General features: G+C 58.6%; 58 protein-coding genes (2 of these 58 only partly in view). 33 read left to right on the top strand and 25 right to left on the bottom strand.

Features of this window, described 5'->3' with window-relative positions; translation table 11 throughout:
- Both ACR0LY_RS17005 and dapD read left to right on the top strand, forming a co-directional pair.
- A protein-coding gene (locus tag ACR0LY_RS17005) for a threonine/serine dehydratase (protein ID WP_170351105.1) crosses the window boundary here: on the top strand, positions 1–704 show its 3' portion. 214 nt of this gene lie to the left of the window's left edge; only the last 704 of its 918 coding nucleotides appear in the window; its start codon lies beyond the left edge, outside the window; it ends in the stop codon at positions 702–704.
- A 108-nt stretch (positions 705–812) separates the two neighbouring features.
- Complete coding sequence (dapD, locus tag ACR0LY_RS17000) at positions 813–1,640, top strand: 2,3,4,5-tetrahydropyridine-2,6-dicarboxylate N-succinyltransferase (protein WP_170351104.1); 828 nt, start codon at positions 813–815, stop codon at positions 1,638–1,640.
- 132 nt (positions 1,641–1,772) lie between these two features.
- Here the strand turns inward: dapD and ACR0LY_RS16995 are convergent, their stop codons facing one another.
- Entirely contained in the window at positions 1,773–2,366 is a 594-nt protein-coding gene (locus tag ACR0LY_RS16995; RefSeq protein ID WP_480567280.1) for a hypothetical protein, read from the bottom strand.
- A 351-nt stretch (positions 2,367–2,717) separates the two neighbouring features.
- On the opposite strand from ACR0LY_RS16995, the gene ACR0LY_RS16990 reads away from it, so the two are divergent.
- Entirely contained in the window at positions 2,718–3,062 is a 345-nt protein-coding gene (locus ACR0LY_RS16990; RefSeq protein WP_170351102.1) for a hypothetical protein, read from the top strand.
- Here ACR0LY_RS16990 and ACR0LY_RS16985 read toward each other — a convergent pair.
- On the bottom strand, positions 3,059–4,117 hold the full coding sequence (locus tag ACR0LY_RS16985) for a transporter substrate-binding domain-containing protein (protein ID WP_170351101.1): 1,059 nt from the start codon (positions 4,115–4,117) through the stop codon (positions 3,059–3,061). The two genes, ACR0LY_RS16990 and ACR0LY_RS16985, sit on opposite strands and share 4 nt — an antisense overlap.
- A gap of 209 nt (positions 4,118–4,326) precedes the next feature.
- Here ACR0LY_RS16985 and dapE point away from each other — a divergent pair, with 209 nt between their 5' ends.
- From dapE to rnr, 3 genes are read left to right on the top strand one after another with little or no spacing between them, the layout of a single operon-like run.
- Entirely contained in the window at positions 4,327–5,466 is a 1,140-nt protein-coding gene (gene dapE / locus ACR0LY_RS16980) for a succinyl-diaminopimelate desuccinylase (protein ID WP_170351100.1), read from the top strand.
- Between the two features lie 3 nt (positions 5,467–5,469).
- Positions 5,470–6,045, top strand: a complete 576-nt coding sequence (locus tag ACR0LY_RS16975; protein WP_170351099.1) for a TIGR04282 family arsenosugar biosynthesis glycosyltransferase — start codon at positions 5,470–5,472, stop codon at positions 6,043–6,045.
- 47 nt (positions 6,046–6,092) lie between these two features.
- Positions 6,093–8,351, top strand: a complete 2,259-nt coding sequence (rnr, locus tag ACR0LY_RS16970) for a ribonuclease R (protein ID WP_170351098.1) — start codon at positions 6,093–6,095, stop codon at positions 8,349–8,351.
- Here rnr and ACR0LY_RS16965 read toward each other — a convergent pair.
- Positions 8,342–8,728, bottom strand: coding sequence for a DUF1801 domain-containing protein (locus ACR0LY_RS16965; RefSeq protein WP_170351097.1), 387 nt, complete (start codon positions 8,726–8,728; stop codon positions 8,342–8,344). The genes rnr and ACR0LY_RS16965 overlap by 10 nt on opposite strands.
- Before the next feature lie 111 nt (positions 8,729–8,839).
- Between ACR0LY_RS16965 and ACR0LY_RS16960 the strand changes: the two genes are divergently transcribed.
- Positions 8,840–10,138, top strand: coding sequence for a lytic murein transglycosylase (locus ACR0LY_RS16960; protein ID WP_170351096.1), 1,299 nt, complete (start codon positions 8,840–8,842; stop codon positions 10,136–10,138).
- A 576-nt stretch (positions 10,139–10,714) separates the two neighbouring features.
- Entirely contained in the window at positions 10,715–10,978 is a 264-nt protein-coding gene (locus ACR0LY_RS16955; RefSeq protein ID WP_170351095.1) for a hypothetical protein, read from the top strand.
- A gap of 109 nt (positions 10,979–11,087) precedes the next feature.
- Here ACR0LY_RS16955 and ACR0LY_RS16950 read toward each other — a convergent pair whose 3' ends face one another.
- Positions 11,088–12,485 (bottom strand): aspartate aminotransferase family protein, encoded by a 1,398-nt coding sequence (locus ACR0LY_RS16950; RefSeq protein WP_170351094.1) that lies wholly within the window; start codon positions 12,483–12,485, stop codon positions 11,088–11,090.
- Between the two features lie 75 nt (positions 12,486–12,560).
- Complete coding sequence (locus tag ACR0LY_RS16945; RefSeq protein WP_170351093.1) at positions 12,561–13,244, bottom strand: GntR family transcriptional regulator; 684 nt, start codon at positions 13,242–13,244, stop codon at positions 12,561–12,563.
- A gap of 140 nt (positions 13,245–13,384) precedes the next feature.
- Here ACR0LY_RS16945 and ACR0LY_RS16940 point away from each other — a divergent pair, with 140 nt between their 5' ends.
- From ACR0LY_RS16940 to ACR0LY_RS16920, 5 genes are all read left to right on the top strand, one after another.
- Entirely contained in the window at positions 13,385–14,470 is a 1,086-nt protein-coding gene (locus ACR0LY_RS16940; RefSeq protein ID WP_170351092.1) for a polyamine ABC transporter substrate-binding protein, read from the top strand.
- A gap of 68 nt (positions 14,471–14,538) precedes the next feature.
- The gene (locus ACR0LY_RS16935; protein ID WP_170351091.1) at positions 14,539–15,666 is read left to right on the top strand and encodes an ABC transporter ATP-binding protein; all 1,128 of its coding nucleotides are present in this window, start codon (positions 14,539–14,541) and stop codon (positions 15,664–15,666) included.
- Entirely contained in the window at positions 15,666–16,556 is an 891-nt protein-coding gene (locus tag ACR0LY_RS16930; RefSeq protein ID WP_170351090.1) for an ABC transporter permease subunit, read from the top strand. The genes ACR0LY_RS16935 and ACR0LY_RS16930 overlap by 1 nt, the downstream gene beginning before the upstream one ends.
- Positions 16,553–17,371: an ABC transporter permease gene (locus tag ACR0LY_RS16925; protein ID WP_170351089.1), complete on the top strand. Its 819-nt coding sequence runs from the start codon at positions 16,553–16,555 to the stop codon at positions 17,369–17,371. The genes ACR0LY_RS16930 and ACR0LY_RS16925 overlap by 4 nt, the downstream gene beginning before the upstream one ends.
- Positions 17,368–18,669, top strand: a complete 1,302-nt coding sequence (locus ACR0LY_RS16920; RefSeq protein WP_170351088.1) for an NAD(P)/FAD-dependent oxidoreductase — start codon at positions 17,368–17,370, stop codon at positions 18,667–18,669. Before ACR0LY_RS16925 ends, ACR0LY_RS16920 begins: the two co-directional genes overlap by 4 nt.
- On the opposite strand, the gene ACR0LY_RS16915 is transcribed toward ACR0LY_RS16920, so the two are convergent.
- The 3 genes from ACR0LY_RS16915 to ACR0LY_RS16905 form a co-directional block, all read right to left on the bottom strand.
- Positions 18,664–19,506 (bottom strand): phosphotransferase family protein, encoded by an 843-nt coding sequence (locus tag ACR0LY_RS16915; RefSeq protein ID WP_254440253.1) that lies wholly within the window; start codon positions 19,504–19,506, stop codon positions 18,664–18,666. The two genes, ACR0LY_RS16920 and ACR0LY_RS16915, sit on opposite strands and share 6 nt — an antisense overlap.
- An 84-nt stretch (positions 19,507–19,590) precedes the next feature.
- Positions 19,591–20,256, bottom strand: coding sequence for a flagellar hook capping FlgD N-terminal domain-containing protein (locus ACR0LY_RS16910; protein WP_170351087.1), 666 nt, complete (start codon positions 20,254–20,256; stop codon positions 19,591–19,593).
- Positions 20,257–20,258: 2 nt separating this feature from the next.
- Positions 20,259–21,488: a flagellar hook-length control protein FliK gene (locus ACR0LY_RS16905; protein WP_480567272.1), complete on the bottom strand. Its 1,230-nt coding sequence runs from the start codon at positions 21,486–21,488 to the stop codon at positions 20,259–20,261.
- A gap of 111 nt (positions 21,489–21,599) precedes the next feature.
- Between ACR0LY_RS16905 and ACR0LY_RS16900 the strand changes: the two genes are divergently transcribed.
- From ACR0LY_RS16900 to ACR0LY_RS16875, 6 genes are all read left to right on the top strand, one after another.
- Positions 21,600–21,881 (top strand): rod-binding protein, encoded by a 282-nt coding sequence (locus tag ACR0LY_RS16900; RefSeq protein ID WP_170351085.1) that lies wholly within the window; start codon positions 21,600–21,602, stop codon positions 21,879–21,881.
- Positions 21,865–22,224: a flagellar export chaperone FlgN gene (locus tag ACR0LY_RS16895; RefSeq protein ID WP_170351084.1), complete on the top strand. Its 360-nt coding sequence runs from the start codon at positions 21,865–21,867 to the stop codon at positions 22,222–22,224. Before ACR0LY_RS16900 ends, ACR0LY_RS16895 begins: the two co-directional genes overlap by 17 nt.
- A gap of 209 nt (positions 22,225–22,433) precedes the next feature.
- Positions 22,434–23,681 (top strand): flagellin, encoded by a 1,248-nt coding sequence (locus ACR0LY_RS16890; RefSeq protein WP_170351083.1) that lies wholly within the window; start codon positions 22,434–22,436, stop codon positions 23,679–23,681.
- 77 nt (positions 23,682–23,758) lie between these two features.
- Positions 23,759–24,133 carry a flagellar biosynthesis regulator FlaF gene (gene flaF, locus ACR0LY_RS16885; RefSeq protein WP_170351082.1) on the top strand — a complete coding sequence of 125 codons (375 nt, stop codon included), beginning with the start codon at positions 23,759–23,761 and terminating at the stop codon, positions 24,131–24,133.
- On the top strand, positions 24,133–24,534 hold the full coding sequence (gene flbT, locus ACR0LY_RS16880) for a flagellar biosynthesis repressor FlbT (RefSeq protein WP_170351081.1): 402 nt from the start codon (positions 24,133–24,135) through the stop codon (positions 24,532–24,534). The genes flaF and flbT overlap by 1 nt, the downstream gene beginning before the upstream one ends.
- Positions 24,531–25,322, top strand: a complete 792-nt coding sequence (locus tag ACR0LY_RS16875; protein WP_170351080.1) for a DUF1217 domain-containing protein — start codon at positions 24,531–24,533, stop codon at positions 25,320–25,322. Before flbT ends, ACR0LY_RS16875 begins: the two co-directional genes overlap by 4 nt.
- 32 nt (positions 25,323–25,354) lie before the next feature.
- Here ACR0LY_RS16875 and ACR0LY_RS16870 read toward each other — a convergent pair whose 3' ends face one another.
- The 3 genes from ACR0LY_RS16870 to ACR0LY_RS16860 all read right to left on the bottom strand — a co-directional run bounded on the left by ACR0LY_RS16870 (position 25,355) and on the right by ACR0LY_RS16860 (position 27,993).
- The gene (locus ACR0LY_RS16870; RefSeq protein ID WP_170351138.1) at positions 25,355–26,926 is read right to left on the bottom strand and encodes a DUF427 domain-containing protein; all 1,572 of its coding nucleotides are present in this window, start codon (positions 26,924–26,926) and stop codon (positions 25,355–25,357) included.
- Positions 26,927–27,032: 106 nt separating this feature from the next.
- Positions 27,033–27,734, bottom strand: a complete 702-nt coding sequence (locus ACR0LY_RS16865) for a winged helix-turn-helix domain-containing protein (protein WP_170351079.1) — start codon at positions 27,732–27,734, stop codon at positions 27,033–27,035.
- Complete coding sequence (locus ACR0LY_RS16860) at positions 27,706–27,993, bottom strand: hypothetical protein (protein ID WP_170351078.1); 288 nt, start codon at positions 27,991–27,993, stop codon at positions 27,706–27,708. The genes ACR0LY_RS16865 and ACR0LY_RS16860 overlap by 29 nt, the downstream gene beginning before the upstream one ends.
- Before the next feature lie 176 nt (positions 27,994–28,169).
- Between ACR0LY_RS16860 and ACR0LY_RS16855 the strand changes: the two genes are divergently transcribed.
- The 4 genes from ACR0LY_RS16855 (at position 28,170) to ACR0LY_RS16840 (ending at position 32,127) form a co-directional block, all read left to right on the top strand.
- On the top strand, positions 28,170–28,658 hold the full coding sequence (locus ACR0LY_RS16855; protein ID WP_170351077.1) for a hypothetical protein: 489 nt from the start codon (positions 28,170–28,172) through the stop codon (positions 28,656–28,658).
- A gap of 110 nt (positions 28,659–28,768) precedes the next feature.
- Positions 28,769–29,386 (top strand): ribonuclease HII, encoded by a 618-nt coding sequence (locus tag ACR0LY_RS16850; RefSeq protein ID WP_170351076.1) that lies wholly within the window; start codon positions 28,769–28,771, stop codon positions 29,384–29,386.
- A gap of 108 nt (positions 29,387–29,494) precedes the next feature.
- Positions 29,495–30,595 (top strand): site-specific DNA-methyltransferase, encoded by a 1,101-nt coding sequence (locus ACR0LY_RS16845; RefSeq protein WP_170351075.1) that lies wholly within the window; start codon positions 29,495–29,497, stop codon positions 30,593–30,595.
- A gap of 143 nt (positions 30,596–30,738) precedes the next feature.
- The gene (locus ACR0LY_RS16840; protein WP_170351074.1) at positions 30,739–32,127 is read left to right on the top strand and encodes an adenylate/guanylate cyclase domain-containing protein; all 1,389 of its coding nucleotides are present in this window, start codon (positions 30,739–30,741) and stop codon (positions 32,125–32,127) included.
- A 78-nt stretch (positions 32,128–32,205) separates the two neighbouring features.
- On the opposite strand, the gene ACR0LY_RS16835 is transcribed toward ACR0LY_RS16840, so the two are convergent.
- Both ACR0LY_RS16835 and mutY read right to left on the bottom strand, forming a co-directional pair.
- Positions 32,206–33,342 (bottom strand): alkane 1-monooxygenase, encoded by a 1,137-nt coding sequence (locus tag ACR0LY_RS16835; protein ID WP_170351073.1) that lies wholly within the window; start codon positions 33,340–33,342, stop codon positions 32,206–32,208.
- Positions 33,343–33,401: 59 nt separating this feature from the next.
- Positions 33,402–34,457 (bottom strand): A/G-specific adenine glycosylase, encoded by a 1,056-nt coding sequence (gene mutY, locus ACR0LY_RS16830; protein ID WP_170351072.1) that lies wholly within the window; start codon positions 34,455–34,457, stop codon positions 33,402–33,404.
- An 81-nt stretch (positions 34,458–34,538) separates the two neighbouring features.
- On the opposite strand from mutY, the gene ACR0LY_RS16825 reads away from it, so the two are divergent.
- Positions 34,539–35,045 carry a DUF721 domain-containing protein gene (locus ACR0LY_RS16825; protein ID WP_170351071.1) on the top strand — a complete coding sequence of 169 codons (507 nt, stop codon included), beginning with the start codon at positions 34,539–34,541 and terminating at the stop codon, positions 35,043–35,045.
- A gap of 14 nt (positions 35,046–35,059) precedes the next feature.
- Positions 35,060–35,716, top strand: a complete 657-nt coding sequence (locus ACR0LY_RS16820; protein ID WP_170351070.1) for a DsbA family protein — start codon at positions 35,060–35,062, stop codon at positions 35,714–35,716.
- Positions 35,717–35,755: 39 nt separating this feature from the next.
- Here ACR0LY_RS16820 and lpxK read toward each other — a convergent pair whose 3' ends face one another.
- The 4 genes from lpxK to ACR0LY_RS16800 are packed head-to-tail and all read right to left on the bottom strand — an operon-like array spanning position 35,756 to position 40,107.
- Entirely contained in the window at positions 35,756–36,754 is a 999-nt protein-coding gene (lpxK, locus tag ACR0LY_RS16815) for a tetraacyldisaccharide 4'-kinase (protein WP_170351069.1), read from the bottom strand.
- Positions 36,754–37,977, bottom strand: a complete 1,224-nt coding sequence (locus ACR0LY_RS16810) for a 3-deoxy-D-manno-octulosonic acid transferase (protein WP_170351068.1) — start codon at positions 37,975–37,977, stop codon at positions 36,754–36,756. The genes lpxK and ACR0LY_RS16810 overlap by 1 nt, the downstream gene beginning before the upstream one ends.
- Positions 37,974–38,774 carry an inositol monophosphatase family protein gene (locus tag ACR0LY_RS16805; protein ID WP_170351067.1) on the bottom strand — a complete coding sequence of 267 codons (801 nt, stop codon included), beginning with the start codon at positions 38,772–38,774 and terminating at the stop codon, positions 37,974–37,976. The genes ACR0LY_RS16810 and ACR0LY_RS16805 overlap by 4 nt, the downstream gene beginning before the upstream one ends.
- A complete protein-coding gene (locus ACR0LY_RS16800) occupies positions 38,761–40,107 on the bottom strand; it encodes a TldD/PmbA family protein (RefSeq protein WP_170351066.1) in 1,347 nt (448 codons plus the stop codon). Before ACR0LY_RS16800 ends, ACR0LY_RS16805 begins: the two co-directional genes overlap by 14 nt.
- A gap of 239 nt (positions 40,108–40,346) precedes the next feature.
- Between ACR0LY_RS16800 and ACR0LY_RS16795 the strand changes: the two genes are divergently transcribed.
- A complete protein-coding gene (locus ACR0LY_RS16795; protein WP_170351065.1) occupies positions 40,347–41,273 on the top strand; it encodes a hypothetical protein in 927 nt (308 codons plus the stop codon).
- 49 nt (positions 41,274–41,322) lie between these two features.
- Here the strand turns inward: ACR0LY_RS16795 and ACR0LY_RS16790 are convergent, their stop codons facing one another.
- Positions 41,323–42,846 carry a DUF2125 domain-containing protein gene (locus ACR0LY_RS16790; protein WP_170351064.1) on the bottom strand — a complete coding sequence of 508 codons (1,524 nt, stop codon included), beginning with the start codon at positions 42,844–42,846 and terminating at the stop codon, positions 41,323–41,325.
- Between the two features lie 139 nt (positions 42,847–42,985).
- Between ACR0LY_RS16790 and ACR0LY_RS16785 the strand changes: the two genes are divergently transcribed.
- From ACR0LY_RS16785 to ACR0LY_RS16775, 3 genes are read left to right on the top strand one after another with little or no spacing between them, the layout of a single operon-like run.
- Positions 42,986–43,729, top strand: a complete 744-nt coding sequence (locus ACR0LY_RS16785; protein ID WP_170351063.1) for an SDR family oxidoreductase — start codon at positions 42,986–42,988, stop codon at positions 43,727–43,729.
- Positions 43,726–44,334 (top strand): enoyl-CoA hydratase/isomerase family protein, encoded by a 609-nt coding sequence (locus ACR0LY_RS16780; RefSeq protein ID WP_170351062.1) that lies wholly within the window; start codon positions 43,726–43,728, stop codon positions 44,332–44,334. The genes ACR0LY_RS16785 and ACR0LY_RS16780 overlap by 4 nt, the downstream gene beginning before the upstream one ends.
- A complete protein-coding gene (locus ACR0LY_RS16775; protein WP_170351061.1) occupies positions 44,331–45,068 on the top strand; it encodes a VOC family protein in 738 nt (245 codons plus the stop codon). Before ACR0LY_RS16780 ends, ACR0LY_RS16775 begins: the two co-directional genes overlap by 4 nt.
- Here the strand turns inward: ACR0LY_RS16775 and ACR0LY_RS16770 are convergent, their stop codons facing one another.
- Positions 45,069–45,365, bottom strand: a complete 297-nt coding sequence (locus tag ACR0LY_RS16770; RefSeq protein ID WP_170351060.1) for an HNH endonuclease — start codon at positions 45,363–45,365, stop codon at positions 45,069–45,071.
- A gap of 48 nt (positions 45,366–45,413) precedes the next feature.
- Between ACR0LY_RS16770 and ACR0LY_RS16765 the strand changes: the two genes are divergently transcribed.
- Positions 45,414–46,595, top strand: a complete 1,182-nt coding sequence (locus tag ACR0LY_RS16765) for a TIGR03862 family flavoprotein (RefSeq protein ID WP_170351059.1) — start codon at positions 45,414–45,416, stop codon at positions 46,593–46,595.
- Here the strand turns inward: ACR0LY_RS16765 and holA are convergent.
- From holA to ACR0LY_RS16745, 4 genes are all read right to left on the bottom strand, one after another.
- Positions 46,592–47,620, bottom strand: coding sequence for a DNA polymerase III subunit delta (holA, locus tag ACR0LY_RS16760; protein WP_170351058.1), 1,029 nt, complete (start codon positions 47,618–47,620; stop codon positions 46,592–46,594). The two genes, ACR0LY_RS16765 and holA, sit on opposite strands and share 4 nt — an antisense overlap.
- The gene (gene lptE, locus ACR0LY_RS16755; RefSeq protein ID WP_170351057.1) at positions 47,617–48,108 is read right to left on the bottom strand and encodes an LPS assembly lipoprotein LptE; all 492 of its coding nucleotides are present in this window, start codon (positions 48,106–48,108) and stop codon (positions 47,617–47,619) included. Before lptE ends, holA begins: the two co-directional genes overlap by 4 nt.
- Positions 48,095–50,632 carry a leucine--tRNA ligase gene (gene leuS / locus ACR0LY_RS16750; RefSeq protein ID WP_170351056.1) on the bottom strand — a complete coding sequence of 846 codons (2,538 nt, stop codon included), beginning with the start codon at positions 50,630–50,632 and terminating at the stop codon, positions 48,095–48,097. Before leuS ends, lptE begins: the two co-directional genes overlap by 14 nt.
- 72 nt (positions 50,633–50,704) lie before the next feature.
- Positions 50,705–51,190 carry a DUF3576 domain-containing protein gene (locus tag ACR0LY_RS16745; protein WP_170351055.1) on the bottom strand — a complete coding sequence of 162 codons (486 nt, stop codon included), beginning with the start codon at positions 51,188–51,190 and terminating at the stop codon, positions 50,705–50,707.
- A gap of 283 nt (positions 51,191–51,473) precedes the next feature.
- Here ACR0LY_RS16745 and ACR0LY_RS16740 point away from each other — a divergent pair, with 283 nt between their 5' ends.
- Together ACR0LY_RS16740 and ACR0LY_RS16735 are read left to right on the top strand one after the other, a co-directional pair.
- Positions 51,474–52,547 (top strand): porin, encoded by a 1,074-nt coding sequence (locus tag ACR0LY_RS16740; RefSeq protein WP_170351137.1) that lies wholly within the window; start codon positions 51,474–51,476, stop codon positions 52,545–52,547.
- Between the two features lie 102 nt (positions 52,548–52,649).
- On the top strand, positions 52,650–53,309 hold the full coding sequence (locus tag ACR0LY_RS16735; protein ID WP_170351054.1) for a YggS family pyridoxal phosphate-dependent enzyme: 660 nt from the start codon (positions 52,650–52,652) through the stop codon (positions 53,307–53,309).
- On the opposite strand, the gene ACR0LY_RS16730 is transcribed toward ACR0LY_RS16735, so the two are convergent.
- Positions 53,293–53,793 (bottom strand): L,D-transpeptidase family protein, encoded by a 501-nt coding sequence (locus tag ACR0LY_RS16730; protein WP_170351053.1) that lies wholly within the window; start codon positions 53,791–53,793, stop codon positions 53,293–53,295. The genes ACR0LY_RS16735 and ACR0LY_RS16730 overlap by 17 nt on opposite strands.
- Complete coding sequence (gene ribA, locus ACR0LY_RS16725) at positions 53,790–54,884, bottom strand: GTP cyclohydrolase II (protein ID WP_170351052.1); 1,095 nt, start codon at positions 54,882–54,884, stop codon at positions 53,790–53,792. Before ribA ends, ACR0LY_RS16730 begins: the two co-directional genes overlap by 4 nt.
- Before the next feature lie 161 nt (positions 54,885–55,045).
- Here ribA and ACR0LY_RS16720 point away from each other — a divergent pair, with 161 nt between their 5' ends.
- Positions 55,046–55,514, top strand: partial view of a response regulator transcription factor gene (locus tag ACR0LY_RS16720; protein WP_058283107.1) — the 5' portion only. Its footprint extends 218 nt past the window's final position; only the first 469 of its 687 coding nucleotides appear in the window; the start codon lies at positions 55,046–55,048; its stop codon lies off the right edge, out of view.

Here is a 55,514-nt window from a genome sequence, read left to right as displayed (position 1 = left end):
GCGGCAATCATGGTGCAGCGGCGGCCTTTGCAGCGCGTGCTTTGGGCTATCCTGCCAAGATTTTCGTGCCGGAAATGGCGGGGCCGTCGAAAATCACGCTGATCGAACGGACCGGTGCGGATCTGAGCGTGGTGCCGGGCGAATACGCTAACGCGCTGACCAGGGCGCAAGCGCATGAGGATGCAACAGGTGCGATGCAAATCCACGCCTATGACGCGCCCGCAACCGTTGCCGGGCAGGGCACCTGTTTCGCAGAATGGGAGGCGCAGGGTCTGCAGGCCGACACGGTTTTGATTGCCGTCGGCGGCGGCGGATTGATTGCGGGCGCACTGGGCTGGTTGCAGGGCGCGCGCAAGGTTGTGGCGGTTGAACCCGAGACATCATGCGCGTTGAACGCATCCCTTCAAGCCGGAGAGCCGGTGGATGTCACCGTCTCGGGCATTGCCGCCAATGCGCTGGGCGCGCGGCGGATCGGGTCGATCTGTTTCGGGCTGGCGCAGGGAATGACTTCGGTTCTGGTTAGCGACGAGTCCATCGCCGAAGCCCAGCAGGTTCTGTGGCGCACGCATCGGATTCTGGTAGAGCCAGCGGGCGCGACCGCATTGGCTGCGCTGCTGTCTGGTGCCTATCAGCCGGAACCCAATGAGCGTGTAGCGGTGCTGGTTTGTGGTGGGAACCTCTCGCCGGACCCATTGAACGGCTGAAACTGCAGCAATCAGCCGCAAAGCGCGCATTCTGCGTCGCATTGCGGCCTGTCCCCTGCTTGCGTATAGGCAACACCAACGTGAACAGATTCTGCAGGGAGCCGCCAAATGTCCAACGCGCAACTGGAAGCCGCTATCGAAGCCGCCTGGGAGGCACGCGATACCATCACCCCCGCCACCTCTGGCGAACAACGCGAAGCGATCGAAGATACGCTGAACGCGCTGGACAGCGGTTCGCTGCGTGTGGCCGAAAAGATGGACAGCGGCGACTGGCATGTGAACCAGTGGGCCAAAAAGGCGGTTCTGCTGGGCTTCCGCATCAAGGACATGGAGATTCAGTCGGGCGGTCCGCAGGCCGGCGGCTGGTGGGACAAAGTGGACAGCAAATTCGCGGGTTGGGGCGAGGATCAGTGGCGCACCGCCGGGTTCCGCGCCGTGCCGAACTGCGTGGTTCGCAAATCCGCCTATGTCGCGCCCGGCGTGGTGCTGATGCCGTCTTTCGTGAACCTAGGCGCTTATGTCGACGAGGGCACCATGGTCGACACCTGGGCCACCGTGGGGTCCTGCGCACAGATCGGCAAGAATGTACACCTGTCGGGTGGCGTCGGCATCGGTGGTGTGTTGGAACCGATGCAGGCAGGCCCCACCATCATCGAAGACAATTGCTTTATCGGCGCGCGCTCTGAGGTGGTCGAAGGCTGCATCGTTCGCGAAGGCTCGGTTCTGGGCATGGGTGTGTTCATCGGCAGGTCGACCAAGATCGTTGACCGCGAAACCGGCGAGGTCACATATGGCGAAGTGCCGCCCTATTCGGTGGTTGTTGCCGGATCGATGCCATCAAAGAACAATATCAGCCTGTACTGCGCGGTGATCGTGAAACGTGTGGATGAAAAGACCCGCTCGAAAACCGGGATCAATGAATTGTTGCGGGACTAACAGGTAAGAAAAAAGATAATGCCCGAACCACGTTCGGGCATTTCATTTGTTTAAGCTCGGTTATCGAGCGATCTGATTGTTGGCGTCCGCGAGCTATATTCTCGTCATCTGACCAACACCAGATAAGCTTAGTTAGCGATCTTCGCCTGGACGTTCGACTGCGCTGCCATTTTCTTCGCCGCTAGTGTAGCCACTGCCGTTGGATTCACCGTCGTCTCCGCCGCCGGATTCACCGCCGTCATTGGGTTCACTGCCGTCATCGCCGTCATTGGGTTCACTGCCGTCATCGCCATCGTTGGGTTCACTGCCATCGTCACCGCCGGATTCACCGCCGTCATTGGGTTCACTGCCGTCATCGCCACCACCGGAACTGTCGCCGTCATCGCCACCACCGGAACTGTCGCCTTCATCGCCGCCACCGGAGCTGTCGCCTTCATCGCCGCCACCGGAGCTGTCGCCTTCATCGCCGCCACCGGAGCTGTCGCCTTCTTCGCCGCCGCCGGAGCTGTCGCCTTCTTCGCCGCCGCCGGAGCTGTCGCCTTCATCGCCGCCACCGGAGCTGTCGCCTTCATCGCCGCCGCCGGAACCGCCACCTTCTTCGCCGCCGCCGCTGGCTTCAGCTTGCACAGAGTTGGTGGATGCGATTGTCACAACAAAAGCTGCGGGAGCCAGAGCTAGAACGGACACACTTGCCACGGTAGTTAGGAGTTTAGACAAAGTACTCATTGAACTTTCCTTTGTTAAAAAATTGCGACCAATAGTGTTGGGTATTCTAAATTTCGCATGCCATACCTCGTATCGACCTAAAGATGTGGCGCTGCCGTAAGCTAATTTCCGCGCAAATAAACCCGGGCTGTCGGCGAAATTGTACCGATTTCAACCATGCGGATTCTCAATAATATTCCTGTCAATCCAGTGGGGAAATTTTTGCTAGTAACGTGTGTCAATTTTGCATGAAGGCGGAAGCCTGTTGGCTTTGATGCAACGTATTTCGGTTGCCCACAAATCGAATCAGGTCTTGCTGCCGGATCGTTCTATCAGTTGACCATGCCTTGTTGCGCCCGTAATGCAGGCGCCATGGAAAAGCAAAAGAAACCCTCGCGTCAGCAAGTCTATACCCTGCTTGTGCAGATCGGCCGCAAGGATGGCGATGGCCTGCCCGACGGCGCGACCGGCGCGGCGCTGATGTGTTTCGCCAGTGGCGTGGATGAGGCCGAAGCCGTGCGCGAGACCGTGGCGATCCTGAAACAGGCAGACACCGCGCCGCTGGACGTCACCGGCTATGGTACATTGGCCGAGCGAGAAGCACAGGGCCATGACATTGACGCCGACGAGCGCGCGCTGATGCAGCGGGCATTGGATGAAAACGCGGTCATAGTCGCGCAGATGACGCCGTTTTTCGGCGATGAGGAGCAGGGTTAGTTCCGAACCCCGAACCACTTGCGGTATATCTCGTCATAGGTGCCGTCTTCACGCAGCGACAGCAGCGCCTGATTGACGTCCTCGACCAAGGGTGATCCCGTCGGGAAGGCGATCCCGTAATTCTCTCGCAAGAACACGCCGCCGGTCACCGATGCGATCCGTCGTCCTTCGTGCGAGGCATAGTAAGACAGGATCGGCGCGTCAAAAACAACCGCGTCCAGCTCTTTGTCCTTGAAGGCGGTCAGCATCTCATCCAGACCGGAATATCCGGTAAACTCGATCTCGCGCCGGTTCAGGAAATTTGCGGCGGTCGAGTTCGAAATCGTGCCCACCTGTTTGCCATACAGATCGTTGACCGAATTCACGTTGCCGCTGATCGCATCCACCGTCATGACCGAGGTGATGCGCGCGGTAAAAACCGACACGATGAACAGGGATGACACCACCAGAACCACGCCCAGCACACGGCCAAACGGGGTGCGCGGCATGCGTTCTTCGAACCCGCCATTGACCACCAGGTTCAGCGCCCACCAGAAGGACGGGAACCATGCCTCATTCAATTTGCGGTCGAAATAGGGCTGCGAGCGGCGCTCGAACCCCCACATCAGCATGCCACCGCCCAACAGGATGGCAAAGGCCAGGCCAATGGCGATGAACAATTCGGTCGACAGCAACGCATGCAGCAGCGAGGGCCGGCGTGCGGCCTCGGACGGGACCATGATCTGCAAACCGGCCTCAAAGATCGGCTGGCTGAAATCCATCTGCGTTTCGCGCGCCGCGGTGATCGAGATGTTGGCGATGGCCAGATCGGCGGTACCGTCCTGCACTGCACCCAGCATGTCGCTGAACGCCTCGACCCGGTTGACCGAATAGTCCCAATCCAGCGACTGGGCCAGCGCCGCCAGCAGATCCATGGAAAAACCGGTCTGTGCCCCGTCTTCGACATAGGAAAACGGAGGGCGGGTCACGGTGGTGACGTCCAGTGTCTGCGCCTGGGCTTGTTGTGCAAGCGTGGCGAAGGTCAGGCAGATCAGTGCGAATAGGGCGCGTATCATCGTCAGTTTACCTGTTTGGCGCGGCTCTAACGCAATTTTGACGGGTGCGGCAAGGTAGTCGCGGGGTCAAGGTCCGTGTTTTATTGGGGTATCGGCGCGATACAAACAGAAAAAAGCCCGTGGAATCGGGCGTGCGGGGGTTGGCAATCGGCCCAATTCGTTGAATCTGTGCGCGAACCAGCGCCCGAATGAAGCAAAGAGGTCTCACCATGACAGATCCGGTAGAATTGACAGCGGACCTAATCCGTTGCCCATCGGTCACACCCGAAGAAGGTGGCGCGCTGGTGTTGTTGGAAAAGTTATTGTCGGATGCGGGGTTCGATTGCACGCGGGTCGATCGCGGGGGTGTCGCCAACCTGTTCGCGCGCTGGGGCAAAAAGGGCCATGCGCGCAGCTTTGGGTTCAATGGCCATACCGATGTTGTTCCGGTCGGGGATGAAGCCGCCTGGACCATGCTGCCCTTTGGGGCGGAAATCCGCGACGGCGTGATGTACGGGCGGGGGACGACCGACATGAAATCCGGCGTGGCGGCCTTTGCGGCAGCGGCGGTGGATTTCGTGCAAGATACGCCACCAGACGGTGCAGTCATTCTGGCCATCACCGGGGATGAAGAAGGTGATGCCGTGGACGGCACAACCGCGTTGCTGGATTACATGGACCGCGCCGATGAACGGATGTCGGTCTGTCTGGTCGGCGAACCGACCTGCCCGAACACGATGGGTGAGATGATGAAGATCGGGCGTCGTGGCTCGATGACGGCGTGGTTCACGGTGACCGGTGTACAGGGGCATTCGGCCTATCCGCATCGCGCCAAAAACCCGCTGCCTGCAATGGCGCGGCTGATGCACGACCTGGCCAGTCATGAGTTGGATCAGGGCACGGATCATTTCGATGCCTCGACGCTGGCCGTTGTGAATATCGATACCGGAAATACAGCAACCAATGTGATCCCGGCGCAATGCCGTGGGGCAGTGAATATACGGTTCAACGATTTGCACTCGGGTGCAAGCCTAAGCGACTGGTTGCGGGCCGAAGCGCAGCGTGTGGCTAAGGCATATGACGTCGAGGTCGATATCAAGATCAAAATCTCGGGTGAAAGCTTTCTGACCCCGCCCGGCCCGCTCTCGGATCTGGTGGCGCAAGCGGTCGAGGCGGAAACGGGCCTGCGACCCGAGATGTCCACGACCGGCGGTACTTCGGACGCGCGGTTTGTGAAAAACCACTGCCCGGTGGTCGAATTCGGCCTGGTTGGCCGCACGATGCATCAGGTGGATGAATGCGTCGAGGTGGCGCAGATCGACCAGCTCAAGGCGATCTACACGCGCATCCTGCGGGATTATTTCGCCTGATCCATGCAGCGGACTCTGGTCATCATGGTCAAGGAACCACGCCCGGGGCGGGTAAAGACTCGTCTGGGTCGCGATATCGGCATGGTCGGCGCAGCCTGGTGGTTTCGGCATCAGACCCAGTCGTTGATCCGGCGGTTACGCGACCCGCGCTGGCAGATTGTCCTGGCGGTCTCCCCGGACCGCGAGGGGCTGAACAGCCGTATCTGGCCGGTGGATCTGCTGCGAGTGCCACAGGGGAACGGTGATCTGGGTGATCGCATGGGCCGGATGTTGCGGGACATGCCAAAAGGTCCGATCTGTTTAATTGGTGCGGATATTCCCGGCATCACGCGGGGGCATATTGCGCGGGCGTTCAAGGCGCTGGGCTCGACGCAAATGGTGTTCGGGCCTGCGCCGGACGGGGGCTACTGGCTGGTTGGCGCGCAACGCTATGGGGCTTTGCCCACGAACCTGTTCCGCGATGTACGCTGGTCCACGGAACACGCACTGGCCGATACTCTGGTCTCAATCCCCGGAACGCGGGTGGCTTTTCTGGATCATCTGCGTGACGTGGACACGGTTGCCGATCTGAAACCCTGATCTTTTTTAGTCATGACGCCGTCGCATCCCCGTGATACGCCGGACTTATGACTCGCATCCCTACCAAGCAAGAGGTCCTCGATTGGATCTCGGCGAACCCCACCCTGACCTCGAAACGCGATATCGCCAAAGCCTTTGGCATCAAGGGTGCAGATCGAATTGATCTGAAGCGTATCCTCAAAGAACTTGAGGCCGAAGGGCATCTGGAAAAGCGCAAGCGCAGCTATCGTGACCCGGACCGGTTGCCGCCGGTCAGCGTGTTGCAAGTAAAGGCTCCGAATGCCGATGGTGACCTGTTCGCGCGCCCACTGGAATGGCATGGTGAAGGCGTTGAACCCATCGTTCTGATCGTTGCACGCGCCAGCGATCCGGCGCTGGGCGAGGGCGACCGCATTCTGGCTCGCCTGACGGTGGTACATGAAGAAGACCACAATTACGAAGCGCGCTTGATCCGACGTATCGGAACCAATCCGCGCAGGATCGTCGGTATCTTCCGCAAAAGCGCCGAAGGTGGACGGATCGTCCCCATCGACAAGACCGGCTCGACCGAATGGCTGGTGCATGACGGTGCGGTACTGGGCGCCAAGGATGGCGAACTGGTCGAGGCCGAACAGGCAGGCCCCAAGAACCGCATGGGTCTGCCGCGCGCCCGTATCGTCGAGCGGCTGGGTGACCCATCGGCACCCAAGGCGGTGTCGCTGATCGCGATCCACCAGCACGGTATCCCCGACGATTTCCCTGATAAGGTGATTGCCGAGGCCGATAAGGCCAAACCCGTCGGCCTGAAAGGGCGCGAAGACCTGCGGGACATGCCGCTGCTGACCATCGACCCCTCGGACGCGCGCGACCATGACGACGCCTGTTATGCGCACGCGGATGAGGACCCGAAAAACCCCGGCGGCCATGTGATCTGGGTCGCCATCGCGGATGTTGCTGCTTATGTGCAGCCGGGAACCGCACTGGATCGCGAGGCGCGAAAGCGTGGTAATTCCAGCTATTTCCCGGATCGTGTGGTGCCGATGTTGCCGGATCGCCTGTCTGGCGATCTGTGTTCGCTGCACGAAGGCGTTCCGCGCGCCTGTATCGCCGTACGGATGCAGATCGACGCAGACGGCAACAAGATCGAACACCGGTTTGTGCGGGGCCTTATGCGTTCGGCCGCTTCGCTGCACTATGCCGAGGTGCAAGACGCCATTGACGGTAACCCGAATGACCGCACCGGACCTTTGTTGGAAACTGTTCTGAAACCGCTCTACGCCGCTTATGCGGCCCTGAAGAAGGCGCGCGCCGAACGGCAGCCGCTGGAGCTGGACCTGCCGGAACGCAAGATCGTCCTCAGCGACGCGGGCGAGGTGACCAGCGTGGCGTTCCGCGACCGGCTGGACGCGCATAAGTTGATCGAGGAGTTCATGATCCTCGCCAATGTCGCCGCCGCCGAGACCCTGATTGCCAAGCGCCGCCCGCTGCTGTTCCGCGTGCATGAAGAGCCCGCGCCTGAGAAACTGGAAAGTCTGCGGGAAACGGCGCAGGCCGCCGGTCTTAATTTGGCCAAGGGCCAGGTTCTGCAAACCCGGCATCTGAATGCGCTGTTGAACGCCGCCGCCGGGACCGAGGATGCCGAGTTGATCAACCTCAGCACATTGCGGTCGATGGCGCAGGCGTATTACAACCCAGAAAACTTCGGTCATTTTGGCCTGGCACTGCGGAACTATGCGCATTTCACCTCGCCCATTCGACGCTATGCCGACCTGATCGTGCATCGGGCGCTGATCACGGCCCACGGCTGGGGTGACGACGGGCTGACCGAGGATGAAATCGCCCGGCTGGACGAAACCGCCACCCATATTTCGGACACCGAGCGGCGTTCGATGATGGCCGAACGGGATACGACAGATCGCTACCTGGCTGCCTATCTCAGCGAACGGGTGGGCAATGAGTTCAGTGGCCGTATCAGTGGTATCGCCCGGTTCGGGGCCTTTGTGAAAATGGACGAAACCGGTGCGGATGGTCTGGTGCCCGTCCGATCGCTGGGGCGCGAATTCTTCCATTTCGACCGTGAGGCAGGGACGCTGATGGGATCGGACACCGGGCTGATCATCGCCATCGGACAGCGTGTCACCGTGCGTCTTACCGCGGCGACGCCTGTGACCGGCGGTTTGGAACTGGAATTGTTGTCCATTGACGATCAGGCCCTGCCACGGGGACGCGGTGCGAAAGGGCGACCAACTCGACGCAAAGCGGTTAGCAACAAGCGCAAGAAAGACAAGATCAAACGCAAGGTCGAACGCAAACGCCGTCAGAGGTGATAGGTCAGCGCCCGCGCAATCAGCCAGCCATGGCGCGTCGGGTCGATCTGCGCGGGGTCGTCAAACAACACGGCCCTGTTGCCATCCAGCCGATCCTCGCTGGGAAAGGCCGAGGTGAAATCACCCATCAACCGGCTTTGGCAATGCACATACAGTGCAAATCGCGCGGACTTATGCGTGCCGATCCGGATTGTTGAACCCATTGGGGCCAGATAGGCGGGCTGACCCCAGCGCAGCGATTCCTGCAAAGGCTGCGCGTCGGGCAAGGACGCGGCGGTGTCAAAGATCAGGTCACGCAGGGCAAGCGCCCCGACACGAGCATCAATTGGCAGCGCGTCAAATGCGGTGGCAACTTTTGGATCGTCAAAGGGTGTCATCTCAGCAGCTTATTCGGTTTGGCCGGGCGCGTCAGGTATTTTGGTCTGAGTGCTTTGTGAATCTCACACTTTGCGCTATCCTGAGGTTGAGCAGTAATCAGGAATTTCGGAATGCGTAAATGCGTAAGTGGCATCATAGCCGCTGCATTATGGGCATCCATTGTGCAGGCGGAATCCCACAATTCAGCGGATAGGTCACAGACCTTTCAGCTGGCCTCGGCTGATATGACCGTGTCCCTCCGACCGGTCGTGCGGCCTTCAGCTAAGGAGTATCGGGTGTCGACCGAAGGAAACGCGCGGTTTCAGGCGTGGCTGGGGGCGTTCCGCGAACGGGCAGAACAACAGGGCATTTCAGCCGCGACGCTGGATCGGGCGCTGGCGGGCCTGACCTATGACAAGAAAATCATCGAACGGGATCGCAATCAGGCCGAGTTTTCAAAACCGATCTGGGAGTATCTGGATGCCGCTGTGTCAGACACGCGAATCCGCAACGGTCGCGCCGGGCTGGAACGCCATCACGCGACCCTGACTCGGATCGAGGCGCAATATGGCGTCGAGAAAGAGGTTGTGACGGCGATCTGGGGGCTCGAGACCTCGTTCGGGACGTTTAGGGGCAGTGATCAGACCATCCGCTCGCTGGCGACACTGGCCTTTGACGCGCGGCGGGCGCAGTTCTTTGAAACTCAATTGATCGCGGCTTTGCGGATCGTTCAGGCCGGGGATGTCAGTGCCGGAAAAATGGTCGGCAGCTGGGCGGGCGCGATGGGTCACACGCAGTTCATGCCGACCTCATACCTGGATCACGCGGTGGATTTCGATGGCGACGGGCGGCGCGATATCTGGTCCGAGGACCCGACCGACGCGTTGGCCTCTGCCGCCGCCTACCTAGCGCGGCACGGCTGGACCAAGGGTCAGCCTTGGGGTGTCGAAGTACGTTTGCCGCAAGGGTTCGACTATGCCGTGGCCAAGCGGGATCATACATTGATGCCCTCTGACTGGGCCGCGCGCGGCGTGTTGGGTCGCAATGGTACGCCGGTGCCGGATTACGGGCAGGCGGCCATTCTATTGCCCGCCGGAGGGCAGGGCGTGGCGCTGATGATCTTCGACAATTTCGGCGTGATCGAGAAATACAACGGTGCCGACGCCTATGTGATCGGTATCGGCCATCTGTCCGACCGTCTGGCCGGCCAAGCGCCGTTTCAAGCCAACTGGCCGCGCGGTGACCGGGTGCTGAGTTTCACCGAGAAAAAGGAACTTCAATCCCGCCTGACTGAGGCTGGCTTTGATACGCAGGGCATCGACGGGCGCACCGGACCAAACACGACCGACGCCGTCCGCGCATATCAGTTGGCGCAGGGGCTGCTCCCGGATGGATATGCCAGTTTGAAGCTATTAGAGCGGTTGCGGTGATAGCGAACGGGTCCTGTATAGTGTTTAGGTGTGTGGTGCGGACATTCTCTTAGTTTTTGGCTTTATGGGATGAGTAACCTCCCGACTACCGGCACTCACTACGATAGACGGGAGGTGGACCCAGCAGTTTAGCGGGTCGCGACGCCAGTAGAGGTAATAAAAAACCGGATCGCATTCACATATTTGAATCTAAGTTGCATCAAATCAAGTTTTTTATCGCGCGACAATTTTTATTTTCCCGCGCGATGCAGTTGCAATGCTCGTGTGCTGAGCTTTGCTTAGCGCTGAAAACTGCTAGCACGCCTGACAGAGGCTGGAACTGATACACAGGTTATAGACACAGGCGAACCGAGCCAAACACGACCGGCGTTGTACGAACGTACCAACTGTGCCGAATTTACTGCCGGATGATTTCGTCAGCTTGAATATGCAAGGGCGGCTTCAAACACTAACGTTACTGAGGTGTCTTGGTCTGATTCTTATGGTCTCGGCCGCCATTTTGTTGTGACTACCCGCCACGTATATTGCCGGTAGCTTCATCAATCCCAAGTGTGCCTCAAATGATGAGGCCGCACTATGACCGAAGACACACCACAACCAGCGCAGTACTATGACAAACACGACATCTGGACGTTGGATCCAACGTCCACGGACAAAGAGGTCTATGATGTCTTTGCTACAGAAGTCGCCAAACTTGTTCAGTTGCTGGATGAAAACGAGCCACTCATGTCGCGGGATTTTTACGCACGACTTTTTGTGTCACTATTGGGGTTGTCCCGAGTTTTGGGAGAGTACGATGATAGCTGGAGCCGGAGTGTCTTTTCTCCGGACGAAAGTTAGCTCTGTCACATATAACCTAATGAGGCAGAGCAAGACTCGGATCTTCAAAGCTAAGGGCGGTTGTTAATCCAACCGCCCCTTGCGTTTCGTAGTTACTCTGAACGCCGACCTATGCCGCCACCTTCATCAAGCCCTGCGCGATGATTTCGGCATGTGCCTCATCCAGCGACTTGTAAATCCGCACGAACATCTCGTCGATATCCGCAGGGGTCAGGATCAGCGGGGGTGAGATGATCATCCGGTCACCCACATGGCGCATGATCAGATTGTTGGCAAAGCAGCGGTCGCGGCAGATATAGCCCACGGTGCCGGGGTCCGAGGCAAACTTAGCACGGCTGGCCTTGTCTGGCGTCAGCGCGATCGAGGCCATCATGCCGACGATTTTGGCTTCACCGACCAGCGGGTGATCGGCCAGCGCCTCCCATTTCTCTTTCAAATAGGGCGCGGCCACGTCGCGGACGTGTTCGACGATCTTCTCCTCTTCGAGGATGCGCAGATTTTCCAGCGCAACGGCCGCCGCAACCGGGTGGCCGGAATAGGTGTAGCCATGGTTGAACTCGGTGCCGCCGATAACCTTGGCGATCTCATCACTGACGATGGACCCCCCGATGGGCGCATAGCCCGAGCTGAGCCCCTTGGCGATGGTCATGATATCCGGTCGGATACCTACGGTTTCTGAGCCGAACCAGTTGCCCGTGCGGCCAAATCCGCAAATCACCTCATCCGCGATCAGTAGGATATCGTATTTATCGCAGATCCGCTGAACCTCGGGCCAGTAGCTGTCGGGTGCCACGATCACGCCGCCCGCACCTTGCACGGGTTCGGCGATAAAGGCGGCAACGCGGTCCTCGCCCAGCTCCAGAATGGCGTCTTCCAACTCGCGCGCGCGGGCTAGGCCGAATTCCTCGGGGGTCATGGTGCCGCCTTCGGCCCACCAGTTCGGTTGGTTAATGTGGTGGATGTTGGGGATCGGAATGCCGCCCTGCGCGTGCATCCCTGCCATACCACCCAGCGATGCGGACCCCACGGACGAGCCGTGATAGGCATTGTGGCGGCTGATGATGATATTCTTGTCGGGCTGGCCTTTTTCGGCCCAATAGGTGCGCACCAGGCGGATATTTGTATCATTCGCCTCGGATCCGCCACCGGCGAAGAAGACGTGGTTCAGATCGCCCGGCGCCAGTTCTGCCAGCTTCGCGGCGAGCGCGATAACAGGCACATGGGTCGTTTTGAAGAAGGTGTTGTAATACGGCAGCTCGCGCATCTGGCGGGCGGCGACCTCGGCCAGTTCATCGCGACCATAGCCGATATTGACGCACCACAGACCGGCCATGGCGTCCAGAATCTCTTCGCCCTCGCTGTCGGTCAGATAGACGCCATTGGCACGGGTGATGACGCGGGCGCCTTCCTGGCCAAGCGAACCATTGGCCGAGAACGGGTGCATGTGATGGGCAGCATCCAGCGCCTGCAATTCAGCGGTGGGCATGTGATTAGTTATGGTGGACATCCGGACGTCTCCTGCAAAAGCGGTTGGCATTTACAATATGATCAAATTTTTCCCTGTCAATCGAATCGCCAATTTCTAGCCGTCGGTCAGGGCGTCGGCCATCAGTTCCATCCCCTGTTCGATATCCTGAGCCGTGGCTTTTGCTGCCATTTTCGCATCTTTTGCGCGCAGCGCGGTGATAATGTCCTTATGCCGGTCCGGCAGACTTTGCGTGCCGAAACGGCCACAGACCACACGCAGAGACGGCCCGAATCTCAGCCAGAGCCGCTCGGTCAGATCAAGCAGAATTGGAGCGTCAGCGTAGGAATAGAGGGTTTCGTGAAACGTGTGGTTCAGATGCAGATAACCGCTGACGTCGCCGTCCGCGATTGTGCGGTCAAGCCGCTGATCGATCCGTTCAAGATTATCGATATCCGCGCTGTTCATATTTGCAGCTGCGCGGCATGAAAGCTCTGATTCTATTGAAATTCTGGCGAATATCATCTGTTCGACATCTCCCGCCGACAACAGCGGTACGCTGACCCTGCGGTTGCCCTGAAACACCAGCGCGCCATCCGAGATCAGGCGGCGAATCGCCTCACGCACGGGGGTCATTCCCACCCCCAGCGAATCAGTCAGCCCCTGTATCGTGACGGGCTGTCCCGGCACCAAGTCACCGAACATGATCTGCGCTTTTAGGGTTTGATAGACCTGTTCGTGCGCGGGTCGTTTTTCGGTCTCTACCTTCGCGCTGGATGCCTTATTTTTGATCAAATCCAATTGGTTTGCCCCGTTTCCAGTGATGATGTCTTGCCAGGTTTCAGGCCTCGTGAAACCATACGCGGGATCGAGGGAAAACGCAAAACTTGATCAAATCCAAAAAAACGGGATTATACCCGTACACTTGCAGGGAGAAGAAAATGACAATCAAAACGCTGACCATGACAGCGGTCATCGCGCTGGGGACTTCTGCGGCCTTTGCCGAAGAAGTGCGTGTTTACAACTGGTCCGACTATATCGATGAGGACCTGCTTGCGAAGTTCGAAGAAGAAACCGGCCTGACGCTGATCTACGACGTGTTCGACAGTAACGAGGTTCTTGAAACCAAGATGTTGGCCGGTGGTTCGGGGTATGACGTTGTGGTGCCGTCCGGAACATTCCTTCAGCGCCAGATACAGGCTGGTGCATTTCAGGAGTTGGATTCGTCCAAACTGTCCAACGCGGGCAACCTGTGGGACGTAATCCAGGAACGCACCGCGGGTTATGATCCCAGCAACGCGTATTCGATAAACTACATGTGGGGCACCACTGGACTCGGCGTGAACGTCGACAAAGTCAAAGAAGCGCTGGGTGATGACGTCGCCCTAAATAGCATGGATCTGGTGCTGAAGCCTGAGAACATGGAAAAGCTGGCCTCTTGTGGGGTTCACTTCCTAGACGCGCCAGCCGAGATGATACCAATGGCTTTGCAGTACATAGGCGAAGATCCTGATAGCCACGATCCTGACGTCATCAAGAAAGTCGAAGAGGTTCTGACTAGCGTCCGCCCTCACATCCAAAAGTTCCATAGTTCGGAATATATCAACGCGTTGGCCAATGGAGACATATGCGTAGCCGTCGGCTGGTCGGGCGATATTCTTCAGGCACGCGATCGCGCAGCAGAGGCTGACAACGGTGTCAACATTGAATACCACCCATTTGCCGAAGGCTCGTTGATGTGGTTCGACCAGATGGCAATTCCGGCGGATGCTCCGAACCCAGAAGGTGCACACAAGTTCCTAGATTTTATTCTGGATGCCAATAACATGGCCGCTGCATCGAACTACGTTTACTATGCCAATGGCAACAAGGCGTCACAGGAGTTTCTTGTAGAAGACGTGATCGGTGATCCGGCGATCTATCCTGATGATGCTACCATGCAGAATCTCTACATCACGACGCCATACCCGTCGAAAACACAACGGGTGGTGACCCGTCTGTGGACCAAGATCAAATCGGGCACCTGACCGGTTATCTGCACAGGGCGGATTGGCCCGCCCTGTGCCATTTCCCAGATTGATGCACGGGGGCCGTTTTGAACTCTGACGTCTTTGAGCCGTGGAATGATCCACAGGCGAAACCTTTGATCCAGTTCCGGAATGTCACCAAACGGTTTGGTGAATTCACGGCCATCGACAACCTGTCTCTGGATATCTTCGAAAAAGAATTCTTTGCTTTGCTGGGGCCTTCGGGCTGCGGCAAGACCACCATGATGCGGATGCTGGCGGGGTTCGAAACCCCAACCGAAGGGCACATCATGTTGGGCGGTCAGGACATCGACCCGATCCCGCCGAACAAGCGGGCGGTGAACATGATGTTCCAGTCCTATGCACTGTTCCCGCACCTCAGTATCTGGGACAATATTGCCTTCGGCCTGCGCCGGGACAACATGCCCAAGCATGACTTGGAAGAGCGTGTCGAAGAGATGCTGCGCCTGACCCGGCTGGAACAATTTGCCCGCCGCAAGCCGCATCAGATCTCGGGTGGGCAACGTCAGCGGGTGGCGCTGGCGCGGTCACTGGCCAAGGCACCAAAGCTGCTGTTGCTGGATGAACCGCTTGGCGCGCTGGACAAGAAACTGCGGCAGGACACGCAGTTTGAACTGATGGATATTCAGGAAAAGACCGGCACCACCTTTGTGATCGTGACCCACGATCAGGAAGAGGCGATGACCGTCGCCAGCCGCGTCGCGGTGATGGACCAGGGCAGGTTGATGCAGGTGGAAACGCCGGATCGCATCTATGAAAACCCGAACTCGGTCTATGTTGCGGATTTCATCGGGGATGTGAACATCATCGAGGGCCGGGCGTCCGCCAACGGCGAAGACTCCTATCAGATCGACTGGGCCGAGGGGCAGGCACCGCTGACGGCAACCTCAGCAAATGGGTTTTCTAGCGGTCAGGTCTGCCATCTGGCGATCCGGCCCGAAAAAGTGACGATCTCGGCGGATCGCCCGGCAGATGCGATCAACGCAGTGCAGGGCAAGGTTCATGACATCGCCTATCTGGGCAACCTGTCTACCTATCATGTCGAGCTTGCAAACGGCACGATCATCAAGGCGCAGACGGCCAATACCCGTCGAATCTCGCGCCGGTCGTTCACCTGGGAAGACCCGGTCTGGCTGTCTTGGACAGCGACGGCCGCGGTTCTGCTGGCCAGCTGATGCGCCGTGCATTTCTGATTGCCGTTCCCTATGTCTGGCTGTTGGCGCTGTTTCTGGTGCCGTTCTTCATCGTTCTGAAGATCTCGTTGTCGGATACCGAACTGGCCATTCCGCCCTACACGCCAACGCTGGACCTGTCGCAGGGCTGGGCCGGGATCAAAGAGTTCTTCAGCCAGCTGGATTTCGAAAACTTCGTCTGGCTGACCGAGGATGACCTGTATTGGAAAGCCTACCTGTCCAGCGTCAAAATCGCGGTGATCTCGACTTTTCTGACGCTGTTGGTGGGCTATCCGATTGCCTACGGCATGGCCCGCGCGCCGGTCGAGTGGCGGCCGTCGCTGATGATGCTGGTGATCTTGCCGTTCTGGACCTCGTTCCTGATCCGCGTTTACGCGTGGATGGGGATTTTGTCGAACGAAGGCTATCTGAACCAGTTTCTGCTGTGGCTGGGCATCATCTCGACCCCGCTGACCATTCTGAACACGCAATGGGCGGTCTATATCGGCATCGTCTACACGTATCTGCCGTTCATGATCCTGCCGGTTTATTCGTCACTGGAGCGTATGGACGGGTCCCTGATCGAAGCGGCTGAGGATCTGGGCTGCTCGCGCCTGCAGGCCTTTTGGCTGGTGACTGTTCCGCTGTCGCGTCCTGGCATCATCGCGGGATGTTTTCTGGTGATGATCCCGGTGATTGGTGAGTTCGTGATTCCATCATTGCTAGGCGGCTCGGGTACATTGATGATCGGCAAGGTGCTGTGGGAAGAGTTCTTCTCGAACCGCGACTGGCCGGTGGCCAGCGCCGTGGCGGTGGTACTGCTGCTGATCCTTGTCGTCCCGATTGTGCTGTTCCAGCGCAACCAGCAAAAGCAGACGGAGGCCGAGCAATGAACAGGCTAAGCTGGTTCAACGCGGTGTCCCTGACGCTGGGATTTGCGTTCCTGTATATCCCGATGATCATCCTGATCATCTTCAGCTTCAATGAGAGCAAGCTGGTGACAGTCTGGGCCGGGTTCTCGACCAAATGGTATGGCGAAGTGATCCAGAACGAGGCCTTTCTGGATGCAGCCTGGGTGACCGTGCGCGTCGCGGTATTCTCATCCACATTGGCGACAATCTTGGGTACCGCCGCGGCCTATGTGTTGGTGCGCGGTGGGCGGTTCTTTGGTCGCACGCTTTTTTCCGGCATGATCTACGCGCCGCTGGTGATGCCCGAGGTTATCACCGGGCTGTCGCTGCTGTTGCTGTTCATCGGCATCGGGTTGGATCGGGGTATCCTGACCATCGTTCTGGCGCATACGACCTTTTCGATGTGTTTCGTCTCGGTCGTCGTGTCTTCACGCCTAGTGACCTTCGATAAATCTCTGGAAGAGGCTGCGCTGGATTTGGGCTGTTCACCCGCTCAGGCGTTCCGGCTGGTGACTTTGCCGATCATCGCGCCTGCGGTGATCTCGGGTTGGTTGCTGGCCTTCACTCTGTCGCTGGATGATCTGGTGATTGCGTCGTTCACCTCTGGGCCGTCGGCGACAACCCTGCCGATCAAGATCTTTTCGGCCGTGCGCCTGGGTGTCAGCCCCGAGATCAACGCATTGTCCACGATCATGATCGCGATTGTGACGGTGGGCGTTATCACCGCATCATTGGTCACAAAACGCGCGATGGTGCGGCAAAAGCAGGATGAAATGGCTGCTGCGCGTACCGAATGAAGCGGCTGTTCCCGGATTACACCTATGGGCCCGGCCCCCGGACCAACTGCTGGTGGGACGAAACGATTGCCAGCCCCGACTGGCCGGTTCTCAACGGTGAACAGAAGGTAGACGTCGCCATTGTTGGTGGCGGTTTCACCGGGCTGTCAGCGGCGCTGCATCTGGCAAACGCGTGTGTTTCGGTTGCGGTGCTTGAGGCCCGGACACCTGGTTGGGGCGCCTCGGGGCGCAATGGTGGCTTTTGCTGTCTGGGCGGATCAAAACTGAGCTACAGCGCAATGGTCCGCCAATTCGGTGAGGCGGCCGCACACAGTTGTGATCAAGCTGAAATGGACGCGGTTCTCCTTGTCGCTGATCTGCTGAAAACCAATGCCATAGATGCGGATGTGCATTCACAGGGTGAAACCCAACTGGCCCACACCCCCCGTGCGATGGAAGGGCTGCGCAAACGGGCCGAGGCCACGGGCACTTTGCACGCCCCAGATGATCTTCCTGGACTTGGGTTTGGTGGTCGGTTTTATGGCGGGTACACCAACCCGGTCGGATTTGCACTGAACCCCAGAAAATACCTGTTCGGGCTGGCGCAAATGACCCAGACACTGGGCGCCAAGCTGTTTCAGAACAGTGCGGTGCAGACAATTCGGAAGACGCAATCTGGCTTTGACTTGGAGGCAGCCTCGGGTCGGATCAGCGCCGCAAACGTTCTGATCTGCACCAATGGTTACTCCAGCGAGGACGTGCCGCCCTGGCTGGCTGGCCGGTATATGCCTGTCCAATCCACGGTTCTGGTGACGCGCCCTCTGACGCAGGAAGAATTGCAAACCCAGGGTTGGACATCTGACCAGATGTCTTACGATACCCGCCATTTGCTGCATTATTTCCGCCTGATGCCCGACCGACGGTTTCTGTTCGGAATGCGAGGCGGGTTGCGCGCGTCTCCGCAGGCTGAGGCGGCCATTCGCCGGAAGGCTCTGAACGATTTCAGGCAGATGTTCCCGGAATGGGCGTCGGTCGATGTCACCCATATGTGGTCCGGTATGGTCTGCCTGTCGCGAGGGTTAACGCCGTTTGTGGGTCCCGTGACGGATCAACCGGGGATGTTCGCCGGGTTTGCCTATCACGGTAACGGGGTGGCGATGGGGACCTATTGCGGACGGGCGCTGGCCCGGATGGTTTTGCAGCAAGAGACCGGGCTACCTGAACCCATAACACGTGTCCCAGCGCGGTTTCCGCTGGGACGCTGGCGGCGCGCATTGATGCCGCCGGCCTATGCCATGATGGGTCTATTGGACTTATGACCGCTCTAGCACCGCGCGTTCTAGTTCCAACCCCGTGGCATAGTCCGGTGACCCGTTTTCTATCCGCCACAAACAATAGGCCGCCATCCGCCAAGCATACCAACGACGCAGCGATTTGAACCGGGTCACGATGTCTGCGCGTCTGTACGAGGACAGAAACTGATCTTCTTCCTCAGGTGTCATAGCTGACCCCCGGTACAGGTGCTGCATGGCGGGCGACACAAACAGTGCAATGTCTTCGCACGGATCGCCCTGCGCCGGGCATTGCCAGTCGATCAGGGTCAGCCCGGATGGCGCAACCAGAATGTTCCCCGCAACCGGGTCGCCGTGTATCAGGCAAGTCTGTTGGGTCGGCTGTACCTGTTCGTCAGGTTTTAGCTGTTCCAATTGGTGCCGCATGGCCGAGGTGCATCCGTTAAGGATGCTCTGGCCGTGCCGGGCCAGATCCGCACTGCCATTGCATCCGCGGGGCGCCGGAACCGACACATCCAGCCCATGTAGTTTGCCGAGCAATAGGGCAACGTCGGTTGTGTCCTTACGCCAGGGCGTACCCGGCGCGTGATCGTAAAACACCCATCGACCGTTTTGATGTTGACCCGCCGCGCGCAGACGCGGGGCAAACCCGGTCGGCTCCAACGCGGTTAGGCACTGCGCTTCCAACTCGGCATCGTTGCGAAACAATGGATTGCGCAACCCTGTTCGGTACAGTTTCAAAACCTTGCCGCCGTTCTCTTCCAGCACTTTCCAGACCTTATTGGTCCGACCGCCATACAGGGTTTGAAACTGAGCATCAGGTGCGATCAGCCTTCGGTGACGCAGGTCATCAACAAGATCCAAAGGGGGGAGTGTCGGGGCGGGCAGTGGGTTCACCAAAAAAACGAGTCGCAGTTTGCACTGGTTTGGCCTGTCCCGCCCTGCAGATCAAGTTCCGGTTCGGACCCCGGTCACCATCCCTGCCGGAACCACCTGCCCGCTTTCCAACGTCAGCACGACAGCATCCTCGCCAACCTGTGCCTCGACCACCTGACTGTAGGTTGAGACAGGCTGGCCTGAAAGCAACTCTTCCCCGTCATAGCTTTCCAATGTGGCTGAATAGCTGCCGGTCGGCAAAGGGCTGCCATCGCTAGTTGTCCCGGCCCAGTCAAATTCGGTCTGGGTCACCGGTACGGAAATCCTTTCGATCTCGGTGCCGTCACTGTCCCGGATCACCATCACCGCACTGTCTGCCGCCGGTTCAGCCTGCGCGGACAGGGTCACAGGCTCGCCATCAAAGTGGAACGCTGCGGTGGTCTGGACATCCATACCGACCCAATTGGCAAGATCCTCCAGCTTTATACCGCCCAGAGACAGCGCCAGTTCGGACAAAAGCTCGTTGCTCTGAACCTGTTGTTCAACCATCGAAAATTGCGCCAATTGCGAGGCGTACTCGGTCGAATCCATCGGCTCCAACGGGTCCTGATTTTGCGCCTGGGTTGTCATCAGCAACAGGAAAGTGTCGAAATCCGACGCGATCGAGGTTGCCTGTGACTGGGATGCTGATTGGGCCTGGGTATTGGCTTGCGTCGTCGATTGGGTTGGGGTGATCATGCTCAAAGCCTCATGTCGATCCGGCCGTCGGGGCCTAGTTTCGGAATGGCGGGACCTGCCTCGGTGACAGGCTCGTCCTGCGTTTCCGCAAGCCGGGTGCCGTCGCCCGAGTCAGACCTATCCTGCTGTGCGTCTGCAGAGGTGCCCAGATCAAAGGACAGGTCGCCCAGCCCAAAGTTCTGGAATTCGGCCTCCAGCACCGAGATGTGACGGCGCATCATATCCAGTGTTTCCGGCCGTTCCGCCGAGATTGTTACGTGCAGACCATCCTCGCGACCATTCAAGACTATCGAAACGCGTCCCAGTTCTTCGGGGTTTAACGCGACCTCGATTGTGCCTTGCTGTCCACGCGCGGAAACAACGGTTGCCATTTGATTGGCAACCGCGCGTGCCGTTTCAGCGCGCGCCGTCGATGTAATGGTCTGTGTTAATGGTGCCGAATCTCGGGCAGAGGACAATGTCGGGGTCTCTCTGGTGGTCGATATTTCTTCGATTTCTGGAAAGGTCTGAAGCTCGGTCTGCGTGTTGGTTTGATCCGTGGCCAAAAGCTGCATTTGTGCAAGTGTTGGCGCCCGATCAGGCACCACCGCTTGCGATTGCGCCACCTGTGGCGTCGCGGGGACACTTGGTCCGCCCAGGTCGGGTCGGATGATGGGCGAATGATCCAACATCTCTTTTGGGAGCATGTTCGGTGTTACAAGCCCGGCGGGAAAGCTTGGCGGATTGGTGGCCGCCTGGGGCGTTCTTCTTGGCGAAACTGTATCGAAAAGCATGGCTTGAACGGCTGGAGATACCGCACGCCGAGCAGAGCCCGCCGCGGGTTCCAACCTGTCGGCTTTTTGAGGGGGCGGGTGCGTTTCGTCTACCGTTTCAGTCTCCTCCTCAACAGTTGATGACGTCATGGTTGGTTTTTCAGCCATCGTCTTTGCAACCGGAGCCGGAACAACTTCCGGCACAGCCGCATGCAATTCGGCAGGCGGCTGATCCTCGGGGGTATCGGAAACATCCGGAATTTCAACGTTTGCAGCGATGTCGTCCACCTCTGACACCGAGTCTGGGTCCTGAACCAAAAGGTCGGTGAGATCGGGCTCGGCTGACTGCGGATCGGCCTCTTGATCCATGACCATTTGAAAGGACGCGGCCCCTTTGGACGCACGAGGTTCTTGCGGTTTTGCATCGGGTTTCGCGGCGGTGCCCGACGAAGACAACAGTGCTGAAAGTGGGTTGGGCATTTTGCTCCGACTCCGTTTGTGTGAACGGAAATCTGCCCGCAGGAGGTTACGTTTATTTTAACCGCTTTCGCCTTTGATCAAGAAAGTTCGATGCAAATTTCGGAGAAAGTGATGAAGATTTCCACAACCCTTCCTACCGCGCAGCCCCCCACCACGGCCGAGAAATTGCAGGCTGCGGCGGTCGAGTTGGAGGCCGCGTTTCTGGCGGAAATGCTCAAGTCTTCTGGGTTGGGCAAGGCCAGCGAATCTTTTGGCGGCGGTGCCGGCGAAGATCAGTTTTCGTCCTTCCTCGTGCAACATCAGGCGCGTGCGTTGGCCGCATCCGGCGGCCTTGGCCTGTCCGAAATTTTGTTCCAGTCCATGATGGAGAAAACCGATGCCGACCAATTCTGAAACCGACCTGATCCGATCCCTTGAGGAAGTGCTGGATCTTGAGCGATCCGCGCTTGTCGACGGGGATCTGGACCGGCTGAGCCATATGGCGCCGGAAAAGGAAAAGCTGATCGGTGCGATCAATGAATTGCAGGTTTTGGACAGCGCCGAATTGATTCGCCTGCAGCAGAAAGTCGAACGGAATCAGGCGCTTTTGAACAGTGCCGCCGAAGGGATTCGGGCCGTTGCCAGCCGTATGGCCGAATTGCGGCGCGTTCGGCAGGAGCTCAGCACCTACGGAGCGGACGGGCAGCGCAACGGATACGCCGTGCGTCGCAATGCGAAACTGGAAAAGCGGGCATAGGAGCGGGTTTGATTCAAATCCGAATTTTCTGAGTGAGGGGCTTTAGCATTCCGTTAGGGGATCAGGGGCAAAGGTGGCCGGGCATCTGAAACAACAGGTGGCGCGAACAGCCCGACGGCGGATCGCATTGATCAGAAAGACGTCAAAGCCCGCATGTGGTGCGGGGTAAGCATGGGCGCAAAGGGCCCGAACGGAAAAGGAAGAAAGCTATGTCCAGCATTCTGACAAACAATGGCGCAATGGTGGCGCTGCAAACCCTGAAATCGGTCAACAAGAATCTGGAGATGACCCAGAACGCGATCTCGACCGGTAAGGACGTCGCAACTGCCAAGGACAACTCGGCCGTCTGGGCAATCTCCAAAGTCATGGAGTCGGACGTCAAGGGCTTCAACGCGATCAAAGACAGCCTTGCGCTGGGTGAATCGACCGTCGCGGTGGCGCGGAACGCGTCGGAAACCGTGACCGATCTGTTGACGCAGATGAAAGAGAAAATCGTCGCCGCGCAGGAGGACAACGTTGACCGCGGCAAGATCAACGATGATGTGACCGCTCTGCGGGATCAGATTGCGTCGGTTGTTGGTGCGGCACAGTTCAACGGGCTTAACCTTGTGGACGGCTCGGCCGGTACTGCTTCGATCTTATCCTCACTTGATCGGGATAGCACTGGTGCAGTGAATTCGTCGTCGATTTCGGTCGCAAGTCAGGACCTGTCCATTGGCGGTTATACTGCCAAAGGCGTACTTGCAGGTTCGGGAGGCGCGACCACCGACAATGATGTTGCAGGCTTTACCATGGATAAAGCCGGCGGGTCAGGTGACATTGTGATCGACAGCTCGACTGACAACTTTGAAGTCGGTGATAGTGTCTCGATCCGAGTCGGTGATCAGGATGTGTCGTACACCATTCAAGCCAGCGATCTGGATCCCTCTGGAACCTATGACGATGCCTATACAGATGCTCTTGTTGCTGTTGGCCTCAAGAACCAGGTTGATGCGCTGGGCATCACAGGTGTTGCAGTCGACTATGACTCGGGATCGCCGAACACCCTGTCCTTTACTACAGGTACGGCAACGGCTGGTGCGGATGCGGATCAGGACATTACCGTGTCGGCTCAATTCACTAATGCTGGTTCCGGTGGGCTTGGCGCACTCAGCTCGATTGACGTTTCGACAGATGCAGGCGCGGCAGCCGCACTGGGCACCATCGAAACACTGATCGACACGTCGATTGATGCAGCGGCAGCCTTTGGTTCGGCGCAGGGCCGTATCGAAACACAGCAGGATTTCGTTTCCAAACTGACCGACTCGTTCAAGTCCGGCATCGGTTCGATGGTTGACGCCGATATGGAAGAGACCTCGGCTCGTCTGCAAGCTCTTCAGGTTCAGCAGCAGCTGGCCACTCAATCGCTGTCGATTGCCAATCAGGCGCCGCAGTCGATCCTGTCGCTGTTCCGTTAATTTTCGGAACCTGGTCGGGGCGCCCAGACGCGCCCCGACTCTGACCGCCAAAAGACGGCCTATTGGAAGGATTTCAAGTGACACCGCAAACTCTTGCACAACGTGCCTACGCGCAGACCGCCGCCCCGACCCGCACCCCGCGCGATACCGAGTACGAGGCGATTTCGAAGATCACGCATCGGCTCAAGGTTGCGGCGGCCCGACGCAAAACCGATTTCGGAGGGTTCGTTCACGCGCTACACGAAAATCGTCGCTTGTGGACCGTTCTGGCAACTGGCGTGTCCGACTCGGACAACGCGCTGCCCAATGAATTGCGCGCGCGAATCTTCTATCTGGCAGAATTCACCGAGCAACACAGCAGTCAGATTCTGGGCAATAAGGCGACCGTTGAGCCGCTGCTTGAGATCAATATGGCCGTCCTGCGCGGCCTGCGTCAGATGGGTGCTACCTGATGGGGGGGCTGGTTCTGAAACTGGCACCGAAAGAGAGGGTGCTGATCAACGGCGTGGTTGTCGAAAACGGAGATCGCCGCAGCCGCTTTTCAATCATGACGCCGGACGCAAATGTCCTGCGCCTGCGCGATGCCATTCATCCGGATGAGGTGACTACCCCGGTGCGGCGGGTGTGTTATGCCGCCCAGCTTGTCTTGTCCGGCGATATGGAGCCTGAGCGGGCGCGGCAACAGCTTTTGCGGCGGGTTGAAGAGTTGAGCCAGGTCTTCACCGATGCCGACAGTCGTCGTGTTCTGTCCGAAGCTACTGAGGCTTTACTGGCCGAACAGTATTACAAAAGCCTGAAATCCCTGCGGGCGCTGTTGCCGCGTGAAGAACGGTTGATGGCGTATCAGCAATGACATTCCGGCCTGTCATCCCTTCTGATGGTATTGTCGGCTGGCGTTTTTTGCAGCGTACCTATGATACGCAGCTCGAAAGCTTTTCGGCCTCGCCAGTCAATGAACGAGAGACAAAGTACTTTCTGAGCAATATCGGCAAGGTACAGACGGCTGAGGAATTGGTTTCGGATAGGCGGTTGCTGCAAGTGGCGCTGGGCGCCTTCGGGCTAGAGGATGACATCAACAATCGCTATTTCGTCCAGAAAATTCTGTCCGATGGGACAAGCGCCGAGGATGCATTGTCCAACCGTCTGGCCGATAAGCGGTATCGGGAGTTTTCCGAAGCCTTCGGCCTGGGTCCGGGCGAGGTGCGCAGAACGGGTTTGACCACCTTTATGGAAGCAATTGCGCAGGACAATGCCGTGTCTCGGTTCGAAATCGCTGTTGGTGAGAGCGATGAGACGATGCGCATATCGCTTTATACGCAACATACCTTGGCGGATCTGGCCGCGCAGGACAGCAGTTCGGACACTAAGTGGTTCGATCTGATGGGGCAACCGCCGCTGAGAAGCATGATGGAGACGGCGCTGGGGCTGCCATCAAGTTTCGCGCAGTTGGACATCGACAGGCAGCTTGAGGTTTTCAAGGATAGATTGTCGGGCCTGACTGGATCAGACGATCTGGCCCAATTTACCGACGAGGCGTCGGTGGCCCGGCTGACAGACCAATATCTTGCACGCAGCCAGATTGCACAGCTGCAAAACACGATTTCCCCTGCTCAAACGGCGCTGATTTTGCTGGGGGCGTAACCTAGGCGCGACACAGATAACTATCCGAAAACTCAGGCGTTCAACACGTCATCCGCCGAAGTTCTGAGTGCAAATGCGGTCACTGGCTGGGACACATTGTGCAGCTTGACCTCGCCCAATGACAAAGCATCCGCGCATGCAGGCTGAATATCGGCCGAGACGACAATGCGCTGACCGATCGTTTTGCTGTATTCCCCCAACCGGGCCGCGACATTTGCGGCCTGTCCGATGACTGTGAAATCCAGCCGTTCGCGCGATCCGACATTGCCATATGTGACCCGACCATAGGCAACCCCGATCGAGCAATCGCAATGAACGTCTGAGCCAGATTGGCGCAACTCACCAAGTTTTTCGACAATTTCAACGGCTGAGCGTTGCGCGTTTCGGCGCGCGACCATGGAATCTTCACCCTCGGGAAAGACTGCCAGAACAGCGTCACCGATGAACTTCAATACTTCGCCGCCATTGTTATGCACGATATCGGACACGGTTTCGAAAAAGTCGTTCAGCACGTTGATATAGGCGGTACGGCCAAGCTGCTCTTCCAGGCTGGTCGAATTGCGCAGGTCGCAGAACATAATGGCCGCATCAATCTCATCCCCGTCGCCGCGCCGGATTTCACCGCCCAGCACCCGCGCGCCCGAGCGTTTGCCGACATAAGTCTCAAGCAACACCTGTGCGTTCTCGCGCTGCATGAAAACTTCGTAAAAGCGGGCAATGACAGATGAGCACTCGAACACCAACCCGAGGTTTTCTGTTGTAAACCCGTCAGGATGATCGCAGGTCAGGGTCAGAACATTTGTCCGCCCGTCCGAGAACGGCAATGGCATGGCGACGTAATCGGTGGCACCCTTGGCCCGCAGGTCCTCCATAATCGGGAAGCTGTTTTGGGGGTTTTCGTCGTTCAACCGCTGGCGCACGCCGCCCAGCCCGTTCGAGACGTGACGCAGGGGGCTGTTGATATAGGCCGGGTGATCGTGGATTTCATACGTGGGCACGTTGGTCGAAATCTCGGCCTCACCCTTTTCCCAGATATAATGCTTGCCCGCGATCAGCGGATGCAGAGACCAGGCCAGAATGCTGAGCCGTTGAATCGCGATGCCGTGTTCCAACATCTTTTCGGCCAATGCCTTGGTGAAGGCTTCCGGCGTGCTGAGGTTTGATGCACCACGCATCAGCCAATCAATCAGAGGCCCGCTTATATTGCCATCCTCGGTATCTCGCAGTTGGTTTTCGCCCAAGTCGACCCGTGTATAGGCCGAGGGCATAAACCCGACATAGCCCTGAATGGCGGCGCTTTCAGGCAGCGCTTCTTCATAGGCCCAGACTGAGTTGGCCAGCCGTTGCCCATCCAGGATGACATCGTGATAGGTCGCCGTTCCCTTGAATGGGCAAAACGTCTGCAACTCGGTTTCTACACCAAGATCGACACAGATATCCGTGCGCGGGACGTAAATTGTGGCCGGCAGCCGCGTTTCATACATGACTTTCGCGTCGGTGCTTTCGGCCAACAGGGTGTCATCCCGATAGATCGCGATCCGACCTTTCAGCGATTCGACCGATATCCCGTAGCCTTTAGTCGGCGGTGTGGTATGGACGTTCATCATCAGTTTCCCTGACCCGCTTGGTATTAGGATGGGCCTTTGGGGCAAGCATTCCAAGGGGGATAACCGGCATTTTATCACACATACCTTGTGCGATGCGGCAAAGTCAGACCATCTGAATCACATCTTTTTCGATCGACAACATATAGCCTTTTTTGGCGATATTCTTGACCAGCAACTCACTGACCATCTGATTGCCCAAGGCATCGCGCAGCCGTTTGATCCGTGTGGCACCTGCGGCCTCGTCACAATCGGCGGTGTCTTTGCCCGAGATCATCGACTCGATCTGGACGCCGGACAGGACCTCGTCGTCCAGCCGGGATTCGGCCAGCACCGACAAGGTCTCCATTGCCGCGGGTGTCAGTTTGAAATCCATGTTGTTCAGATAGACGGTATTTTCCTCGCGGCTGATTAACAGCGAGGTGACCTGAATGCCGGTGCGTTCGATCTGTGCCATTCGCCGGTTCAACAACACCAGCATTACCAGAAACACCAGCGCCGTTACCAGCATAGCAGTGGCAAAAACCAGCAACACGAAAATCACCATTCGGTAGCTGGACAGTGTATCGGCAAAAGCGGTGCCCGATTGCGCCAATATCTCAAGCAAGCGGATTTCAGTTTGCGAGGTTAGATCGCTTTCGATGAACAATCGTTCGACCCGGGCGTTGAATGCGTTCGCATCGGGCAGGGTCCAGAATAAAAAGATGGCCGCTGTTACCAGAATCACCACGATCGCCGCGATGCCCGCGCCGACCAGTCTGACACCAGATCGGCGGGCCTCAGTAACGGAGATAGAATTTTCCGGCATTGACCTTCCTTTTATCCAACCCTTCCGGCCCGAACACGGACATGACGTTCAGCAGGGTCCAGCCCGACCCCTTGAGGCGCTGGGCGACTTCTTTTTTAGCCTGCCCTTTGCCGCAAGCCGATACCTGCATGACGCCGTAGTGCAGGCGCAGCGGATTGTCCTGCTTGGCCTTGTAGTCGGCATAGCAATCGGCCGCCGAAGCGGTGGTGCCAAGCGATATCAGGGCCAACAGGGCCAGAGAAGAGAGGATCTGTTTCATAGGCCGCATCCTGCGCATGTGTTGGCACGATATTCAATAACCTAAGGGGTTTCGCGGGCCTGATATCGGATAACACCGGCCCGTTATTGCCTGTCTGAACGAGGCGCGGCCAGTGTCGGGTCATCAGCACACGGCCCGCCACCGGGTCACCTCAAGACTACTGAAGGACAAGCACCATGCATAAGAAATTCATTGCCCTGATCGTGGCCTCGGCAGTTGCCATCACCGGTATTTCCGCGTCTCAGGCGCGGGCCGCGGATGTCGAGGATATTCTTGGCGGGCTTGCAGCCATTGCGCTGATTGGCGCCGCTGTGAAGCATTTCGACGACAAGAGCAAAAAGAACAACGTGACGCACAACTACAATCACATATATAAGGCGCCCCAGAAACACGTACACACCCGGCCAAAGCACCGGCCACATCACGTACGCCCGCTGCCCCCGCGTGTTGCGCGTTACAGCCTGCCGCAACGATGCTTGCGCACGTTCAAAGGGTATTCGCCCAATCAACGACTGTTGGGGAAGACCTGTCTGGGCAAGCATTACAAATACAGCAATAGCCTGCCTAACCAGTGCAAGGTCAGGTTCTGGAATGGCAAAAAGGTCAAGCGGGCATACCACCCCGGCTGTCTGCGCCAGAAAGGATACCGCGTTAGTTACAAGTAACGGTTTTCGAGCAGGAGCGGCGCCACAGAAGCGCTGTGCGGGAGAGGGCGGCGCAAGCTGCCCTCTCCTTTTTTCTTGCGGTGGGTGGCAAAACGCGGTTTTCCGGGGGTATGACGACTCCGGATTATGAAATTGAGAAGGCCGCAGCGGCGCGTGGATTTCTGCGGATCGCAGGTGTCGACGAGGTTGGGCGCGGACCGCTGGCCGGACCGGTGGTTGCCGCAGCCGTGATTCTGAACCCCAGTGATATTCCCGACGGGCTGAACGATTCCAAAAAGCTGACGGCGAAACGGCGCGCCGCGTTAGAGGCAGCCCTGCGTGAGAAGGCCGAGATCGCAATTGCCGAGGCGTCAGTGGCCGAGATTGACGAACACAATATCTTGCGGGCTTCGCATCTGGCGATGGAGCGCGCGGTGGCAGCGCTGGACCCGCCGCCTGATTACCTGCTGATCGATGGGAACATGATTCCACGAGGCCTGACGATCCCCGCGAGGGCGGTGGTCAAAGGCGATGCGCATTCTGTGTCGATTGCGGCGGCTTCGATCGTCGCCAAAAACTGGCGCGATCAACTGATGGTGGATTTGGCGCAACAGCATCCGGGCTACGGATGGGAGACAAACGCCGGTTATCCGTCGAAACAACACAAGGACGCGCTGCAAAATCTTGGTGTGACCCCACACCATAGACGTTCCTTCAAGCCAGTACACAATATCTTGTATCAAGAGTAAATTGTAAGTCGCTGATTCAAAAAAGAAATTGACGGCGAATCGACTTTGACTCATCCTTGTCTCAACCAAATGAGCGCAAAAGCGCCGTGGATACTTGAGGCAGTACAAATGACAACAACCACTAAAAAGGGCGCAAAAGCGCTCCCTTTAAACACGATTCTATCCGGGGACTGCATCGATGTGATGAACAGTCTGCCCGAGGCGTCGGTGGACCTGATTTTTGCGGATCCGCCCTATAATCTTCAGTTGAAGGGTCAATTGCACCGCCCCGATAACAGCCAGGTAGATGCGGTTGACGATCATTGGGATCAATTCTCCAGCTTTGCCGTTTATGACCAATTCACCCGCGAATGGCTGAAGGCAGCGCGTCGTCTGCTTAAGCCAAATGGCGCGATCTGGGTGATTGGGTCTTACCACAATATCTTCCGTGTGGGTTCGGCCCTGCAGGACGCGGGCTATTGGATTTTAAACGACGTCGTGTGGCGCAAATCCAATCCGATGCCGAACTTCCGCGGCAAACGCTTTACCAACGCGCATGAGACGATGATCTGGGCGTCGAAATGCGAAGGGGCAAAGTACACGTTCAACTATGAAGCCCTAAAGGCGCTGAACGAGGGCGTTCAGATGCGCAGTGACTGGGTGCTGCCGATCTGCACCGGGCACGAGCGCCTGAAGGATGAAAACGGCGACAAGGCGCATCCGACGCAGAAACCGGAATCGCTGTTGCACCGTGTGCTGATCGGCTCGACCAATCCGGGCGATGTGATCCTTGATCCGTTCTTCGGTACCGGAACCACAGGTGCAGTTGCCAAGATGCTGGGCCGCGAATTCATCGGCATCGAGCGCGAGGAAAGCTATCGCAAGGTCGCTGAAAAGCGCATCTCGAAGGTCCGTAAGTTCGACCGTGAGGCGCTGGAGGTCAGCGCCAGCAAACGTGCCGAGCCGCGCGTGCCCTTCGGCCAACTGGTCGAACGTGGGATGCTGCGCCCGGGTGAAGAACTGTATTCCATGAACCAGCGCCACAAGGCCAAGGTCCGTGCCGACGGCACGCTGGTGGGCAACAACGTCAAGGGCTCGATCCACCAAGTGGGGGCGCAGCTGGAAAACGCGCCGTCCTGTAACGGCTGGACCTACTGGTGCTTTAAACGCGACGGCAAAACGGTGCCGATTGACGTGTTGCGTCAGCAGATCCGGGCCGAGATGAACTGAATTTACCAACACCGCCGGTGCCTGTGGCCTGACACAAGGCACTAAGCCTTGCCCCGCCGATCTCGGCGGGGTCTTTTGTTTTTCAACATCTGGTTTCGAAACGGGCCTTCTGTATCCTGCGGTGAAGTGAAGGAGCTTGTGCAATGTCGGATACCACAGCCAGCGAGTCCCGCTTTGACCGGTTCTTTGTGACCCGCCCGGACAATTTCGATCTGGAAAACAAATATACCGAAGCCGCGATGGAACGACACAAGCGCGAGGGGCTTGAACTTGCGGTCCGCGCTCGCTGGATCGCGATGGCGCTGACTGGTGTGCTGCTGATCTACCTGAATCCGCAATGGGAAGTGCTGTGGTATCACTTCATCTTGCTGCTGATCTGCGCCAACGGCTGGTTTATCAGGCGCGCGGGGCGTGTGGGGCAATCGCGGACCGAGCTGCTTTTGATCTTTGTGGACCTGCTGATCATGACACTGGGGATGATTGTGCCCAACCCGTTCAGCGACGATGTCCGACCGTTGGCGATGCAGTACCGGTTCGACAATTTCCAGTATTTCTTCATCATTCTGGCGGCCGGTACGTTGGCCTATTCCTGGCGCACGGTGATTGCGATCGGATCATGGACGGCAGGGGTCTGGACGGCTGGATGGATCATCGCCTGGTGGGTCGCAACCCCGATGCCCGGTCTCAGCGAGCGTGTGGCTGAGGCATTGGCTGTCTATCCCGATGTGGCAGAATTGCTGGACCCCAACAGCTTTATGCCAGCGCAGCGTATTCAACAGGTGATCGTATTCATGATGGTGGCGGTGACATTGGGCGTGTCGATGCGGCGGCTCAATCGGTTGCTGATGTCAAATGCGGGGTTGGAGCGTGAAAGGGCAAACCTGTCGCGGTATTTCTCACCGAACGTGGTGGATGAGCTGAGCCAGAATGATGAGCCGCTGAAGCAGGTGCGCAAAGAGGAAATTGCCGTCCTGTTTATCGATATCGTCGGATTCACCAGATATGCCGCCGGGCGCGACCCTTACGAAGTGATCGAGGTTCTGCGCGGCTTTCACGCTCGAATGGAGGCCGAAGTGTTCCGCCATCACGGAACGCTGGACAAATACCTGGGTGACGGGTTGATGGCCACGTTTGGGACGCCGGTGCCGACACCGCAGGATGCGAGTAATGCAGTGGCCTGCGCGCGCGGGATGATCGATGTGATTGACCGTTGGAACGTGGAACGCCGCCGTACGGGCGAGCCTGAGATACGTGTGGGGATCGGGGTCCATTTCGGCGCGGTCGTTCTGGGGGATATCGGCGCCAACCGTTTGGAATTTGCGGTGATAGGGGATGCGGTGAATGTGGCCGCGAAGCTTGAGGCGCAGACCCGCGAATTTCAGGCAAAAGTCATCATGAGCGACGCAGTTCGGAGCCGTTTGGAGGAAGAAGGCCGCAACGTATCCGAGCTGATGGCGGGGTTTGCGAAACACGAAAATCGTGCGGTCCGGGGGGTGGAGGCCCCGATGGATGTATGGGTGATGACCGGGTGAGGGCTCCCGCCGAACAACCATGCATCGAAGATGCAAGGCGGATCGTTGGGCCGGGCAGCACGCTGACGCGTGCTGCGGTCAGGCACGTGGCAGCGGGTTTTGCGATTTGTTATAGGGCGTCCAGTCCGTAACTTCGGGATAGTATTGGCGCCGCCAAGCGCGGACGCGCGGGTTCATGATGCGACGCCACAGCGGCGGGATCATCGCGGCGACCGTCATCACCGGATAGCCATAGGGCAATTGCGGGGCGGCGTCCTCGGAGTGGTGTTGCAACAGTGGAAAGCGGCGGTTGGGTTTATAGTGGTGGTCCGAGTGGCGCTGCAAATTGATGAGCAGCCAGTTCGACGCTTTCTGTGACGCATTCCATGAGTGGCGTGGTTGGACATGCTCATACTTGCCTGCGCCCAGATGTTTGCGCGTCAGGCCATAGTGTTCGACGTAATTAACCAATTCTAGCTGCCAGATGGCGACGCCCGCCTGGATCAGGAACAGTGCGAGCCCCGAGAGACCTCCGATCACGAAGGCCAATACCAGCATTGCACCTTGTAATGCCCAATAGCGCCAGAACGGGTTGGAGAGGTCGCTCCACGGGCGGTCTTTACGGGCCAGTTTTTCGCGTTCAGCCCGCAAGGCCGAGAACAGGCATTGTTTCAGCACCCGCGGATAAAACCGATGAAACCCCTCGTTATAGCGGGCAGTCACCGGGTCGCGGGGCGTACCGACATAGCGGTGATGCACCAGCAGATGTTCAGAGCGGAAATGTGAATACAGCACCATCGCCAGAAGGATATCGCCCAACCAGCGTTCGACTCGGCCTTTTTGGTGCATCAACTCGTGGCTGTAGTTGATGCCGATCGTGCCCGAGATTACTCCCATTCCGAAGAACAGCCCAACCTTAGCCAAGGTTGACAGGTGGTCGGTATGCGTGGCGTACCAGATCAGCCCGTAAAGGGTCAGGAATTGCACCGGAACCCAGGCTTTTGTCAGCAGGATGTACCAGTGCAACACCGAGTCGGGGGTATCGGGGCTGGCATTGGTCAGATCCAGCCCGGTGAGCCGGTCGAGCAACGCAAAGGCCCACCATGTGGAAAGTGGCACCAGCAAGACCCACCAACCGCCAGCCATTGCGGTGAACCAGATCAGCGGGATCAGCAGGAATGAGATCCAGAACGGCAGGGCCGATTGCCAACGGGGTAAGGTATCTGTTGCGGTCATTGGGTGGCTCCGGATGACTGCGCGCACATTAGCCACAGTCCGGCAGGACAGACAATGGGTTACCGGTTGCGCCAGAGGTCATATGCTTTGCGCATCACGGTCGGCAGGTCGCTGGGGCGGAAAGTGTGTTTTTCCAAAACGATCAGATCATCGAGGGTCGTTTCCGTCGGCAACGTAGCCGTCCAGACACACAGGATCAGGTGAAAATGGGTGAAGGTGTGGCGCACCTCACCTGCTAAAGCTTGCCAGTCAGCGGCAAAGGGAGGGGAGTCTGCTGGCGCATCTGACCAAACTGACCCCGGCCAGCCCAGCATGCCGCCCAGCAACCCTTTGTCGGGGCGCCGCTCCAGCAGCAGGGCTCCATCCGTACGCTGAGCGATATAGACATGGCCATACCGCGTGGGTTTCTGCTTTTTCGGTGTCTTGCGCGGCAGGTCGGGCTGGGTTCCGGCCGCACGAGCCTGACAAGGGTCGCGCAGGGGGCAGATGCCACAGGCCGGAGATTTCGGGGTACAGATCGTGGCCCCCAGATCCATCACGGCCTGTGCATAATCTCCGGGTCGCAGGTCGGGCGTTAGCGCAGCGGCTTTTTCTTTCAACAGGGGTTTCGAGCCTGGCAGAGGGTCGTGAATGTCATACAGACGCGCCATGACCCGTTCGACATTGCCATCCAGAACCGTCTCGGGCCGGTCAAAAGCGATGGCCGAGATGGCGGCGGCCGTATAGGGGCCGATGCCGGGCAGTTTCAGCAGGGCGTCATAGGTATCGGGAAAAACGCCGCCATGTTCATCGGCCACCGCGCGCGCGCATTTCAAGAGGTTGCGGGCACGGGCATAATAGCCCAGCCCGGCCCATTCGCCCATGACCTGATCGTCCGGTGCGGCCGCCAGCGTCTGAACCGTAGGCCAGCGCGCGGTGAATCGCGTAAAATAATCTCGGACAGCGGCCACGGTGGTCTGTTGCAACATCACTTCGGACAACCAGACCCGGTAGGGGTCGGGTATCATGCCCGCCGCCCGGTCGGCTGGACTAACACGCCACGGCATCGTGCGAGCGTGGCGGTCGTACCAGGCCAGTAACGCACCGCTCAGGTCATATTGAATAGTGTCACGCAAGTTTTATCTATCTCTCTGTCGGGTTTCGCTGGCGTCCGATATCATGCCCTTTACAATAGCGGCGCAGGAGTTGGAAACCAGATGCAGCGCAGACGTTCTTCGACCCGCGGGTTCAAACGCACCGCGACATTGCTGAACGGCCAGATCAGGCGCGCCGGGGAAAGCCGGGGCTTTGCCGTTTCGCGTCTGCTGACCCATTGGGCCGAGATCGTGGGCCAGGATATGGCCGCCATCGCGCGACCGGTGAATGTGGGCTATGGCAAGGGCGGGATCGGCGCGACGCTGACGGTGCTGACCACTGGCCCGCAGGCTCCGATGTTAGAGATGCAAAAGGAACAGCTGCGCGGCAAAGTGAATGCTGTTTATGGCTATAACGCCATCAGCCGGGTGCGTATCACCCAGACCGCGCCGACAGGATTTGCCGAGGGGCAGGCTAGCTTCGATCACAAACCGAAAGCGGCGAAACCCAAAATCGATCCCGAAATCGTGGCCGAGGCGGACCGGACTGCGCGCGACGTCAATGACGGTGATCTGCGCGCGGCCCTTGAACGTCTGGGCCGCAACGTATTATCCAAGCAAAAACGCTGAGAAAGGGCTGAGAAATGAGCCGTATTGCAACCGGAATCTGCGCGGCTGTCGCTATTGCCGCTGGCGGCTATTGGCTGTCGAATTCCTCTACTTCGTATCCGATGATTGGCAGTGCCGAGGCGCAAGAGGCCGATATTGACACCTCGACCATCGTCGAGATGGTGCAGGGGGCCGAAGATGCGCCGGTCGAGATCATCGAATATGCATCCTATACCTGCCCGCATTGCGCCAATTTCCATACGGGGGCGTATAAGCAGCTGAAGAAGGATTTCATCGACACCGGCAAGGTCAAGTTCATCTATCGCGAGGTGTATTTCGACAAATATGGCTTGTGGGCTTCGATGGTCGCGCGTTGTGACGGCCCCGATAAGTTCTTTGGCATTTCCGACCTGATCTATGAAGGTCAGTCCGAATGGACCCGCGCAGGTGGTCCAGCTGAAATCGTGGACGAGTTGCGCAAGATCGGGCGTCTGGCTGGTATTGACAATGACCAGCTTGAATCCTGCCTGCAGGACGGCACCCGCGCGCAGACACTGGTGGCCTGGTATCAGGAAAACGCCGAACGTGACGGTGTTCAATCCACGCCTTCGTTCGTTGTGAATGGCAAGAAGGTCGACAACCAATCTTATGCCGATTTCAAGAAGCTGATCGAAGAAGAACTGGGCAGCTGATTGCCTGTTGCGACCGGTTCTGCATGGACCGGTCGCACTTTACGGCGACGGGGCGATTTGCAGCAGCATCTGCCGCACCTTGTCGGCCTCATTCACTTGCAAACGCACAGGCAGGGTGATGACCTTGCTGCGAAACGCCGGTGGCAGGCGCACGGCGTCTTTTTCTGTTGTCACCATTTGCGCGCCCAGCAGGCGGGCCTCGTTCTCTAACCGGGTCATAAGGGCAGGGGTCAGCGGTTGGTGATCGTCCAGTGCCTCGGCCCGCAAGAGTGTCGCGCCCTGTTGGCGCAAGGTGGCAAAGAACTTTTCAGGATGACCGATCCCTGCAAAGGCCAGAACCGGCGTATCTGCCCAATCCATACCGGTTTGCAGGGGCTCAACCGCGCCGGTGGCGTGGGGAGCGGTCAATTTCGCCCCCCAGCGATCGGTAAATTGCGATTGCGCGTCGGTATCACCCAGCGACAGTACCAGATCGGCGCGTTGCAATCCGGTTTCAACAGGTTCACGTAAAGGCCCGGCAGGCAGACACAGCCCATTGCCGAATCCGCGCGCCGCATCGACCACGATGACCGAGAAATCCTTGGCGACCGAGGGGTTCTGAAACCCGTCGTCCAGCAGGATCACACTGGCCCCGGCTTCGGCCGCCGCGCGCGCGCCGGCGGCGCGGTCCTTGGCCACCCAAACCTCAGCAAATGCGGCCAGCAACAGGGGTTCATCCCCGACTTGCGCGGCGGTGTGTTTGGATGGGTCAACCTGCACGGGCCCTTCTAACGAACCTCCATGGCCACGCGTCACCACATGCGTTTCGTGCCAGGCGTCGCGCAATTGCTCGATCATCCAGATCACGGTTGGGGTCTTGCCGGTGCCACCCGCGTTCAGGTTGCCGATGCAGATGACCGGGACGCCAGGTTTAACCCCCGGTTCCGACGCAACCCGCCGGGCGGTTGCGGCGGCATAAATACGGCCAAGCGGTGCCAGTAGTCTGGCACGCATATCCAGCCGGTTGGGGGCGGTGTTCCAAAAACCAGGTGCTCTCATCAATCCGCACTCCGCTGATCCAGGCAATCCTGCACCATATCGATCAATTGATCCGCTTGTGGTGCGCCTTCGGATACGATCTGCCATCCGGCCAGCGCCATATCTGCAGCTCGGTCAGGCGATAGCAGCTCGACCACGGCGTCCCCCAGTTCGGTTGCGGATCTGACCATGCGGGCAGCCCCGGCCCGATCCAGTTGATCGTACATCTGCTGATGACGATGCACAAACGGGCCGTGGATGACGGACGACCCAAGGGCAACGGCAACAAGTGGATCGCGCCCACCCGCGTCGCGCTCTAGCGAACTGCCCATGAATGTGACTGGCGAGACCCGGTGCCACAGGCCCAGATCTTCGGAGTGGGCGGACAGGATAACCTGCGTGTTGTCTTCGATCTGACCGCTGGTGTCCCAATTGGTACAACGCAGATCCATCGTCTCAAGGCGGTTTTGCAGTGGTTCTGCCTCGGCGGTGTCTGCCACATGCAGCACCAGTGTCAGCCGGGGCAACATCCGCAACGCCTGGCGATGGGCACTAAGGATCGAGATGAACTCTTTGTCCCGCACACAAGCTGCCAACCAGACCGGACGCCCCGCCAGTGCGTGATTGGTTTCGATCAGTTCATCCTCGGGCCAGGGCTGCGGGTTCGGGCTGACATACAATGGTGGAGAGTCGGTGACTTTGCCCGACGTTATGCCAAGGCGACGGATTGTCCGGGTGGTTTCCGAATTCGTGGTCAGGATGGTTTTAAAACAGTCTAAAGTAAAACGGGTGATGTCCGGCAGCCACCGGGCGCCGCGCGCGATCTTTATATCGACCCGTGCTTCGATCAGGATCAGGGGAATACCGCGCTCTTCGGCGCGCGTGATAACATTGGGCATCAGCCCGCCCCCGACCCACAGGCCGATTTCGGGGTGCCAATGGTCCAGAAACGCGCGTGCTGCCCCCGCTTGTTCCGAGGGCAGGTTCACCAGCGGGTAGTCTCCTTGCTCCCAAAGGCTCAGGTCGGCTTCGGCGGGCACTGTCAGCAGCACATGCAAAGTGGGTCGGACCTGCTGCAGCCTATGGCAGAAATCTACGACCGCGCGCTGGCGATCCTGTGCGTTGATATGGACCCATAGCAACTCGCCCTCAGGGCGCTGGATCTCGGGTTGGCTGCTCGGGTTGGACACGCCCCAGGACAGAACCCGATAGGCTGCCAGGCTGAGGGATCGCGGTCGGCTCATGGGCGGATTCCGGTGCTGCCCGGGTCAAGCTGTGCGTGCAGGGTGTCATGAATGGGCGTGCCGGCCGCGATCACGCCGTTCAGGCGCGGATGGGCGTTGTTGAACCGCAACGGTTGCGCCAACCGGTCGGAACAGCGGCCGCCAGCCTCGCGGATAAGCAGGTCGCCCGCGGCGATATCCCATTCCCAACTGGGCCGCAGCGTCAGCATCCCGTCGAAACGCCCTTGTCCGACCAGCGCCATTCGATAGGCCAGTGACGGGCGATAGACCCGTTCAAAGTCAGGTACCTGACCATGCCGCCAATGGTGTGGCTTCATATTGGGTTTGGCCGCCAATATTTGCGCCGTGTCCAGCGTCGTGACGCCCGAGACGTGGATCGCCGCCCCATTCAGAAACGCGCCTTGTCCTTTGGCCGCAGTATACAGCAGATCGCGCAGGGGCAGGTAAATTACAGCCGCAATCACTTCGCCCTGTTCTGCAATGGCCAGTGAGTGTGCCCAGGTGCGCGATCCTTCGGCAAAGCTGCGAGTGCCGTCGATCGGATCGATGATGAACACCCGGTCCTTCGTCAGCCGGTCAGTGGAATCCTCGGTTTCTTCGCTCAGCCAGCCATAGCATGGCCGGGCGGCGGGCAGGCGCTGTTCCAGCATGGCGTTGACGGCCAGATCGGCCTCGGTCACCGGTCCGGCGCCGTCGGGTTTATCCCAGCGCTGCGCCGTTGTGCCCGAGTATCGGGTGGCGATCTTTCCGGCCTCTAAAGCGGCGTCGATCAAAAGTTGCAGGTCAGCTGCCGGCAAGTGTCATTCCTTCGATCAGCACCGACGGAACCACCCGCGACAGATACGGGCGTGCGTCGTTTGCCGGGATGATCCGTTTCAACATATCGCGCAGGTTGCCCGCGATGGTGCATTCGTTGACCGGATGCGTGATCTCTCCGTTCTCGACCCAGAACCCTGATGCACCGCGTGAATAGTCACCCGTGTTTGGGTTGATGGTCGAGCCGATCATAGATGTCACCAGCAGCCCGGTGCCCATGTCACGCAGCAGGTCCTGGCGGCTGTGTGTGCCTTGGGTCAGGCTCAGGTTCCAGTTGCTGGGCGAAGGTGGCCCCGACACGCCGCGCGTGGCGTTACCGGTAGAGGTCATGTCCAGCTTGCGCGCGCTGGACAGATCAAGCGTCCAGCCGGTCAGCACGCCGTTTTCGACAATGGCGCGCCGCTGCGTTGGCAGTCCTTCGGCGTCGAAGGGGCGCGAGCCCGCGATGCGTGGGCGGTGCGGGTCTTCGATTAGCGACAGGTGGTCAGGTAACACCTGTTCGCCCAGACAGTCCTTAAGCCAAGACGCGCCCCGCGCGATAGCCGCACCATTGCTGGCCCCCAGCAGGTGACCGATCAGCGAGGATGAGATGCGTTCGTCAAACAGCACCGGAAATGTGCCGGTGGCGGGTTTCTGAGCCCCGACCAGCGCCACAGCACGTTCACCTGCGGTGCGGCCAATTTCCTCGGGGCTGCGCAGGTCGCTTTGAAAGGTGCGGCTGTCGCCGTCATAGTCGCGCTCCATCCCGGTACCTTCGCCCGAGATCGCCACGCATGAGGTCGAGCGGCTGCTGCGGGCATAGCCACCGGAAAAACCGTTGGTTGCTGCCAGATGTACACGGTGCGTGCCATAAGCCGCCGCTGCATCGGATACTTGCGATACGCCGTGAACCGCCAGTGCCGTAGCTTCGGCTGCCAGCGCGTCATGCAGCAGGTCTTCGGCCGCTGGTTCCGGGGTGGGGTCGAACAATTCCAATGCGGGCAGATCCCAATCCGTGGCCAACTGCGCCGCATCGGCCAGCCCGGTGAACGGATCTTCGGGGGCTTCGCGGGCCATGGCCACAGCGCGCTCGGCCATCGCGGTCAAGGTTTCCGGGCGGCTGTCAGAGCTGGACACGATCGCCTGCCGCTGCCCCAGGAACACCCGCAGACCAAGGTCAGTACCCTCGGACCTTTCGGCATGTTCCAGCGCCCCGCTCCGCACTTCGACTGAAACCGAAGAGCCATCGATCACAATAGCATCCGCCGCGTCGGCCCCGGTATTGCGGGCCGCGTCAATCAAGGATTGGCTGATGTCTTCAGGTGTAAGGGTCATGCGGCCTCCGGTTGTATTGCATTGGACCTAGCCTTGGACCGCCCGTCCCGCAAGACCTCTGGGCAGATAGATCACAGGTCAGCCCCCTTAGTTTGGCCCAAATTCAGATGGGGCAGCCGAAGGGTTTACATTTCCGTATAAACTTTCATTAGTTGGGACGCATTACAGATTTCCGGGTGACGATCACAACAGATTGAAACTTTCACCCGGGCAAGTGAAGGCAAATAGGAGAGCTTGGCTTGGCTCAGTTTTTCGTAGTTGATTTTGACGAGCCGCATGTCGTTGCCGCGGGCAAAGGGTCGAGCAATATCATCAGCCATTTCACAAGGGTTCTTACCAAGCTGCAAGTCCCCGCTGAAGTTTTACCTTTCCGGGAACTGATTGAGCGCGGCCCGACAACAGATCCGAAAAGCTATGTTTTGCTGCATTACAACGAGCTTTTCGTCGTTCAGCATCAAAAAGTAGACTGGCTGCGTGCACGTGAAACAGAGCTTGCTGCTCTGGGTCACAAGGTACTGCATTCCGTTGAACATGGGCGCGTCATTGGCCACAAAGTCCGCCAGAACAAGGTTTTGACGGCCGCGGGCGTTCCCATGCCTAGGTTGATTGAGGCGGGTGACAGTTTCGGCACTGTTTTTTCGAACGAAGTGTCAAACGCGCATGTTCCGGTCCAACTCGTGAGTGACGAAAGGGAATTGGATTCCACGCGGTACAACACCGATTACATCAATTGCAAATACGAATACAAAGGTAAGCCCTGGCATGTATCCATTCGTGCCATGGCGGTAGGCGAACAGGTCCTGTTTTCGTGGATAAGAGCCGGAAAAGGACTCAATGTCCGAACTCGGGGGACGCCAGTTGATGCTGAAATGCTAACACATTTTCACGACCTACTTATCAAACCCAGTATTGACCAAATCCGCGACATCGCGAAAAGCGTCAAGAATGCTGTGGGCGTCGGGCTTTACGCGCATGACATTCTTCCATGCGCAGAAACCGGGAAATTTTTTCTGTGTGAGACCAACTTCAAATTTTATGAGGGGATGTACCGGTTCCACATGCAGAGCATTGCTAAGGATCTGCCGACACCCGCGTATTTTAATGGTCGAACCGCCGGACGGCGTATCGCACGAGCTCTAGTCCACGAGTTGGATTTGCAGACCTGAGTCAGTTAACGGGCGAAGCTCTGGTAATATTGAGCTTCGCCCCCCAACATCACTTGATGCGCTGACCGTTGGCCAGTATCTGGCCATCTTCCGTGAACTCGATTTTCGAGTTCAGCGTATCCGGTTCGTCGCCGGGTACGGCCATCAGGCCCATCATCATCCGCGCACCCATCGCGTCGCTTTCGCCGATCACGCCCATGGTGATCAGCGTGTCGATCAATGCGTTGGCGCCCGCCAACTGAAGGTTCGCCACGCCGGCCGGGGTCGGCAGCCCGTCGAACTCCTCGGTGCTGGAATTGTCGAAAGTAAAGTCCGCGTCACCCGTCAATTTAGCTCCGACCATTGAGACCAGCAATTCGTTGATCTTCAGCGAGTTCAGCTCACCCGGTGCTTCGCCAGATGTTTCCAGAGCCTCGATGGCGGCCGGATCGAAGAAGTTCGTCAGGATTTTTGCGGTTCCGGTGGCGTCCAGCGCGATCGTTGCCGGGTCGCGCGGCAGGGCACCTGCCGGGTCGAAGATGCTCCACAACACGTCCGACATGGTGAAATCGGTTACGTTGACCGATAGTCCAAAGGGCTGCTCTTCTTCCGATTGTTGCACCGGGAATTCGAACCCTAACCCTGTCTTGGCCATTGCCATCTCGATTGGGAAGGGCAGCTCGGCGGTAGTCACGGCGAGGTTTGCGCTGTTTTGTTCGACATCATAAGCCAGACGCTGATCATCCAAGCTGGCGCCGAACCGGCCACCTTCGGATTGGGTGGCCATCGAAAATGCCTGACCTTCGCTCGTCCCTTCAATCGCGGCCTGACCCGAGGCATAGGTGAACAGACCCGAGAATGAGACCCCGCCGTTGAAGAAGGATTGCGGGTCGGTGCCGTCGAAATCTTCGGGGATCACGTTGGTGCCTTCGAAGGTCAATTGGTTCATCGACCCGTTGATCTTGCCATCATCTGATCCTTCGGGATCGGTGAATGCCAGATCATAGGTCAGCCCGGCTGCGGTCATTTTCTGGTCCACAGTGCGGGTTTCGCCGATTTTCATCCGCGAATCTCCGGACAAGTCGGTCAGTTTGAAATCCATGGCCAGCATGTCGTTGGGCAGGGTCTCATCCTCGACCTGTACGCCACCCAGTTTCAGACCAAGTGTGGGCGCGGAATAATCATAAGTCATATCGTCCGGTTGGCCCGAAACGACCATCTCAAGCCCGGTATGGTAGTACTCGATATCAACGGAAAACGCCTCGCCCTCTTCCTCGCCGGACAGGGTCATGGGAAAGCTTTCTGGAAAACCGATGCTGACTGTGCCGTCACCATTTTCAGTCAGGGTCATCTGCGGGACGGTCATCTTGAACGATCCGTCCGTGTCCGGCGAAGACAAGGCAACATTCATATCGGTGATCGTGGTCACCCCGCCCGAGATGGATTGTTCCGCCGACACCGTATAGCCCATCTGGGACAAGTAGGCCTGCCAATCATCCCAAACCTGCTGGGCGGTGACATCGGCGAACGCGCCCTGAGTGACAACGGCATAGGCCAGAACTGCGCCGCTGCTGCGGCGGAGGAAAGCGGACATTTGAGAACCCTTCTTGATCAAATTTGCCGGCATCGTCGTGCCTGAGGCCGCAGGCGTCAAGGGGCAAGGGCTGGACCCTTTCCCCGTTGGCACGGTAAAGATTCACACAATCTAAAAACAACGGAGGTACAGGGTCCATATGCAGGGTAAAACCGTACTGATAACAGGGGCCAGTCGTGGCATCGGGGCCGAGGCGGGGCGCGTATTTGCCGCAGCGGGGGCAAATGTCGCGCTAGTGGCCCGTAACCTCGACCAGATTGATGCGCTGGCTGCTGCATTGGGTGACAATGCTATCGCGCTGCAATGCGATGTCAGCGATTTTGCGCAGGTCGAACAGGCCGTCGCGGATTGTATCGACCGTTTTGGCGGGTTGGACGTTTTGATCGGCAACGCGGGTGTCATTGATCCGATCTTTCACTTGTCCAATGCCGATGTCGCCGCGTGGAGCCAGGCAATCGACATCAACCTCAAAGGTGTCTTCTACGGAATGCGCGCCGCGTTACCGGTTATGCGCGCGGCGGGCGGGGGCACGGTGATCACGGTTTCTTCGGGCGCGGCGACAAACCCGATCGAGGCGTGGAGCCACTACTGCGCCTCAAAAGCCGGGGCCAAAATGCTGACCGAATGCCTGCATCTTGAAAATTCAATGCACGGCATTCGTGCTATGGGCCTGTCGCCGGGCACCGTGGCCACGGATATGCAGCGGGTGATCAAGGCGAGCGGCATCAATGCCGTTAGCCAGCTGGATTGGGATGATCACATTCCCGCCGATTGGCCTGCACGGGCATTGCTGTGGATGTGTTCGACGGATGCAGATGAGTTTCTGGGCTCAGAAATCTCGCTGCGACGCGAAGATATCCGGCAAAGGGTAGGGCTGACGTGATCAAACTAACCAAGAAGGACGGGTTGTGGACGGTCACACTCAACAACCCGCAAAAGGCCAATGCACTGACCGAGGCGATGCTGAGTGAACTGGTTGAGATCGCCGAAGCTGCCAATGAGGCGCGGGCCCTGATCCTGACAGGTGAGGGTAAGGTGTTCAGCGCCGGGGCCGATCTGGATGAGGTCCGTGCGGGGCTGGCGACCTCGGATCTTTGGGAGAGGTTGTCAGGCGCCATCGCGGCATTGCCGTGTCTGACGGTGGCTGCTTTGAACGGGACGCTGGCGGGCGGTGCCAACGGGATGGTGCTGGCCTGTGACCTCCGAATCGCGGTGCCGCAAGCCAAGTTCTTTTATCCGGTGATGAAGCTGGGGTTTCTGCCGCAACCCTCGGACCCGGTGCGTATGGCTGCCCTAATCGGGCCATCACGCACCAAGATGATTCTGATGGCCGGTCAAAAGATCACGGCAGAGGAAGCGTACGGTTTCGGTCTGGTCGACCGGGTTGTCGACCCTGATCAACTGATGCCAACGGTGCATGAACTGGTGGCAGACAGCCTGGCCGCAGATCCCCGAATTGCCGCTGGAATCGCAAGGACGTGCCAATGAAACTGTCCGCCGTGCTGCTGCGTGTTGCCGACCCCAAGCAACTGACTGATTTTTATACGGATGTTCTGGGTATGACGGCGCGTGCGCAGGGGGCGAATTATCGCATTGGCTATGGTGGGCAGGACGCGGACCTGCTGCTGATGCCGGGTGGGGGCGGATATGCCCACGATGGAGGACAGCGGTATTGGAAGATCGGTATTACCGTGCCCGATGTTGACCTGGCTGTTTCTCGTCTGCGTGAAAAAGGCGTCGAGGTCTCGGAGCCGAAACAGTTCCGCGACATCGGCTATATGTGCCACCTGAAAGACCCCGAAGGGTTTGTGATCGAGCTGCTGCAACACGACTTTCAGGGCAACCGTCCTGACAACGCAGCCGACCCTGCCGCACCATTCGCCAAAGCCTGCATCGGCCAGATCACCTTGCGGACAGGGGACATAGCCGCCGAGGATGCGTTCTGTCGGGCGCAAGGCATGCGACTGCTTTCAGTGCAGGATGTGGCCCAATACGGGTTCGACCTGCATTTCTATGCCTTCACCGATGATGTGCCGCCTAATCCGGACCTTTGGTCCGTTGAGAACCGCGAATGGCTTTGGAAACGTCCCTATACCACGCTGGAATTCCAACATATCGCCGGGGCGCAGTTTGCGCCGGCGCCGGATTACAGGGGGTTAGAGGTTCAGGGGCTGTCGACGTCCCTGAGGGATGCTTTTGGTGATCCGGTGCGGCCTGGCTGATCAGCGCCCACGTCGCTTGCCCGGAACTTTCGACCAAAATCCGGGTGGTCGTTTGCGCACCCAGATCAGGAATTTCTCCAGACGCGGATGGGTGCGCAGAGCCTCGACCGTATTGAACGCGCGGGCCAATTCGCCCTCGGTCAGGGTGGCGTGGATCTCTTTGTGGCAAATCACATGCAGCAAAACCGTGGGTCCGCCCTTGCCCCCTTTGAGTTTTGGGATCAGATGGTGCAGGCTGCCGCCCCCATCCGGGATGGGGCGGTCACAGAGCGGGCAGATCGGATCGCTGTCTGACATGGCAGGTACAGATTTGCGCTGGATAGCGTGAAAGGCAAGGGGACGGACATGGCGCAGGCAGTGGTGATCGGGGCCGGACCCGCAGGCCTGATGGCGGCAGGGGAACTGGCCGCTGCTGGCCATGACGTGATGGTGGCCGAGGCCAAGCCATCAGTCGCACGCAAGTTTCTGATGGCGGGCAAGTCGGGTCTGAACCTGACCAAGGACGAACCGTTCGAAACTTTGCTGCAATCCTACGGAGAGGCGGCGGAGTGGTTGCGTCCGATGATTGCTGAGTTCGACGCCGCCGAGGTGCAGGACTGGGCGCGGGGTTTGGGGCAAGAGCTGTTTACCGGCTCGACCGGGCGGGTTTTCCCGACAGTGATGAAAGCCTCGCCGCTGTTGCGCGCATGGCTGAGGAGGCTTGAGGGCGCGGGCGTTCGGATACAAACCCGCTGGCGTTGGTTGGGATGGGACGGCGATGCGCTGATTTTCGATACGTCTGAGGGTACACAGAGCCTGAAGCCGGATGTGACCATTCTGGCGCTGGGCGGGGCCAGCTGGGCGCGGTTAGGGTCAGACGGTCAATGGGCGGATATCTTGCAACAGAAAGGCGTCTCGCTGACACCCTTCGCCCCGGCGAATTCCGCCTTGTCCGTTGACTGGAGCCCCCACATGACCCCGCATTTTGGCGCGGCGCTGAAATCGGTGCGTTGGATGGCCGGAGAGCTGGACAGCCGCGGAGAAGCCACGATATCGGCAACGGGGCTTGAGGGCGGCGGGTTGTATTCTTTGACCCCGGCTTTGCGCGCCGGTGCGGACCTGTTAGTCGATCTTGTGCCCGATCTGGACGCAGCGGCGCTACAGTCGCGGTTGGCTGCAAAGAATTCCAAGACCACACTGTCACAATGGCTGAAGAAGTCATTGAAGCTGCCGCGGCAAAAGATTGCGTTGTTCCATGAGATGTCGAAACGTTGTGGATTGCCGCAATCCTCTGAGGCCACTGCACTCAAACAACTTCCTGTTTCCGGGGCTGCCCTGCGCCCGATGGATGAAGCCATTTCAACGTCGGGTGGGGTCAGATGTACAGCGCTGGACGAGGGGCTAATGCTGACCGCAATGCCCGGCGTGTTCTGTGCCGGAGAGATGCTGGATTGGGAAGCTCCGACCGGGGGCTATCTGCTGACCGCTTGCATGGCGACTGGGCGATGGGCCGGGCGTTCGGCTGTGGATTGGTTGCGCACCGGCTAGCGGGATCGGGCCAGCATAGCCAGACGGATCATTGCCCGTTCCACCAGCGCCATGGCAGGCGCAGTCTGCCCAGCTGAGCGCAGTGACAGGTCAGTATCAGTCAGAACTGTCAGAGCCGTTTGCAACTTCGGTGCTCCCCAGCCCTGGGCCTGCCGTAAAATCCGGTCACGGCGTTTGCCATAGACCGGTGGCCGCAGCTTGCCGATGCCCTGTGCCGCCCCGCCGGGGTCCGAGGCACAGGAATACAATGTACGAAAGTGCCGGGTTGCGCCGATACACAGGCTGACCGCATTGGTGCCCTGTGATTGCAGCCGTCGGATCAGCGGACCGATCTCTCCGGCGCGGCCTTCAGCGACCACGTTTAAAACATCATCCAACGCGGCCTCGGTCGAGCGGGGCGCGCAAGCTTCGATATCCTCGATGGCCAGTTCGGAACTGTCTCCACGTTTATAGAGCGACAGTTTTTCAATGGTTTGCGTGAAGTCTCCGGGGCTGATGCCGGTGGCCAGTTCAGCAAGGGCAGACATCGAATCGCGAGGGATGTTCTGCAACCCGGCCTGAGTCAGAATCCGTTCGATCTCGGCCCGTGAGGGCGGATCGTCATAAATGCCGACAGCATAGGCAGCGGGATGCGCCTCGAACGCTTTGCGGATTTTCGAGCTGGGTTTCAACTGCCCGGCTGTGACGATGATCTGGGCATCACCAGGGGCCCAGTCTTCGAACGCGGCGATAATTGCGGGGGCGGCGGTGTCGGTGGTGTCTTCGACGAATACGGCGCGGGGGCCTGGGAAAAACCCAACGGCCTTGACCGCATCCAACAAAAGTGCGGGATCGCCGCGCAAATCCGTACACGGAATGCGGGTCAGGCGCATTTCCTCTTCGGCATTGGCGCCCAGAAGTGCCGACAGAACCTGCTGGCGTTTCAGTGCCACGCGCATCGTATCCGCACCATAAATCAAGAGCCCGGCCTTATCGGCGTCGGGCCGGGCGAAATACCCTTCAGCCTCGCGCGGGCTGAGCTTCATGAACCAAGGCCTGGCGCAGCATAGAGTTCGTTTACGATCTGATCCGATAGGATCGCCATCAGCCGTTTGCGGGCGTCGCGTTCGTCCGCCAGCGTGGACACTGTCGATCCGGCGGCTGAATAGCTGACGAAATTCTCGACCGTGCCCGAGGCAATGACCTGACCGGTCTCGTTTGATTTGAGCGTGTAGCTAGACCTGCCTTCGATGGTATAGCGGTTGGTTTCGTTCGTCGAAGTGATCGCTGACCGCTGGAAAGCAATCGAGACGTTTACATTCAGATTGTATTCGCTGCCCGAGGTCGCGCTGCGCCCCAGCCGCTGTTCCAGATTTTGGACCAGCAAATAGGTGTCGACCGAGTTTGGCGCTGAAACGGCGACCTTGCCGTTCAGGGCCGCACCCGAACCACCGGGCGCGTAGACCGGTTCAAAGCCGCAGGCAGCCAAAACCAGCGGTATCATCAACAGGATTCTGCGGTTAAACAACGACATTTACGATCCGGCCCGGGACAACAATAACCTTCTTAGGCGCATTGCCATCCAGCGCCTTTTGCACAGCTTCGGTGCTGAGCGCGATTTTTTCAACCTCGTCCTTCGCCATATCTTTGGCCACGCTGATTTCCGCGCGGCGCTTGCCGTTGATCTGAATCGGCAGGGTCACCGTGTCGTCGACCAGCATCGCCTGATCCGCAACGGGCCATGGGGCTACCGCCACCAAGCCTTCGCCGCCTTGATGTGCCCAGATGTCTTCTGCAAGGTGCGGCGTCATCGGCGACATCAGCTGCGCCAGCGTTTTTATTGCCTGCTTTTGCGCCGCAGCACCAGCTTTGGATTTTGCCAGCGTATTGGTGAAGGCGTAGAGTTTCGCGATCGCTGCGTTGAAGCCAAAGCTCTCAACGCCAAGGGTTACGTCGTGGATGGTCTTGTGCATCTCGCGCAAGAGCTCTTGATCGCCTTCCCCTTCGGCTGCTGGGTTCATGGCCCCGATCTTGTCGCAGAGGTTCCATACCCGGCTGAGGTGCTTATAGGCGGCCTCGGCCCCGGACGCGGTCCATTCCACATCGCGCTCGGGCGGCGAATCGGACAGCACGAACCAGCGCGCGGTGTCGGCACCGAACGCCGAGATAATGCTGACAGGGTCGACCACGTTCTTCTTGGATTTCGACATCTTGGCCGAAGGGATGATCTCGACCTCGGTGCCGTCTGCCAGTTTGCCGTCGGTCACATCCTCGGGCAGGTGATAGACCGGGCGGCCGTTTTCGTCGCGGGTCTGGTAAATCTCGTGGGTCACCATGCCTTGGGTGAACAGCGCATCGAAGGGTTCGATGGCCTTTTTGGGCAGATGGCCCGTGATGTTCATCGCCCGCGCGAAGAAGCGGGAATAGAGCAGGTGGAGAATCGCGTGCTCGATGCCGCCGATATACTGGTCCACATTCATCCAGTATTCGGCTTCGGCCAGATCAGTGGGCGTTTCGGCGCGCGGGGCGGTGAAGCGGGCGAAATACCACGACGAATCGACAAACGTATCCATCGTGTCGGTTTCTCGCTTGGCCGGGGTGCCGCAGTTCGGGCAGGAGCAGTCGCGCCAGGTCGGATGACGGTCCAGCGGGTTGCCTGGTTTGTCAAAGGTGACATCATCGGGCAGGCGGACCGGCAGGTTCTCTTTCTTCTCGGGCACCACACCGCAGCTGTCGCAATGGACAACGGGAATCGGGCAACCCCAATAGCGCTGGCGGGAAAGGCCCCAGTCTCGCAGGCGGTATTTGGTGACGCCTTCGCCCCAGCCTGCCTTTTCGGCAAAATCCACGGTGGCGTTGATAGCCTCGTCGCCTGTCGCCTCGGTCAGGCCCGCGAAATGGTTCACCCAACGGACTTTCTCGGTTTTCGGCGGGACAAAGGCGATCTTGTCGACCGGAGTGGCGTCATCCAGCGCAAAAAACGTATCGACCACGGGCAGGCCGTATTTGCGGCAGAAATCCAAGTCGCGCTGGTCATGCGCGGGGCAGGCAAAGATCGCGCCCGTGCCATAGTCCATCAGGATGAAGTTGGCGATCCAAACTGGCAGTTCCCAGCTTGGGTCCAGCGGGTGCTTGACGCGGATCCCGGTATCGTAACCTAGCTTTTCAGCCGTTTCGATGGCTTCTTCGGTGGTGCCACCTTTGCGACATTCAGCTACGAATTCAGCAACTTCGGGGTTCTCGGCTTCCAATTGCTTGGCAATCGGGTGATCCGGCGAGATGCCCACAAACGACGCGCCCAGCAGCGTGTCGGGGCGCGTCGTATAGACGGTGATCGGTTCGCCTCCGTCCGTGCGCTCGAACCCGAATTGCAGGCCGCGTGACTTGCCGATCCAGTTTTCCTGCATCAAGCGGACCTTTGCGGGCCAGTTTTCCAGCGTGTCCAGTGCGTCGAGCAGTTCCTCGGAATAGTCCGAGATCTTGAAGAACCATTGGGTCAACTCGCGGCGTTCAACCAACGCGCCCGAGCGCCAGCCGCGCCCTTGTTCCACCTGTTCGTTGGCCAGAACGGTCATGTCGACCGGGTCCCAATTCACAACGGCGTTCTTGCGGTAAACAAGCCCAGCATCGAGCATATCCAGAAACAACGCCTGTTGCTGGCCGTAATATTCTGGGTCACAGGTTGCAAACTCACGCGACCAATCGATCGACAGGCCCAATGGCTTCATTTGCCCACGCATGTCGGCGATGTTCCCGTAGGTCCAGTCCTTGGGGTGGCCCCCAATGGCCATCGCCGCATTTTCCGCAGGCATTCCGAAGGCGTCCCAGCCCATCGGGTGCAATACGTTGTGGCCGGTCGCCAGTTTGTGTCGTGCGATCACGTCGCCCATCGTATAGTTGCGCACATGTCCCATATGGATTCGGCCCGACGGGTAGGGGAACATCTCAAGCACATAGTATTTCGGCTTGTCCGCCTTGTGGTTGGCGGTGAAGATTCCGGCCTTGTCCCAGGCCTCTTGCCATTTTGCTTCGATTTCGTTGGCCGAGTAGCGAGACATCGTACGGTCCTTCGTGAATGAAAACGCCGGGTAGGAACCCGGCGTGGTATTAGTGTGATTTTCGACGAGTTGCTAGAACTTGTTGTCCGCAATGCGCAACTGACGGGCGCGGGACAGGATTGCATCTTCGACTGCGCGGGTCGTGGCCGCACTGACCGGGGCGCCACCGCTGGTCTGCAGCGAGACCGACAGAGACCGCGCCGCCAGGGCCGGGTCACTGATGTGAACTGTCGCGCGATACTGCCGCCCTCCACCCGGAGGTGTGCCGTACCCGGTCACGATTACCCCGGTAAAGGGATCAACTTCCTGAACCGGCAGGAAATTCAATACATCCAGCGACGCCGTCCAAAGATAGCGATTCACATTTGTGATCTGTTCAGCATTGGCCGTGTTGAACACATCCCAGATGGTCTCGCGATTCGGATCGTTGAGCTGGCGCTCATCGGTTTTACCCGCATCGAGATTCGTAGTGTACTCGGTTGGTGCGGCCCGATTCTGTCCGCAGGCGGACACGGCAGCAGTCATTATGATCAAACCGAAAATCGTCTGCAGGCGCATTATCGACTGGTCCTGTTCACTTTGGTCAACGTTGTCAATTGTTACTCCTAGACAAGGACCCGTTCAGCAACAACCCTATTATTGTCACATATCAGTGGTCGCAGGGCTTACCGATGCCCAAAAACAGACTGTGGCATCCTTGCACCAATTTTCCCTCAATGCAGCCGAGTTATTTATGCCAAGCTTGCGTGTTGGGGGCAAAAAGAGCGAAACGGTTCCCGTGCTGAGACATGTGCTGAGGCATGTGTCGAGTAGAAAAACTTTTGAAACCGAGGGAAACAAGATGAAAAAAGTTCTCTTCGCATCGACAGCTCTGATTGCAACCGCAGGTGTTGCAGCGGCTGATTCCGGTGTAAACTTGAGCGGTTATGGCCGTTTCGGTATTGGCTACGTTGAAGATCGCGCCAATGCGACCGGCGTAACTGCTGCCACTCTGACCACCGTGAACGGCGGAACAACAGCAGGTGTCATCCCGACCTTTGCTGATTCCGACGACGCGATCCTGGTATCGCGCTTCCGTCTGAACATCGACGGTTTCACTGAAACCGACGGTGGCGTTCGCTTTGAAGGCCGTGTTCGTCTGCAAGCCGACGAAAACTCGTCGACCGGCGAAGCCAACTCCGCTGGCCTGAACGGCGCGCGCTTCTCGGTTATCTACGGTGGTCTGCGTGTTGACGCCGGCAACGTTGCCGGTTCGTTCGACAACCTGGCAAACTACTACGGTAACGAAGTTGGTCTGGAACTGTTCGCAGGTCAGTATTCGGGTGTTGACTACAGCTTCCTGTCGTACACCTCGACCGGTTCGGGCGCGAACGCAGTGTTCTTCCAGTACGCAGTTGGCGACTTCGCTTTCGGCGCATCGTATGACCAGCGCACCATCTTCCTGAACGACGGCCTGGGCGGCACCATCGACGCCGACCGTTGGGACGTGAGCGCGACCTACACCTTCAACAACATCACCGCAGCTATTGCTTATGGTCAAACTGACGCTGGTGTTTCGGGTGTTTCGGATCCAGAACTGCTGGTTTTCACCCTGGGTGCTGAATTCGGCGACTTCTCGGGTACCCTGTTCGTGGCTGACGAAGACAATACCGCTCCTGCTCTGATCGGTACTCGCTTCTATGAAACCGACGGCACCGCTTGGGGTGTGTCGGGTGCCTATAACCTGGGCGCAGCAACCACCCTGCTGTTCACCTACGGTGACGGTAGCGCGGACGCTGACCTTCAGCAGATTGCTATCGGCGCAAGCTATGACCTGGGCGGCGGCGCGTCGCTGGTCGGTGGTATCGGCCGCAACGATTGCTCGGTTTGCGAAGACTCCATCCAGGCTGACTTTGGTGCAATCTTCAACTTCTAAGTTGGGTTGAACCGCAAGGTTTAAGGGCAGGTCTTCGGACCTGCCCTTTTCTTTTTTGCCGACATGGTGTTTTCCTGCGCTGAAAGCAGATTGAGGAAGCTTATGTCGCTGCAAGATATCACTGCCCGTATTTCCAAAGCCGAAACTGCCGCCGGGCGGCCTGCCGGTTCTGTCAAATTGATCGCCGTATCAAAAGTGCAGCCGAACGAACGTGTGCAGGCTGTTTTGGAGCAGGGCCATCGGTGTTTTGGTGAAAATCGGGTTCAAGAGGCCGTAGGTAAATGGCCGGGTTTCATGGAGCAGTTCGCCGACATTGATCTGCATCTGATTGGCCCGCTTCAAACCAACAAGGCCCGTCAAGCGATTGAGCTGGTCAACTCTATCCACTCGGTGGACCGGCCCAAGCTGGCCAAAACGCTGGCGCGGCTGGCACAAGAGGTCGGCACCTGCCCGGATCTGTTCATTCAGGTCAATACCGGGGAAGAGGATCAAAAGGCCGGTATCCTGCCTGCCGAGGCGGATACGTTCATTGCAGAATGCCGGGGGCTGGACCTGCCGATCCAGGGATTGATGTGTATCCCACCCGTCGATGAGGAACCCTCACTTCATTTCGCACTGCTGGCGAAAATAGCCGAGCGCAACGGCCTGACTGGTCTATCGATGGGTATGAGCGGTGATTTCGAACAAGCCATTGCGCTGGGGGCAACCCATGTGCGCGTGGGCTCGGCCATTTTTGGTGAGCGGGTCAGGCCGCAGGAATAATCACACGCGTGCCCGGCGAAATCTGGCGCGCGATCCAATGCAGGTGGTCCCGGCGGAAGGCTACGCAGCCCTCGGTCGGGTATCCGGGGCGGCGCCATTGGTGAACAAAGATCGCCGATCCGAGACCCGGTATCGCATTGGGCCAGTTCCAATCGGTGATCAACACCAGATCATACAGCGGATCTGCGCGGCGCAGCTTTTCATGGCTAAAGTCATAGGGCGCGCTGACCAGATTATTGTACTGGTCGTCCCGCCCGTCATCCGACCAAAGATCGCGCGGACCGATGGGAATCGCCCAAGGGGCCGGTTTGGCCATGCGATCTGGCCGGTACAGCATCCCCACGATGTGATGTACACCCGTGGGCGTGGCGCCATCCCCTTCGCGTTTTGCGTGGCTCAACCCACCTTTGCCGATTGTGCAGGGAAAGACCCGCCCGGCAAATCGTACTCCGCGCGGTGTCAGGACCAGATCATTCGGCGTCACAGCAGATGCCCGGACTTGGCCGCTTTGGTCGCAAGATATCCGCGGTTATGGGCGGTTTCGCCAACCTTCAGCGGCACGCGCTCGGTCACGGCGATACCGGTCTTCTCCATCATCGCGATCTTTGCCGGGTTGTTGGTCAGCAACCGGACCGAGTTGAACCCCAGAGATTTGAGAATGTCCGAACCCAGCCTGAAATCCCGCTCATCATCCTCGAAACCCAAACGATGATTAGCTTCGACCGTGTCGAACCCCTGATCCTGCAGGAAATAGGCGCGCATCTTGTTGGCAAGGCCAATACCGCGCCCTTCCTGGTTCAGATACAGAAGCACCCCAGCCCCTTCCGAGCCCATCTGCGCCAGCGCACCCCGCAATTGCGGACCGCAGTCGCATTTCAGACTGCCCATAAGGTCTCCTGTAAAACAGGCCGAATGCAAACGGGCCAAAACCGGTTTATCCCGATCAGGGCGGCCGATCTCGACTGCGTAATGTTCCTCGCCACCGTCTTCGGGGCGAAAGACGTGCAATCGACCGGCCTCGGATACTTCCATCGGCAGGCGGGCGGCAACCACAGCATGAAGCTCACTGCGATCGGCCAGATGTGGCGCAGCGCGGGTGTGGTCAATGCATGTCAGGCCATGTGCCGCTGCAAAGCCACGCCCATCCTCAATGGGCATCACAACGGCTGCGGGTAGCAATCGCGCCGACTTGGTGAGGGCAATTGCGATGCGGTGCAGGTTGGCGTTGCCCTGACGTTCGGTCATCAGGGGGCCCTTCATCGGAGCGTTCAGGTCGTCTGACGGATCGGCCACCGCCTGCACCCAGGTCATATCGGCATCGGCAGGGATAATCACACGCGCCAGATCGCCATCATAAGACCGGGCCTTCAGCGTTTCCGCCCGCCGCACAGTGACAGCAACCACCGGGTCGCCACCAAGCCCGCGCAGATCCGCGAGCCGTTGCGCGCTCAGGGTCTCAGCCGCGATGGCCAGCACGCTGAACCCGCTGTCGTCGGTCAATGCGACGGGAACCCCCATGCGCAGATCGGCGCGGGCCCGCGCCAGCAATTCTGAAATATCCGGGATCAGACTCATTTATGTTACCCTGTAACGTTCAAGCCTTCCTGTAGCCTGATACGGCAGAAATGTGAAACATTTCCTCTACCTTGGACACGAGGGCGTGAGACAATTGCAGCAAACCTTGTTGATTGCATCTTCCGCGCGCAAGTGGTGGAAAAGGCTTAGGAGGACCGCACATGGCTCAGCTCAAGAAAATTCTGCTGGTGGATGATGACGAAGACCTGCGCGAGGCGCTTAGCGAGCAACTTGTGATGACCGAGGATTTCGACGTGTTCGAAGCCCATGACGGTCAGTCCGCGATGGAACGGGCGCGTGAAGCGATTTACGATCTGGTCATTCTGGACGTTGGTCTGCCGGATACCGATGGGCGCGAGCTGTGCCGCCTGATGCGCAAACAAGGTGTAAAAAGCCCGATTCTGATGCTGACCGGCCATGACAGCGACGCAGATACCATCTTGGGCCTGGATGCAGGTGCCAACGACTATGTCTCGAAACCGTTCAAGTTTCCCGTGCTGCTGGCCCGTATCCGTGCCCAGCTGCGCCAGCATGAGCAATCCGAGGATGCGGTGTTTGTTCTGGGGCCGTACACGTTCAAGCCTGCGATGAAGATGCTGATCACCGAAGAAGATCGCAAAATCCGGCTGA

The sequence above is a fragment of the Ruegeria sp. BC5 genome (assembly GCF_056539205.1).
The sequence above is the reverse complement of the archived record's forward strand: the minus strand, read 5'-3'. Positions and strand labels throughout refer to the sequence as shown.

Bases quoted from the DNA above. Each gene is read 5' to 3' on its own strand.
- holA (WP_170351058.1), bottom strand. From the start codon at position 47,620: ATGAAGCTCAGCCCGCGCGAGGCTGAAGGGTATTTCGCCCGGCCCGAC.
- ribA (WP_170351052.1), bottom strand. From the start codon at position 54,884: ATGAGTCTGATCCCGGATATTTCAGAATTGCTGGCGCGGGCCCGCGCC.
- ACR0LY_RS16820 (WP_170351070.1), top strand. From the start codon at position 35,060: ATGAGCCGTATTGCAACCGGAATCTGCGCGGCTGTCGCTATTGCCGCT.
- ACR0LY_RS16875 (WP_170351080.1), top strand. From the start codon at position 24,531: ATGACATTCCGGCCTGTCATCCCTTCTGATGGTATTGTCGGCTGGCGT.
- ACR0LY_RS16930 (WP_170351090.1), top strand. From the start codon at position 15,666: ATGCGCCGTGCATTTCTGATTGCCGTTCCCTATGTCTGGCTGTTGGCG.
- ACR0LY_RS16955 (WP_170351095.1), top strand. From the start codon at position 10,715: ATGACCGAAGACACACCACAACCAGCGCAGTACTATGACAAACACGAC.
- ACR0LY_RS16800 (WP_170351066.1), bottom strand. From the start codon at position 40,107: ATGACCCTTACACCTGAAGACATCAGCCAATCCTTGATTGACGCGGCC.
- ACR0LY_RS16785 (WP_170351063.1), top strand. From the start codon at position 42,986: ATGCAGGGTAAAACCGTACTGATAACAGGGGCCAGTCGTGGCATCGGG.
- ACR0LY_RS16825 (WP_170351071.1), top strand. From the start codon at position 34,539: ATGCAGCGCAGACGTTCTTCGACCCGCGGGTTCAAACGCACCGCGACA.
- ACR0LY_RS16860 (WP_170351078.1), bottom strand. From the start codon at position 27,993: ATGAAACAGATCCTCTCTTCTCTGGCCCTGTTGGCCCTGATATCGCTT.
- dapE (WP_170351100.1), top strand. From the start codon at position 4,327: ATGACAGATCCGGTAGAATTGACAGCGGACCTAATCCGTTGCCCATCG.
- ACR0LY_RS16990 (WP_170351102.1), top strand. From the start codon at position 2,718: ATGGAAAAGCAAAAGAAACCCTCGCGTCAGCAAGTCTATACCCTGCTT.
- ACR0LY_RS16735 (WP_170351054.1), top strand. From the start codon at position 52,650: ATGTCGCTGCAAGATATCACTGCCCGTATTTCCAAAGCCGAAACTGCC.
- ACR0LY_RS16920 (WP_170351088.1), top strand. From the start codon at position 17,368: ATGAAGCGGCTGTTCCCGGATTACACCTATGGGCCCGGCCCCCGGACC.
- dapD (WP_170351104.1), top strand. From the start codon at position 813: ATGTCCAACGCGCAACTGGAAGCCGCTATCGAAGCCGCCTGGGAGGCA.
- lptE (WP_170351057.1), bottom strand. From the start codon at position 48,108: ATGTCGTTGTTTAACCGCAGAATCCTGTTGATGATACCGCTGGTTTTG.
- ACR0LY_RS16965 (WP_170351097.1), bottom strand. From the start codon at position 8,728: ATGACACCCTTTGACGATCCAAAAGTTGCCACCGCATTTGACGCGCTG.
- ACR0LY_RS16985 (WP_170351101.1), bottom strand. From the start codon at position 4,117: ATGATACGCGCCCTATTCGCACTGATCTGCCTGACCTTCGCCACGCTT.
- ACR0LY_RS16835 (WP_170351073.1), bottom strand. From the start codon at position 33,342: ATGACCGCAACAGATACCTTACCCCGTTGGCAATCGGCCCTGCCGTTC.
- ACR0LY_RS16765 (WP_170351059.1), top strand. From the start codon at position 45,414: ATGGCGCAGGCAGTGGTGATCGGGGCCGGACCCGCAGGCCTGATGGCG.
- ACR0LY_RS16910 (WP_170351087.1), bottom strand. From the start codon at position 20,256: ATGATCACCCCAACCCAATCGACGACGCAAGCCAATACCCAGGCCCAA.
- ACR0LY_RS16775 (WP_170351061.1), top strand. From the start codon at position 44,331: ATGAAACTGTCCGCCGTGCTGCTGCGTGTTGCCGACCCCAAGCAACTG.
- ACR0LY_RS16855 (WP_170351077.1), top strand. From the start codon at position 28,170: ATGCATAAGAAATTCATTGCCCTGATCGTGGCCTCGGCAGTTGCCATC.
- ACR0LY_RS16895 (WP_170351084.1), top strand. From the start codon at position 21,865: ATGCCGACCAATTCTGAAACCGACCTGATCCGATCCCTTGAGGAAGTG.
- lpxK (WP_170351069.1), bottom strand. From the start codon at position 36,754: ATGAGAGCACCTGGTTTTTGGAACACCGCCCCCAACCGGCTGGATATG.
- ACR0LY_RS16740 (WP_170351137.1), top strand. From the start codon at position 51,474: ATGAAAAAAGTTCTCTTCGCATCGACAGCTCTGATTGCAACCGCAGGT.
- ACR0LY_RS16745 (WP_170351055.1), bottom strand. From the start codon at position 51,190: ATGCGCCTGCAGACGATTTTCGGTTTGATCATAATGACTGCTGCCGTG.
- ACR0LY_RS16995 (WP_480567280.1), bottom strand. From the start codon at position 2,366: ATGAGTACTTTGTCTAAACTCCTAACTACCGTGGCAAGTGTGTCCGTT.
- ACR0LY_RS16905 (WP_480567272.1), bottom strand. From the start codon at position 21,488: ATGCCCAACCCACTTTCAGCACTGTTGTCTTCGTCGGGCACCGCCGCG.
- ACR0LY_RS16870 (WP_170351138.1), bottom strand. From the start codon at position 26,926: ATGAACGTCCATACCACACCGCCGACTAAAGGCTACGGGATATCGGTC.
- ACR0LY_RS16770 (WP_170351060.1), bottom strand. From the start codon at position 45,365: ATGTCAGACAGCGATCCGATCTGCCCGCTCTGTGACCGCCCCATCCCG.
- leuS (WP_170351056.1), bottom strand. From the start codon at position 50,632: ATGTCTCGCTACTCGGCCAACGAAATCGAAGCAAAATGGCAAGAGGCC.
- ACR0LY_RS16840 (WP_170351074.1), top strand. From the start codon at position 30,739: ATGTCGGATACCACAGCCAGCGAGTCCCGCTTTGACCGGTTCTTTGTG.
- rnr (WP_170351098.1), top strand. From the start codon at position 6,093: ATGACTCGCATCCCTACCAAGCAAGAGGTCCTCGATTGGATCTCGGCG.
- ACR0LY_RS16925 (WP_170351089.1), top strand. From the start codon at position 16,553: ATGAACAGGCTAAGCTGGTTCAACGCGGTGTCCCTGACGCTGGGATTT.
- ACR0LY_RS16890 (WP_170351083.1), top strand. From the start codon at position 22,434: ATGTCCAGCATTCTGACAAACAATGGCGCAATGGTGGCGCTGCAAACC.
- flbT (WP_170351081.1), top strand. From the start codon at position 24,133: ATGGGGGGGCTGGTTCTGAAACTGGCACCGAAAGAGAGGGTGCTGATC.
- ACR0LY_RS16790 (WP_170351064.1), bottom strand. From the start codon at position 42,846: ATGTCCGCTTTCCTCCGCCGCAGCAGCGGCGCAGTTCTGGCCTATGCC.
- ACR0LY_RS16975 (WP_170351099.1), top strand. From the start codon at position 5,470: ATGCAGCGGACTCTGGTCATCATGGTCAAGGAACCACGCCCGGGGCGG.
- ACR0LY_RS16950 (WP_170351094.1), bottom strand. From the start codon at position 12,485: ATGTCCACCATAACTAATCACATGCCCACCGCTGAATTGCAGGCGCTG.
- ACR0LY_RS16940 (WP_170351092.1), top strand. From the start codon at position 13,385: ATGACAATCAAAACGCTGACCATGACAGCGGTCATCGCGCTGGGGACT.
- ACR0LY_RS16865 (WP_170351079.1), bottom strand. From the start codon at position 27,734: ATGCCGGAAAATTCTATCTCCGTTACTGAGGCCCGCCGATCTGGTGTC.
- ACR0LY_RS16850 (WP_170351076.1), top strand. From the start codon at position 28,769: ATGACGACTCCGGATTATGAAATTGAGAAGGCCGCAGCGGCGCGTGGA.
- ACR0LY_RS16900 (WP_170351085.1), top strand. From the start codon at position 21,600: ATGAAGATTTCCACAACCCTTCCTACCGCGCAGCCCCCCACCACGGCC.
- ACR0LY_RS16845 (WP_170351075.1), top strand. From the start codon at position 29,495: ATGACAACAACCACTAAAAAGGGCGCAAAAGCGCTCCCTTTAAACACG.
- ACR0LY_RS16960 (WP_170351096.1), top strand. From the start codon at position 8,840: ATGCGTAAATGCGTAAGTGGCATCATAGCCGCTGCATTATGGGCATCC.
- ACR0LY_RS16810 (WP_170351068.1), bottom strand. From the start codon at position 37,977: ATGAGCCGACCGCGATCCCTCAGCCTGGCAGCCTATCGGGTTCTGTCC.